A 52,306-nucleotide genomic window follows, 5' to 3' on the forward strand; every position below is an offset into this window, starting at 1 on the left:
CACTCGACGAACTCGGTGCCGCCCTGGCTCAGGCCGGCCGGCCGCTGAACGCTGCGGCGCTGATGAGCGTCTGGCGCTGCACCGAGGGTTGGCCGGCGGTGGTCGCGCTGCTCTGCGCCAGCGACCCGGGCGACAGCGCGCTGGACGCCGAACATCTGTTGCAGGAGTGGTTCCAGGAGGAGGTGTTTGCCGCCCTCGAGCCTGGCCTGCTGGCGTTCGCCCAGGACGCCAGCACTGTCGATCCGATGCACCCCGAGTTGCTCGACCGCGTGCGCGGCCAACCTGGTAGCCAGAACCTGCTGCGCCGGCTGGCGAGCGAGCATGACTTGCTGATCCGCGAGCGCAGCTGCTTTCCCCGGCCCCTGCTATTCAGTTTGCGCCAGCTGATCCGGCGCAACGCCCCCCTGCGCGTGCGTGAGCTGCACCGCGCGGCTCTGGAAACTCTGCTCGATGGACACCGGCCGGAGGTGGCCCTGGAACACGCCTTCCTGATGGGTGACCGGCGCCTGCTGTTGCGTTTGTTGGAGCAGCACGAGCAGGTTCTGCTGTGTGCCGGCCGCATGCGCTCCCTGGCTCGCTGGTTGCAGGCCTTGGACGCCGAGGGCTGGTTGGGCGGGGCGCCACAGCTGCAGCTGACCCTGGCCTGGGCTCTGCTGTTCAGCAATGATCAGGATGCCGCCCTGGGCATCGTTCAGCGTCTGCGGCGGATGCCGCTGACGGCGGAGCAGGAGTGTGCCTTGCAGGCCTTGGAGCTGACCTGGCTGAGCATGCGCGACCGTGTCGAGGCCCTGCGTGAACGCGTCCGTCCCTGGCCGGGGGAGGGTGAGGCAAGTCCCTTCGCCCGAGGCATCCATCACTGCACTCTGGCGCTTGTGCAACTGGTCGGTGGCGAGTTGGAGCGTGCGGAGCAGTGTTTGGCACTGGCTGGCCTGCAGCCCGGTGGTTTTGTTGGCGACTACGCGGCTTCCATCTGCGCCATGGCCGATCTGTTCCGTGCCGAGCCCGTGGTCGCCCGCGAGCGGTTGAAGCGCCCGCCGCAACCCGGCTGCAGCAGCGCCCGAGGTGGGCGTGGCAACTCCCTGGTGGCCACCCTGGATGCCCTGGCGCTATACGAGATGGGGCGCAGCGACGAAGTGCTCGGGTTGCTCGAGTTGCATATGCCACTGTTGCGCCAGACCGGCTTGCTGGATCAGATCATCCTTGCCCACAAGCTGCACGCGCGCATTCTCATCGGTCGCGGCGACACGAGCCATGCGCAGGCGACTCTGGCGGCCCTGGAGTGTCTGGGGCGCGCCGGCAAGTTGCCACGCCTGGTGTTCTGCGCACGCCTGGAAGGGGTGCGCTGCGCCCTGGTGCGCGGCGACACCGCGTTGGCCAGGGAACTGTTGCACACGCTGCGTGGCGACGAGTGCGCCACGCTGGTTCGCGAGCTGCACTTCCTGCCCTGCGACGCCGACACCTGGGAACTGATGGATGCCAGGGTGCGCCTGGCCGAGGGCGACAGCGGGCAACTGCCCGAGCGCTTGGCCGAAGAGCTAGAGCTCGCTCTCGGCGGCGGACGCCTGCGCCGGGTCCTGAGCTTGCGCATCCTCCTGGCTCTGGCCCTGGAGCAGCGCGGCAACGAGCACGCGGCGCTGCGCACCATGGAGGCCGCGCTGGGGTTCGCCGAGCCGCGCCAGCTGTTGCAGCCGTTTCGCGACGAAGGTCGTGCGGCGTTGGCCCTGGCCCTGCGCGCCAGCCAATCGGCGCCTGCGTGTCGTGCCTTCGCCCAGCAGCTCGCCGAGGGCAGCGGCCTGAAGCTGGCCGACGGCACTGCGGGCGCGGCGGCCAACCTGACCGCCAAGGAGCTGCAGGTGCTGGCGCTGGTGGCCAGCGGCCAGAGCAATGACGCCCTGGCGGAGAAGCTGTTCGTCTCCGAGAGCACGGTGCGCACCCATCTGCGCAGCATCAACGCCAAGCTCAACGCCCGCAGCCGCCTGGAAGCTCTGGCCATCGCCCGGCGCGAGGGGCTGATCGCGGTCTGAGGCGACGACCCTCGTCGGAAGCGACGGGGCCCCGGCCCGGCGGGGCCGGAGGCGTCTTCCCGTGCCGCGCCGACGCAGACGGACGCGCCAATCGATCCTGCCCGGCGCCCATCCCCGGGGGAGCCCGGCGCCGATTCGTCGATTACGACGATGCCCGCTCCGGGGGCCTCCCCGATACTCGTTTCAAGGCCCCGGGGAAATGGCGGAAAGCCGCGCCCCCGCTTGGCTGAAGGGCTTTCCGGTATTCCCCCGTAAAGCCACCCGCGACCCATAGATCGAGGCAAGACATGCAGTCACAAGACCTGGACAGCCTGACAGCGGACTACGTCATCGTTGGAGGCGGCAGCGCTGGCTGCGTGCTGGCCAACCGGCTCAGCGAGGGAGGGCGGCATCAGGTCATCCTGCTCGAAGCCGGCGGCGAGGCCGACTCCTTCTTGGTTCGGATGCCGGCGGGCATGTCGCGGCTGATCGGTAACCCGCGTTTCGACTGGCAGTACCCGAGCGAGCCTGATGCCTCCATCTCCGGCCGCCAGTTCACCTGGTCCGGTGGCCGCCTGCTAGGCGGCAGCAGCTCGATCAATGGCCAGGTCTACATCCGTGGCAGCCGCGCCGACTACGACCACTGGGCCGCCGCCGGCTGCCCTGGCTGGAGCTTCGACGAGTGCCTGCCGTACTTCCGTCGCGCCGAGGACTTCGCCGGCCCGGCGCACCCCGCCCATGGTCACGGTGGACCACTGAGCGTGTCCTTCCAGCGTGATCCGCACCCATTGTCCGACGTGTTCGTCCAGGCTTGCTCCAGCGAGGGCCTGCCGTCGCTGGCGGACTACTGCGGAGGCGATCAGCACGGCGCCTTCCTGTCCCTGGCGACGCAACGCGACGGTCAACGCTGTGGCACCGCCCAGGGTTACCTGGCCACCGCCCGGGAGCGTCCTAACTTACGCGTGTTCACCGGTTGCTTGGCCCGTCGCGTGCTCTTCGCGGGCCGTCGTGCGGTGGGTGTCGAAATACTGCGCGACGGACGCCTGCTGCGAGTCAATGCACGCGCCGAGGTGGTGGTGAGCGCCGGCACCGTCGGCTCCCCGGCGCTGCTCATGCGTTCCGGGGTGGGCCCGGCGGAGCACCTGCGCGAGATGGGTATCGCCGTGGTGGCAGACCTGCCCGGCGTTGGTGCGAACCTCCAGGAGCACGTCGGAGTGGGCATCAACAAACGGGTCAACGTGCCCACCTACAACAGCCAGATGGGTGCGCTGGACGTCATGCTCCACCTGGGCAACTACCTGTTGCGCAAGCGCGGGCCCATGGTGACTCCCGCGGTGCAGGCGATGGCCTGCGCCAAGTCGCGAGCGGATCTGGACGAGCCGGACCTGCAGCTGCACTTCCTGCCGTTGAGCTACGACATGGCACCCGATGTGCGTTGCGCGGCCCTGGCGGAGATGACTCGCGAACCGACGGTGATGATCCAGGCCAACGTCTGCCATCCCTATAGCCGTGGCAGTGTGCGCCTGCGTAGCCGCGACCCCGAGGTGCTGCCGCAGGTGGCCCATCAGTTACTGGGTGACGAGCGTGACCTTCGTACCCTGGTGGACGCCTGCAAGCTCATCGAGCGGCTGTTCGCAGCCGAGCCCCTGAGTCGTTACGTCCAGGCCGACCGAACACCGTCGCCGCGCCCCACAGACGATGCGGGCTGGGCGCAATTCGTTCGCGACAATGCCAACGTCTGCTACCACCCGGTGGGTACCTGCCGTATGGGCAGCGATTCCGCTGCCGTGCTCGATCCGCGCCTGTCGGTGCGTGGTTTGGTCGGTCTGCGTGTGGTGGACGCCTCGGTGATGCCGCGGCTGCTCAGCGCCAACACCAACGCGGCCGCGATCATGATCGGCGAGCGCGGCAGCGATTTCGTGCTGGCCGACGCCCGCGCAATGGCAGCGTGAGGGAGGAGTTTGTCGATGAACGATTACCTCGACCCGCAGGCCTTGGACGCGGCAGCCCTGAATGGGCGCCTGGTACAGATGCGCGCGTCCTTCTTGCGCGAGATGCCGGCCACCTACGAAACCCGCCGCGACCGTATTCGCAGGACCATCGCCATGACCCTGCGGCACGCCGACGCCTTTGTCGCCGCCTCGCAGGAGGACTTCCCCAGCCGGCGCGCCGAACTGGCGCGCCTAACCGAAGTGTTCATGCCGCTGGATGCCATGCGGCATGCCGAACGCAAGCTGGCCAGCTGGATGAAGCCCCAAAGACGCGGTGCGCCGCAGCCCTTCGCGCTCTTCGGAGCTCGAGCCCAGGTGCAGTACCAGCCTCTGGGCGTGGTGGGCGTGATCGCTCCGTGGAACGCCCCGCTCACCTTGCTGTTGCTGCCTCTGGCGACGATCCTCGCCGCCGGTAATCGCGCCTTCCTGCGTCCCAGCGACCAGACCCCGGCATGCGCGGCGGCCATCGACGCCGCGGTGCGCGAGTATTTCGATCCCGACGAGGTGAGCGTGGCCCTCGGCGGCCTGCAGACCTCCCAGGCGTTTTCCGCTCTACCCCTGGACCACCTGCTGTTTACCGGCAGCACCGGAGTGGGTCGCGCGGTGGCCGCATCGGCGGCGGACAACCTGACCCCGCTGACTCTGGAGCTGGGCGGCAAGTGCCCTGTGTTCGTTCTGGCCGACGCCGACGTGGCTGAAGCCGGCCGCCGTCTGGCTCTGGGCAAGCTGATGAATGGTGGCCAGGGCTGCCTCTGCCCGGACACCGCCTTTGTTCCCGCCACGCTGCAGCAACCGCTGATCCGGGCCATGGACGCCGAGGTGCGGCGCCAGGCTGTGGGCGAGGATCTGTGCGGGTTGTTTAGTGCGCGCCACTACGAACGCTTGCAGGCGATCGTGGACGAAGCGCGGCTGGCCGGTGCGCGGGTGATTACCCTGGGCGCCGAGGCCTCCGATCCGGCGAGCCTGCGCATGGCGCCGACAGTTATCGTCGACCCGGCGCCGGAGCTGCGCGCCAGTCGTGAGGAGTTGTTCGGCCCGGTGCTCGTTCTGCGCAGTTGCGATGAACCACAGGTCGCGCTTGCCGGGCTGCGCCAGGGCGAAAAGCCGTTGGGGCTCTACGTGTTCTCGCGCGACGCCAGCGCCGCGCAGCAGGTGCTGGACGCCAGCTTCTCCGGAGGCGCCACGGTCAACGACACGCTGATGCACCTCTCGGTCAAGGACCTGCCGTTCGGCGGAGTGGGGCACAGCGGCATGGGTGCCTACGGCTTCGGGGTCGAGGGCTTCCGCCGTTTCAGTCACGCCCGTGCGGTGTACTGGCAGGGTGGGCCTTTCAGCCTGCTGCGGGCGATGCACCCGCCTTACGGAAAGCTCTACCAACTGGCGGTGGAGGGCGCTCTGCGCCGCCTGATGCGGCGCTACGCCGATGTGCCGCCGCAAAACAGCCGTCACGACACGGCACCCGGAATTCCAACGACAAAGCCGATGCAGGAGTAACCCATCCATGCTGCCCGAGAAGAAACTCGACGTCGCGGTGAGCGAGGCGGTTTCGCAACGCCTCGTCACCCACCTGCGGGAAGACACTACCGACCTCGCCGAGCATGACCTGCTCGTGCCGGTTTCCGACTTCGTGAGCCCCGAGCGAGCCGCGGCCGAGGTGGCTCTGATGAAGTCGCTGCCGACAGTGGTCGCCCACGCCTCGGAGATTCGCAACAACGGCGACTTCCTCACCCGCGAAATCCTCGACATGCCGTTGTTGATCGTGCGCCAGACTGACGGCCGAGCTCAGGTCTACCTGAACATGTGCCGCCATCGCGGCGGGCGGGTGGAACAGGCCGCAACCGGCAACAAGCGCGTGTTCATGTGCCAGTACCACGGCTGGTCCTATGACCGCGACGGCGGCGGGCTGCGTACCGTGCCTTACGAGTCGTCGTTCGAGAAGATCGAACGCGGTTGCAACAGCCTGATCGCGTTCCCCACCGAGGAGCGTCACGGCCTGGTCTTCGCTGTGCTCTCGCAAGTGCCGGCGCCAGCCCTGGCTGATTACCTGGGAGGCGAGGTGGATGCGCAGATGGCCCCCTGGCAGCTAGATGCCTCGAGCGTGATACTCGACAAGACCTTTGTCATGGACATCAACTGGAAGCTGATCATGGATGGCGCCATCGACATCATCCACCCGCGCTTCCTGCACCCGGGCGGCGTCGGCGACCTGATCGAATCCAACGTCGGAGTGTTCAAGGACTACGGCCGACACTGCCAGCACTTCGGTGCGCGCACCAAGCTCAAGGCGCTGGCCAAGTCCGAGGCTCCGGTGAGTGGCGGCTCCAAGTACATCGGTTCGAACCTGGTCATCTACCCCAACTCGATGATGATCGCCGCGCCTGAACACGTGGAGTTCTGGACCGTGTGGCCCTGCGTCGGCAATCCGGGACGCTCGCTGACCCATCTGCGCTTCCTGGTGCGTGATGCCATCCTCGACGACGCCCTGCTGGCGCGAGTGAACAAGAGCTGGGAGATCCTCCAGCGCGCCGCCACCGAGGAAGACTGGCCGATGGAAAGGTTCATCCAGCAGAACGCCGAGGCCTGGCCCCACGGCACTTACCGCTACGGACGCAGCGAGGTGGCCTGCGCTCACCTGCACCGCCAGCTGCAGAGCGATATCGACGAAACGGCGAGCAAAGCCTGACGCGGCCTGCCTTGCGTGCGTCGACGACAACAATAACGAGGAAAGACCCGATGTCCGGTTATGACTTTCTCAATGGGCTGCGCGTACTCGAAGTCGCGCAGCTCGGTCCCTCCAGCTTGGGCGGCTACCTTGCCGACATGGGCGCCGAGGTGATCAAGGTGGAGGGCGCCGACGGCGACCCCGTGCGGCGCAGCGGCCAGTATGCGGTGGGTGGGCCTGACGGCTTGAGCTTCCTGCACCTGCGCTGGAACCGCGGCAAGCGCAGCTTGGGGCTGAACCTCAAGCACCCGGAGGGTGCTGCCATCTTCCGCCGTCTTGTGGAACAGGCCGATGTGGTGATCGAGGGAATGCGCGCCGGAGTGCTGGAACGCCTGGGCCTGGGCTATGAGGCGCTGCGCGAGCTGAATCCGCGGCTGGTGTTCTGCTCCATTTCCGGCCTGGGTAGCAGCGGGCCTTATCACACCCAGGGTTCCCACGGGCCGTCGTTCGACGCCTTCGGCGCCTTGTCCTCGACGAACCCCTATGCGCTGCCGCCGGAGCAGCAGGCCGAGGCCGGCGCGGTGCCGGTAGGCATGCACGCCATGGGGCTCAATGGGGCGCTCGGCACGTTGTCGGCATTGCTTCGCGCGCAGCGTACCGGGCAGGGCGCCTACATCGAAGTCAGTGGTGCGGAGTCCGCCGCGCACTGGCTGCCCGACGCAGCCAACAGCCGGCTCAATGCCGAGGTGCTGCATGAGCGCCCCGGTTTCCTCAACAGCCAGAAACGCATGGCCGGCTGGCCGCGCCTGAGCGCCTACCGCACCCGCGATGGCCGCGGCATCTTCTTCCAGGGCCTGTTCCCGAAATTCTGGAACCGCTTCTGCGAGGTCGTGGAGCGTCCGGACCTGCCGCTGATCTACCAGCAGGTGGCGGACTCCGGCGCCGCCGACGAGGCGATGCAGACCGCGCTGGCCGAGTTGTTCGCCAGCCGCGACTACGCCGACTGGATGGCCCTGTTCGTGGAGCATGACATTCCCGCCGGCCCGGCCAACAGCGCAGACACCCTCGTGCAGGACCCGCATTTCCTTGCCCGTGACAACGTGTACGAGGTGGAGCAGCCCGGCGCGGGCCTCCTGCGCCTGTCGTCCTCGCCGGTCAAGACCACCGGCCAGGCGTTTGCCCCTACCGCTGCGCCCGAGCAATGGCAGGATTCCGCAGCGCTGCTGCGTGAGCGCCTGGGGCTGGACGACGAAACCCTGGTGCGGCTGCGCACCAACGAAGCCATCTACCTGCAACCAGCCGACTGACCGAGCGGGATACACGACATGCAGAACTTGAATGAAACCCTGCGCTACTGGGCTCGCCGCTGGCCCGAGCGCCTGGCCCTGCGCGGCCATGGTGGCGACCTCAGCTGGGGTGAGCTGGACCGTGGAAGCGACAGCATCGCCGCCGGCCTGCACGCTTGCGGCGTGCGCCAAGGTGACCGCATCGGCATCCTGATGCACAACCGCAACGAGTTCATCGAAACCCTGCTCGGTGCCTGGAAGCTCGGCGTGGCGGTGACTCTGCTCAACGTCCGCTTCACTGCCCGAGAGATGCTCTACCCGGTGCTCGACGCTGGCCTCTCGCTGGTCGTCACCGAGGCGCAGCTGAGCGGCATCCTCACCGAAGCGCGCGAGGCGGTACCCGGATTGCGTGTGTTCTCGGTGGATGTGGCGCCCGGTGCGCGCCCGCTGGACGAGCTGCGCCGGCCGCCGGAAGAGCTGCCGGAAGTGCAGGTGAAGCCCGAGGATATCGCCCTCGTCTGCTACACCTCCGGCACTACCGGGGTACCCAAGGGCGCCATGATCAGCCACGCCAACCTGATGGCCTCGAGCCTGGCACGGGTGATCCCTTGCGGCATCACCCACGCCGACAAGCTGCTGATTTCGCTGCCGCTGGCCTACACAGGTGGCATGTGCAACTACATCCGTGACGGTCTGTTCCCCGGCTCGACGACTGTGCTGGCATCCAGTTTCGACACCGAAGAGCTGATGCAGCTGATCACCCGCGAGCGGATCAACACCTGGACCGTGGTGCCGGTGCTGCTGGAACGTATGCGCCAGCACCCAGCCTTCGCCGAGATGGATTTTTCCAGTCTGCGCAACCTGGTGGCCGGTGGCGCGCCGGTAAGCCCGTTCCTGCTGCAATCGTGGCAGGACGCCGGCGTGTCCATCACCCAAGGCTATGGCCTGACAGAGGTGTCCGGCGGCTTCGCTACCCTGCTGTTCCATGACGAGGCACAGCGCAAATTCGGCTCAGCCGGGCGCGCGGTGATGCAGGCCGAGGTCCGTGTGCTTAATGCCCGGGGCGAGCCGGCGGCATTCGGCGAAGTAGGGGAAATCTGCGTGGCCGGGCCCATCGTCATGGAGGGTTATTTGAACAAGCCGGAGGAAACCGCGGCCATCCGCAACGGCCGCTGGCTGCTGACCGGCGACACCGGAAGGATGGACGAGGAGGGCTTCCTCACCATCGTCGACCGCAGCAAGGACATGCTGATATCCGGTGGCCTCAACGTGTATCCGGCGGAGTTGGAGCACACGCTCGCCGATGTCCTTGGCAGCGGCGAGTTCGCCATCATCGGTGTGCCCGACGAGCGCTGGGGCGAAGTCCCGATGATCGTCGCCCATGGCGGGCAGGTGGACCTCGAACTGCTCAAGGCGCGCTGCCTGGAACAACTGGCCGACTACAAGCGCCCGCGCTTCCTGGTGCAACTAGATACGCCGCTGCCGCGAACCTACTCCGGCAAGGTACTCAAGCGCGAGCTGCGTCAGCAGTTCCGCAGCGTGCCACTGCACGCGGTAAGCCTGAAGGAAGCGCGCTAGCCCAATCGAAGGAGGAACACATCCATGCACTGCGATTCATCTATCCCGGCGCTGCGCGGTACCTCACTGGCCGGCAGCCGCGGGGTCAGCCTGGCCGCCGACGTCGCCGGCGGCGCCGGGCAGGACAGCGTGATCCTGCTCCACGGTGGCGGCCAGACCCGCCACTCCTGGGGCAAGGCCGCGGCCGACCTGGCCGGCGCCGGCTACCACGTAATTTCTCTGGATCTGCGCGGCCACGGCGACAGCGACTGGGCACCGGACGCCGACTACACCCTGGAAGCCTTCGTCGGCGACCTGCACGCGGTCATCGCGACCCTCGACAGCCCGCCGGTGATCATTGGTGCGTCCCTGGGCGGCGCGACCGCCCTAGTGACCGTGGGCGAGGCCGAAGCCGGCCTGGTCCGCGCGCTGGTATTGGTGGATGTGGTGCCGCGTATGTCCAGCGTCGGGGTGGAGCAGATCCGTAATTTCATGCAAGGCAACATGGACGGCTTCGCGTCGGTCGAAGAGGCCGCCGAGGCGGTTGCGCGCTACCTGCCCAACCGGCCGCGGCCCAGCTCCAGCGAGGGCTTGCTGAAGAACCTGCGCGAGGGCCGTGATGGTCGCCTCTACTGGCACTGGGACCCAGCCTTCCAGGTGGGCGAGCGGCGCATCGACTCGAGCATGATGACCCGACGCATGGAGGCGGCGGCGCGCCAGGTACAGGTGCCAACGCTGTTGGTACGTGGCAAGCAAAGCGACGTGGTAAGCCATGAGGGCGCCAGCCAACTGCTGGAACTGATTCCCCATGCCAGATGCGTCGACGTCGAAGGCGCCGGGCACATGGTCGCCGGCGACCGCAACGATATCTTCAACTCGGCCATCCTGGCTTTCCTCGACGGTCTGGAACAGCCGGTGTAAAGCCGTCCTCATCGGTTCCGGCAGGGAAAATCGTCGGAACCGATGAGGAAGCCATCTTCGCCCCTGCCGGATACTCGTGAGCATCGCGCCCGCCGTCCCACCCAGCTCCGAAGGGTGGGGCGCGCGGTCGCAGCACGAGTCAGAACAAGAGGCAGCAAGATGGACAATCCCACTTCGCAAGCAACCCTCCCGTTGTCAGGCATCCGCGTGTTGGAGCTGACCCTCGGCAACCTGGAAGGCTGTGGTCGCTTCCTCGCCGACCTCGGCGCGGAGGTGCTGCTGGTCGAGCCCAAGGGCGGCCTGCCGTCGCGAGTCCGGCCGCCGCTGAAGGACGGCGTCAGCCTGCACTTCGCCAGCCATAACGCCAATAAGCTCAGCGTCGAGCTCGACCTTCACGACCCCGCCGACCTCGAGCGCCTGGGCGCCCTGCTGGACGGTGCGGACCTCTTCCTCGAGTCCACCCCGACAGGCTGGCTGCAGCGCAGCGGCCTGGCCGCCCGGCTGCGTCCGCGACTGGTGACCCTGAGTCTCACTGACTTCGGTCGCAGCGGGCCCTATGCCGCCTTCAACGGCAGCAATGCCGTGCTCCTGGCCATGGGCGGGGTGCTGGCGCGCTCCGGGATCAAGGGCCATGCGCCATTGCTGCCGCCAGGAGAGCTGGCCTATGAGACGGCGGCATTGCAGGCCGCCTGGGTAGCGCTGAGCGCCCTCTGGAACGTCAGCAATGGCGGCGTCGGTGGCTACTTCGATTTCTCCGTCCACGACTCCACACTGCAGATCCTCGATCCCGGCATGGGGGTCACCGGCAGTGCCGCCGGCGGCCGCAGTGCCCTGGAGCTGGCGCCTCGCGGGCGACCGCCGTTGGGCAATGGATATCCGATCTTCGCCTGTCGCGACGGCGCCGTGCGCATCTGTCTGCTCAACCCCCGGCAATGGCAGGGCATGTCGGCCTGGCTGGGCGACGACCATCCCTTCACCGATCCGGCCTTCGCCAGCCTGTCGCGGCGCTTCAAGGTGATCCGCGAGATCAATGCGCTGATCGCCGAGCTGTTCCGCCAACGTAGCGTCGCCGAGCTGGTGGCGGAGGGGCAGCGCCGAGGAGTGCCCATCGCCGCCGTGTCGCGACCGCAGGAGGTCCTGCGTGACGAGCATTTCCGTGCCCGGGACAGCTTCGTCGACCTACCCCTAGGCAACGGCGCGGTGGGGCGCGTTCCCTTCGGTTTCGTCGAGATCGATGGCCAGCAGGCCGGCGCGCGTAGCACGGCGCCGGAACTGGGCGCAGACAACGGCGTGCAGTGGTCCGCTGCGGCATCTCCCTCCATGAGCCAGCCACAGCGCCGCCCCTTCGACGGTATACGTGTGTTGGACTTGGGCGTGATCGTCGCCGGCGCCGAGCTCGGCCGTCTACTGGCCGATCAGGGCGCCGAGGTGATCAAGGTGGAGAGCGGAGCCTACCCGGATGGCCTGCGCCAGTCCCTGGACAATCGTCCGATGAGCATCTCCTTCGCTCAGGGCTCTCGCGGCAAGCGCTCACTCGGACTGAACCTGCGAGATCCGCGCGGTGTGGAGCTGTTCAAGCGCCTGGTGGAGCAGTCCGACGTGGTGCTTTCCAACTTCAAGCCCGGCACGTTGGAGTCGCTGGGTATCGACTACGAAGTGCTGGCGCGCATCAAGCCGGACATCATCATGGCGGACAGCAGCGCCCTGGGTAACCACGGTCCCCTCAGCCGCAGCATGGGCTACGGGCCGTTGGTGCGCGCTAGCACCGGGCTGACCTGGTTGTGGCGCTATCCGGAGATGGACGAGGGCTACAGCGACAGCACCACCATCTTCCCCGACCACTTCGCCGCGCGCGTTTCCGCTGCCGCCATCGCTGCTGCCTTGCTCAGGCGCCAGCGTAGCGGGAGGGGAGGGCGGGTCAGCCTGTGCCAGGCGGAAAGCATCCTCGCCACGTTGGCATGCGACTTCCTGGAAGAGTCGGTGGCACCGGGGACCTTTGTTCCCCGTGGCAACCGCGATCGCTTCGATGCGCCGGGCAACCTGTTCCCCTGCGCCGGCGATGACGAATGGTGTGCCATCAACGTGAGTGGCGACGCGCAGTGGCGTGCGCTGTGTGAGGCACTGGGGCGCGAGGATTGGCTGGGTGATTCCCGCCTGGCCAGCAGCGAGGGCCGTCTGGCCCGCGCGGCGGAGCTAGAGGCCGGCGTCGCCGAATGGACCCGCCTGCGCAGCCCTGTGGAGGTGCGTGACCTGCTCCAGAGCCGTGGTGTTCCGGCCGGCAACATGCTGCGCTTGGACGAGCTGGCGGCCGACCCTCAGCTGCGAGCTCGCGGCTTCTTCCGCACGCTATTCCAGCCTGGCCTGGACGCGCCGTTGCTGACCGAAAACGCTCCGGCCCTCGGCCCATTGCCGGAACCGCGTATTCGCCCGGCGCCCTTCCTCGGCCAGCACACCCTGGAGATTGCCGCCGAGTTGCTCGGCCTGGAGGCTGCGGACCGCGCCGAACTGGTCCGCGAAGGCGTGCTGGAACCTATCTCGGCGGAGATCGAAGCCCTGCTGGCGGACGCCGCCACCCGCACCCCGGAGCCGGAGGCCCAGCCATGACCTGCCCGAAGTTCGACAACCTGGAACTGACCCTCGACGAGGACGGCATTGCTGTGCTCTACCTCAATCGTCCGGACAAGCTCAATGCCTTCACGTCGGAGATGGTCCGCGAGTTCCTCGCTGCCCTCGACTACACCGACGCCGAGGACCGCGTACGTGCCCTTGTGGTCACGGGGCGAGGTCGTGCCTTCTGCGCCGGGGCGGATCTGTCGGCTGGCGCCGGCAGCTTCGACTATGCCGGTGATGAAGTGTTCCGCGATGAGGGGGGGCTGCTCACCCTGCGCATCTTCCGTAGCCTCAAGCCGATCATCGGCGCGGTGAACGGAGCGGCAGTGGGCGTTGGCGCAACCTTGCTATTGGCCATGGACGTACGCCTGGCTTCCAACCTGTCACGCTTCGGCTTCGTCTTCGCCCGTCGCGGGATAGTCCCCGAGGCAGCCTCGTCGTGGTTCCTTTCCAAGGCGGTGGGGGTCTCCACGGCCTTGCAGTGGTGCTATTCCGGGCGTCTCGTCGCTGCAGACGAGGCGCTTGCCCGAGGCCTGCTGCATTCCACTCACGACCCCGAGAAGCTGCTCGCCGCGGCCAAGGAGATGGCGCGTAGTTTCGTCGAGCACAGCGCCCCCGTCTCCCTTGCCGTGACGCGGCAGATGATCTGGCGCATGAGCACGGCCGAACACCCCATGGCGGCGCACGAACTGGACAGCCGCGCGGTGCAGGCACGCGGCCGATCGGCCGATGCCCGCGAGGGCGTCTCGGCCTTCCTGGACAAGCGTCCGGCCGAATTCCCGGATCGGGTGTCCAGCGATCTTCCGGCCTGCTTCGACTGGCGTGGCGAGCCGCAATTCCACTGAATGAGGAGGGCCGTTTGCCGCGTCGTGAACGGCCCGCTTAGAAAATCGTCGCATCCGACGATGGGGCATCCGGTAGCGATGCCTTAGCGTTGATTTCGTCTCCGGGCTCGTGGCCGCAACAGCGCGAAGCCCTGACATGAAAAACGAGCACACCTGTCTGGACGAGGGTGGTCACCGAGATAACAAGAATAATTACAAGAGGAGAACCGCTGATGAAGGTCAGTCGGAGAGCGTCTTGCAACAAGCCCATGCAGTTGGCACTGCTGCCGGCGATGGTGATGGCGGCGTTCTGCAGCGGCAACGCGCAGGCGTTCACCTTCGAAACCGAGGACTGGAAAGGTTACTGGGACAACACCCTGACCTACAACCTCGGCTTCCGTGCCCGCGACGTCGACAACAAGATCGGCAACGACCCGTCGTTCGACGAGTCGGAATACAAGTTCAAGGATCGCGGAGATGTGGTGACCAACCGCTTCAATCTGCTGACCGAGCTCGGCGGCACCTACCGCGACAAGCTTTCCCTGAGGGTGTCGGCCCAAGGCTGGCATGACTTCGCCTATGACGACGATGTGAAAGGCAATCCCGGCGAATTCGCCCCGGGCGTACCCTACAGGGCACTGGCCGCTTATCCCTCCGGCCATTACCGCAGCGGTGTGGAGCATGATTACATTACTGGCGGGCGGCTGCTGGACGCTTTTGTTCAATATTCCGATTCATTCGATGATTCCTCCTATACCGCGCGCCTTGGGCGGAATACCCAGTTCTGGGGCAACGGGCTGTTCTTCCCCTTCCAAAGCATTTCCTATTCGCAGGGCGCAGTCGATGGTATCGCCGGTGCCGCTGCGCCAGGAACTCCGACCAAGGCGCTCTTCCTTCCGCGCAATCAGGTCAACCTGACTACCCAGCTCACGTCGTCCTTTGGTCTCGGTTTCCAGTACTTCCTTGAGCGCGCAGAGAACCAACTGCCGCAGGGCGGCACCTACCTGGCGCCGGTGGACTTCCTGTTCACCGGTCAGGACAGCATGCTCGGGATTCCGCGTGGCTCGAGCGAGCGTGCGGATGAGATCAATGACAACTTCGGCCTTAATGCCGCCTGGCAGGTGACCCCCGATTCGACTGTGAGCTTCTTCTATAGACGGTTGGACGAGGTACAGCCCTGGGCACCGCTACTCAGGTTGGAGGGTGGTGCGCCGTCGTACTTCATCTCCTACAACCAAGATGTGAATCTCTACGGCATCAGCCTGGACACACCGGTCGGCGAGAGCAGCCTGGGCATGGAGCTTTCCTACCGCGACGGCACTGCGCTCAACAGTACGCCCAGCCTGGCGGCGGACGATCCCACAAGAGGCGCCACTGGTGACGTGGTCAATATGATCGCCAACGTCCTGGTGCCCTTGAGTACGACGCCTTTCTATGAGACGGGTACTTTCATTGCCGAGCTGGCTTACACCCGGGTGCTGTCCGTCGACTCGACGAACAAGGCGCTCTACAAGGCTGAGGGCTTCGCAGGTTGTGCCGGCAAGGACAAATGGGACGGTTGCTCGACTCGTAACGCAACGGCGCTGGCGCTGTCCTTCACGCCTGAGTGGTTACAGGTTGCGCCCGGCGTCAACCTGAGCATGCCGACCAGCGTCACCGTAGGGCTCAAGGGCAATCCGGGCGTTCTCGGTGGTACTGCCCAGGGCTCCTACAAGTTCTCCGTCGGCTTAGCGGCTAATTTCTTCGCCAGGCATACCTTGAAGGTCGAGTACATCGGTAGTCGAGCCCATACCGGGGATACCGTGCTGACGCCCGCAGGTCTGCCGGTGTTCGAAGGCGGCAACGGTAGCTACATGCTGAACGACCGCGATTGGATTTCGATCACTGCGCAGACCGTTTTCTAGCCGCAGCGGCCGATTTATGGCCCCCTGGCTCCGGGGGCCATTTTTCTTTTCAAGACATCGCTGGACGCTTGTCCGATAGCTGGTAAAGGCCGGTCCAGAGCGATCGGCAATATCGTCGTATCCGACGATGGCAATGGGGGCGAGATCCCTAAGAATCGAATCAACCAGGCAGGGCCCTCGAGAGGGCTGGCTGTGGAACAATAAGAAGGAACCCAGTATGTGTGGCCTGACATGCACTGAAGACAAACCCGGTAATTCACGGTTGCGGAGAAGCCCCCGTCGCGCTGGCTTCTCCCCGGTGCGGCAGCTCGCCGGTGCGCTGGTAATCTGCCTTGCCGCCTCCTTCGAACCTGCCTATCAGGCCCTGGCCCAGGGCTTCGCTGATCCGCTGGATACGCCAGCGCTCCTGCATCGTGAGGCGCTGGACAGGCTGCCAGTGCAGGCGCTGGCCAGCCTTGGTGGCGACAAGCTGATCGCGGTCGGCATGCGTGGCGTGATCCTGCTCAGCGAAGACGGCGGTAGTCACTGGCGTCAGGTCCAAGTGCCGGTCGGCTCCGATCTGATCGATCTGTCGTTCGTTTCGTCCCAGCAGGGTTGGGTGGTGGGCCAGGACGGTGTGATCCTGGCCAGCAGCGACGGCGGCGATACCTGGACCAAACAGCTCGATGGGCGCCAGGCGCTCGATCAGCTCACTCGCTACTATCGCGAGAATGCCGGGCTCGATGAGCAGGTGCGCGATGGCTTCGTGCAGCAGCTGGAGACGAATCTAGGCACCGGGCCGGTGCTGCCCTTCCTCAGCGTGCATTTCAGCAGCGCCACCAATGGCCTGGCCAGCGGCCCGTTCGGCATGCTTGTCGCCAGCGAGGATGGCGGTCAGCACTGGCGACCCGCGCTGCACGAGATCGACAACCCGGACTTCCTGCACCTCAATGCCATTGGCCAGGTAGGCGATCAACTGTTCATCGCCTCTGAACAGGGCGTCGTGTTCAAGGCCGACGTCCGCGAACGTCGCTTCCGCCCGGTAGCCACCGGCCACGTGGGCTCGTTCTTCAGCATCGCCGGGCATGGAGACGTGGTGCTAGCCGGCGGCCTCGGCGGCGTGCTCTACGCCAGCCACGACCGGGGGGAGAGCTGGGCCGCCCTGTCCACGCCCTTGACCCAACTGGTCACCCGAATCGAGTTCGATCCGCAGGCGCAGCGTTTCATCGCCATCAGCTCCGGCGGGGAAGTGTTGTCGATTGCGGCGGACCTGCACGAATCCAGCCTGCGCCAGGCGCGGGCACCGATGCTCTACACCGATGTCGCCAGCCTGCCCGGACGCCTGGTCTTCGCCAGTATCCAGGGGCTAACCCGGGATGCGACAGACAAGCTGCAATCGCAAGAAGGTGAGCAATGATGAAGGTGGATGTATCTCGCCTGAAGAATATGCCGGTGGTCGCTACGGTCGAGGCCTTCGACCGTCGCAGCGGCGACCTGGCCGAGCGTGTGATCTTCAATTCCCGGGGTCTGGTGATCCTGCTGTCGCTGCTGGCAACCCTCCTGCTGGGCTGGCAGGCCGCGCGGTTGACCGTTGGCTCCAACTTCAGTCAGATGATCCCGCAGTCCCACCCCTTCATCCTCAACTACTTCGACAACGCAGACTCCCTTGGCGGGCTCGGCAACGCCGTGCGTGTGGTGGTGGAGAACAAGCAGGGCGATATTTACGATCCCGAGTACCTGGAGGTGCTCAAGGAGATCAACGACAAGGTGTACCTGCTGCCCGGCGTTGACCGCGTGTACATGAAGTCGCTGTGGATGCCGGTGGTCCGCTGGACCGAAGTCACCGACCAGGGCTTCGTCGGCGGGCCGGTGATGCCGGAGAACTACGACGGGGCCGCGCCGTCGCTGGAGCAGCTCGAACGCAACGTCGCGCGCGGCAACCTCAGCGGCACGCTTGTGGCCAACAATGCGCGTTCCAGTCTGCTGTTCGTACCCCTGCTGGAGCGATTCGCCGATACCGGGAAAGCGGTGGACTCCGCCGAGTTCGCTCGTCAGCTGGACAGCATTCGGGCCTTTGAGAGCGACAAGATTGGCATCCACGTGGTGGGCTTCCCGCAACTGGTGGGTGACCTGATCGCCGGGCTGAACAAGGTGATGGTGTTCTTCGTCTTCGCCGCGCTGATCGCCATGGTCATCATCTTCGCCTACACCCGCTGCCTGAAGAGCACGCTGCTGGTGACCGTCTGCTCGATCATGGCGGTGGTTTGGCAGCTGGGCATCTTCCACCTGATGGGCTACGTGATCGATCCCTACTCGATCCTGGTGCCCTTCCTGGTGTTCGCCATCGGCATCTCCCATGGCGCACAGAAGATGAACGGGGTGATGCAGGATGTCGGCCGTGGCACCCATCGCTACGTCGCGGCCCGCTACACCTTCCGGCGCTTGTTCCTGGCAGGCCTCACCGCACTGCTGGCGGATGTGGTCGGCTTCGCGGTGCTGGTGACGATCGACATCCCGATGATCCAGGGTCTGGCCATCGCCGCCAGCATCGGTGTCGCAGTGCTGATCTTCACCAACCTCATCCTGCTGCCGGTGCTGCTGTCCTACTCCGGCGTGTCGCCCCGGGCGGCTGCACGCAGTCTGCGCGAAGGGCATTCGGCGAGCCGCCTGGAGTTCCTGGTGCGCTTCACCCGCCCGGGCCCCGCGAAGGTCATGCTGGGGGTGTCGCTGGTCCTCGTCGCAATCGGTTACCTGGCTAGCCGTGACATGCGCATAGGCGATCTAGACCCTGGCGCTCCGGAGCTTCGCGCGGACTCGCGCTACAACCTGGACAACGCCTTCATTACTCGCAATTTCGGCCTATCCAGCGACCAGTTCGCGATCATCGTCAAGACCGCCCCAGGCAAGATCAACAGCTTCGAAACCCTGCTGGAGATGGATCGCCTGGAGGAACTGCTGCGGCGCCTGCCCGGCGTGCAGGCGACCGTGTCTCTGGGCAGCCTGACCCGCGTATTCACTGCCGGAAACTCGGAGAACAACCCGAAGTGGATGAGCATTCCGCGGGATGAATTGATGACTACCAACGCCACGTCTCAGATCGCGGTGACCTATCCGGACCTGGTCAATGAGGACTACTCGGTCGCCCCGGTCATCGCCTACCTGGCCGACCACAAGGCGGAAACCCTGGAACGGGTGGTGTCGCTGGTCCAGGAGTTTTCCCGCGAGCACGACACGGAGGACCGCCAGTTCCTTCTGGCCGCGGGCAGCGCCGGTATCGAAGCGGCGACCAACGACATGGTGCGGCATGCCCACTATCGACTGATCCTCTGGGTTTACCTGGCGGTAATCCTGCTGTGCTTCATCACCTTCCGTTCCTGGCGTGCCGTGCTGGTGGCGGTGATTCCGCTGATCATCACCACCATTCTTTGCGAAGCGCTAATGGTCTGGCTGGGCATCGGCCTGAAGGTGGCTACCTTGCCGGTAATGGCCCTTGGCGTGGGGATTGGGGTGGACTACGCCCTCTACCTGCTGAGCGTGCAACTGGCTCACCTGCGTGCGGGGCTGTCCCTGGCGGATGCCTATCGCAACGCACTGAACTTCACCGGCAAGGTCGTCGCGCTGATCGGCGTAACCCTCTCGGTTGCCGTGGTGACCTGGATCTGGTCGCCGATCAAGTTCCAGGCGGACATGGGCTGGCTGCTGACCTTCATGTTCGTTTGGAACATGGTCGGAGCCCTAGCGTTGATACCGGCCCTTTCATATCTCCTGCTCAACCGGAAATTCGAGAGTTCGGATTCCCGCTCGGCGGAAAACGATGTCGTGGAGAAGACCCTGACGCCCGATGGAAAAGGGCAAGAACGATTGCGTACAGGCTCGGAACGGATTGGTACGGTCCCTGAAGTTCAGTGAAGCCGACGGTTCAACAATAAAAGCGCAAACTGGAGAACAAGAATGATAGTGCGAGATTTGAAGCTGAAAGTGACCACGCTGGGCCTTGCAGCCGCTGTCACGTTAGGGACGGTGCATGCCGTCGCCGAGGAGTTGACCCCCTTCGGGGCGATCAAGGGCGCCAATGCCGATGGCAGCATTCCCGCCTATACCGGCGGTATCTCCACGCCACCGGCCGGATACGCAGGTGACGGCAACTACATCGACCCTTATGCCAACGAGAAGCCGCTCTACAGCATCACCAGACAGAACCTGGCGGAGTACAAGGATCAGCTCACTCCGGGGACGCGGAGCCTCTTTGAGCGTTTTCCCGACTATCGAGTCGATGTCTACCCCACCCATCGCAGCATGCATTGGCCGGACTTCGTGCTGAAGAACACCAACGAGCATGCAGGCCAGGCCAAGCTGGGCGGCGCAGTGGAAGGCGACCGACTCGAGAATGCCTTTGCTGGCATTCCATTCCCCGCGCCCAGGACCGGTTATGAGGCACTATGGAACCGGTATTTCACCTACATCCCTTACCTCGAGTTGAGTGCAGGTTCCTACATGGTGGACTCGCGTGGCGCTGTTTCCCTGTTGCCCCAAGGCACCATGCACAAGGCCAACGTCATATATGAGCCGAAACTGCAGAATGCAGATAACGTCGGTCTGACCGATATGGCCAACATCGTGACCAGTGCTCCTGCCAACGTCGCCGGCTATGCGCAATTGCGCAAGGAGCGCCTGGACTACGGTTCTGGTGGCACTCTGGCCTGGTTCTATGATCCGGGCCAGCGCCGCGTCCGGGTCGCGCCCAACTACACCTACGATATCCCGTCCACGTCTTTCGGCGGCGCGACCTTCTATGACGAGGTGTTCCTTTTCTCCGGTCGTATGGATCGCTTCAATTACAAGCTCGTCGGCCGCCAGGAAATCATCCTGCCCTACAACAGCTACAAGATCCTGCAATCCAACTACAAGGATGTGCTCGGGCAGAAGTTCCTGAATCCGGATTTCGTTCGCTGGGAAAAACACCGGGTCTGGGTGGTGGAAGCCGAGCTCAAGCCGGACGCGAGGCACGCGTACAAGACGCGCCGCTATTTCCTCGATGAGGACTCCTGGGTGGTGCTGGCCACCGAGGGTTATGATCACGGCGGTGCCCTGCACCGCGTCGGGTTCACCTATCCGGTCTTCGAGTACACCGGGATCGGCGGCGTCTCCAACGGTAGTTACGGCTTCTATGACTTCAATCGTGGCAGCTACGCATTTACCTGGATGGGCAAGTCTTCGGGCAAGCCGGCGGAGGTCAAGTTCTTCAAGGAAGTGCGTCGCCCCGAGATGTTCACCCCGCGCGGTATTGCCAGCACCGCCACGCGCTAGCTTGACGGCGCTCCGGGACGGAGCGCAAATAGGCGCGGCGGCCACCGGCCGCCGCTCCGGAACTCTCCCTGAAGCACGCGGGGTTATGCCCCGCGGATTAATCCAGTCTTGCAAGAACGGGTGCCCGTGGAGGGTGCCTGCGAGGAACGAAACGATGTCCGGTACGCTTATCGAGACCTTCAACTGGTGGGCGGTGGAACGCGCGGACGTGCCCGCGCTGGTGGTGGGCGACGAACAGGTCAGTTACGCCCAGCTGCGCGCCTGGAGCGAAGCCGCTGCCGAATGGTTGGTGGATCAGGGCGTGGAGCGCGGCGATCGCGTCGGAGTGATGGCCGGCAACTCGCTGCTGTGGGTGGTGCTGAGCCAGGCGGCGATGCTCGCCGGCGCCATCCTGGCCCCGGTCAACCCTCGCTTCACCTTCAGCGAGGCATCTTACCTTCTGGTGGACCGCTATCGCGCCAAGGCGATCTTCCACGATGACGAACGCGCCGAACTGGTGGGCAAGATTGGCGATCAGATTCCCGGTGCCCGCGTGTTCGATCTGGCCGAGCTGGCACGCCTGCGCCACACCCCGCCCAGCGGCAGCCTCGCAACTGACGACATTCCCCTGGATACCGAACTGGTGATCATTCCCACCAGCGGTTCCACTGGCCGGCCCAAGGGCGTGGTGCTGTCGCATCGCACCATGTCCGGCTACGTAGCCGATTCCTGCCTAGCCCGCCCCGGTGCCTTCAGCGCTGCACGCATCCTGCTGTTCGCGCCGCTGTGCACTTCGGCCGGCTACGTGGTGCTGATGCAGTACCTGGCCTATGGCGGCACCGTGTTCTTGGAGCAGGCGTTCGATGCCGAGCGGGCGCTGGACACCATCGTCACCCAGCGCATTTCCACCATGATGGGCACGCCGATCTTCTTCGAGCGTATGGCTGCTTGCGACGGCTTCCGCGACGCTGACCTCAGCAGCCTCTACTACTGCCTGGTAGGTGGCGCGAGGGTTTCGCGGCAATTGCTGGAAACCTGGCTGGAGAAGGGCGTGTTGCTACGCCAGTTGTACGGCCAGACCGAAGTGGGTGGGCAGGCCACCTTCAACACTGACCAGGCCTCCATCACCCATCCGGAGAAATGCGGGCGTGGCTCCATCTACACCCGCGTGGCGGTAATCGACGAGCGAGGCGAATTCTGCCCGCCTAACACCCCGGGACAAATCGTCATCAAGGGCCCGGGCACCATGGTGCGCTACTGGGACGACCCCGAGGCCACCGCCGCAACCGTGGTCGACGGCTGGGTGCGCACCGGCGACTTGGGCGTGCTAGACGAGCAGGGCTTGCTCACCATGCTCGACCGTCTCAAGGACATCATCATCTCTGGTGGCCTGAATATCTCCGCCGCCGAGGTGGAGCGGGTGATCTCGGAGTATCCCGGGGTCCACGAGGTGGCAGTGATCGCGGCCCACGACGACAACTTCGGCGAAACCCCTCTGGCCATAATCCATGGCCTGCAGGCCGGCGACATCCCGGAACTGCTGCATCATTGCAGCACCCATCTGAGCAGCTACAAGGTCCCGCGCTACATGGTTTGCACTGTCGAGCCGCTGCCGCGCCTGGCCACCGGCAAGATCGCCAAGCCGCAACTGCGTGAGCAGTACGCCAACGCGCACCTGAGCCTACCGCGCATTCGTTGAGTTCGACGCTTGATACCAGCCATGCCCACGGTGGCTGGCTGGTTTTTTTTGCCTGGAGGAAATCCGCGATGATCACCCTGTACCACAGCAAGGACACCCGCTCGCTGCGTTGCCTGTGGCTGCTCGAGGAACTGGAGCTGGCACATGAACTGAAGCTGGTCGCCTATCCGCCACGGTTGAAACAGCCGCAGTACCTGGACGTGAACCCCAACGGCACCGTGCCTTTCCTGGTCGACGGCGCCGTGCGGATGCGCGAGTCTTGCGCAATCCTGCTGTACCTGGCCGGCCGTTACGGCGCCGGCCGTTGCCAGGTGGCGCCCGACTCGCCGCTCTACGGCGCGATGCTCGACTGGACCACCTATGGCGAGGCTTCCCTGGCCGCGCCCCTGGCCACGGCGCTGCGCTATTCGCTGTTCCTGCCGCGCGAGCAGCGCGTGCCGGCGGTGGCGCAGGACTACCGCGAGCAGATGCTGCAACGCCTGCCGGTGCTGGAGCAGGCGCTGGAGCACTCGCCCTATCTGTGCGGCGAGGCGTTGACGGTGGCTGACATCTCGGTCGGCTACGGCCTGCTGCTGGGCGAGCTGTTCGGCCTGGCCGAGCACTACCCGCCGCGCCTGGCCGCTTACCTGGAGCGACTGAAGGCGCGCCCGGCGTTCGTCCGCGCGCGCGCCATCGGCGCCTAAAGCCTGCCCTGGCGGCCGCGGCCGCCAGGGCAGGGTCCTACCCCCACTGCAGGGGCAGTTCCAGCAGCGCCAAAGCGAAGCCCATGCGGTAGCGCGGAGTTGTGTCGGCAGCGAGGCGGAAGGATGGAATGCGCTTGAGCCACTCCTCGGTGAGGATGCGCATCTCGGCGCGGGCGAGGAAGTGTCCCAGGCACAAGTGTGCGCCAGTGGAGAAGGTCAGCGACTCGCGCTTGGCCCGGTCCAGATCGAACTCGTGGGGGCGCGGATTCTTGCGTTCGTCACGGCCGGAGATCGGCAGAAGGCTCAGGACCATGTCTCCCTGCTTGAAGCGCACGCCGAAGCGCTCGCAATCCTTGACCACCATGCGCGGCGTGCTGATGATACCGAAGCAGCGCAGGCCCTCGTCGACGAACGCCGGGATCAGCGCCGGGTCGGCCGCCAGGCGAGCCTGCAACTGTGCGTCGCGGGCCAGATGACGGAAGGTGAAGGCGGTGGCGTTGGCGACGGTGTCCATGCCGCCGAGGAACAGCAGGAAGCACATGTTCTGGATCTCGTCGAGACGGATCGGCCGGCCCTCGATCTCCACTCCTAGCAGGTAGCTGATCAGGTCTTCCCCTGGGCTGACGCGCTTGGCCTCGATCAGTTCGGTCATGATGCCGATGATCTGCCCGCTGAGGGCGTGCAGTTCCTCCTGCGCGTTGGTGGAGAAGAAGCGGTCGGACAGCTCGCGGAACTCGCGTAGGCGCGCCAGCGGCATGCCCATCAGCTCCATGAAGATCGATACCGGGAAGGCCGAAGAGACCGACTGCGTGAATTCACACGCGCCTTGCTGTTGCACGTCGTCGATCAGGCGATTGGCCCAGTAGCGGATCTTTTCCTCCAGGGCCTTGACGTTCTTCGGCGAGAAGTGGGGCATCAGCGCCTGGCGGTAGGGTAGGTTGGCCGGCGGGTCCAGGCTCAGCGGGATGAACACCGGCGGGTTCTCGATGCGCGGGATCTGCTGTTCCGATGCGGAGAAGTGTTCGGGATCGCGCACCACCTCGGAAATCTGGTCGTAGCGGGTGACGACCCAGTGGCCGCCGTTGCGCAGGGTGTAGAAAACGTCCGGAGCCTCCGCGTGCAGGCGGCGCGCGTAGGTTTCGTGGAGGTCTTCCACCGGCTCGTCGGAGCCGGTGACGTTGAACATGTCGAAGTCGAATAGTCGGTCTTCGGCGACGTGATCGGGACGCGTGGAGCTCTGCATGGTCGATTCCTTACCAGGGCACTGGTTCTTGTTGTCGGTGGTGCCGGGGCCAGGCGATGGAACGGCATCATGGTTCCTGGGCGGCATGGTTTAATTACAAATAAAACTAACGTTATTAGATTTATGGTTACTCCTTTGGGCCATTGAAAGGGTGTTGGGCAAGGTTGGAAAAGCGGAGTGGGGCTCAGCGTTGGGTTAGCGGAATCCGCAGTTCGAGGCCGTCGTGGGCCGCTTCCAGGGTGATCTGGCAGCACAGACGGGTGTTCGGCTGCGGGAAGGGCACGCAGTCGAGCATGTCCCGCTCCATCTCGCTCTGCTCAGGCAGCAGGGCTTGGAAGCGCTCGGGGACGACGACGTGGCAGGTGCCGCAGACCAGGTTGCCACCGCAGTCGGCGAGGATGCCGTCTACGCCGTGGGCAACGGCGACTTCCATCAGGTTGGCGCCAGGCGGCGCCTGGATTTCCGTCCTGCTGTCGTCAGGCTGCACGAAGGTGAGTGTGATCATGGTGCCGGGGCCTCGTTGTTGTTGTGTGTGTTGACCGCTTGTGAATATCTAAATAGATTAGATAAATCCTTCGGGCAAGTGTCAACTGTCCATGAGCTCCGACTCGTGCGACCGATCGCCCGGCAAGCGGATTACACAACAATAAGAGTGGAAGAGCGCCATGGCTGAATTCGACTACATCATCGTTGGCGCGGGTGCCGCGGGCTGCGTGCTGGCCCACCGGCTGTCCGCCGACCCCGGCGTCCGCGTCGCCCTGCTGGAGGCGGGGGGCAAGGACGACAGCTATTTCGTGAAGATGCCCAAGGGTCTGGCAAAGGTAATGCAGGATCCGCAGTGCACCTGGCTGTACCCGGCGGAGCCGGAAGCCGGCAACGCCTTCAGCGAGGAAATCTGGGCGCGCGGCCGGCTGCTGGGCGGCTCCAGCAGCATCAACGGCATGATGTATGTGCGCGGCCAGCCCGCCGATTTCGACGAAATCGCCGCCCAGAGCAGCCCGGACTGGTCCTGGAAGCACATCGCTGCTGCCTACCGCGCCCTGGAGAACCACGAGCTGGGCGCTGCACCCACGCGAGGCGACGCCGGGCCGCTGCGATTGAGCCTGCCGGATCGACGCAGCGCGCTCACCGAGGCGGTGATCCGCGCTGGAGAGAGCCTGGGCCTGCCGCGCAAGGTCGACGTCAACGAGCCCGACGACGCTCCTGGCGTCGGCTACGCGTCGCGTACCATCTGGAACGGACGCCGGCAGAGCGCTTCCAAGGCCTTCGTCGACCCGGTCCGTGGCCGCACCAACCTGGAAGTGATCAGCAACGCTACTGTTGACCGCGTTGTGTTTGAAGATGGCCGCGCGGTGGGTGTGAGCCTAGCGCCGGGTGGCTCGCGCGAGGGCACTATTCGCGCCCGCCGCGAAGTCATCCTGGCCAGCGGTGCCCTGGCTTCGCCGGGCATCCTCCAGCGTTCCGGGGTCGGACCGCGTGCGCTGCTGGAGCGTCTGGGCATCGAGGTCGTTCATGACAATCCGCAAGTCGGGCAGAACCTCATCGAACACCGCGGGATATTGCCCCAGTGGAGTTTGAGTCGGGAGCTCTCGGACAATCGCGAGTACGCCGGCCTGCGCCTGCTGAAGAACACCCTTCAGTACGTGTTGCGCGGCAGTGGTCCGATGTCCTCTGCAGCCTACGAGATCGGCGCTTGGCTGAAATCGGACGCCAGCGCACCGCGCCCGGACATCCAGTTCCTGGTGGCGCCCTTTACCTTCGACTACGCCACACACCGGCAGACCCTGGAGAAACACCCGGGCATGGGCATGGTGGCCTACCCGCTGCGACCGGACTCCCGTGGCTCGGTGGATATCCGTAGCCGCGATCCACACCAGCTGCCGCAGCTGACGCCCAACTACCGTGCCAGTGAGCACGACCGCCGGCTAATGGTGCGCACCCTCGAGCTGGCCCGGGAGTTCGTCGCACAATCGCCGTTGGCGGACTACGTGATCGAGGAGACCTTTCCCGGCGCACATTGCGTCAGCGAGGAGCAGATCCTCGACGCCTATGACAAGCACGGCAGTTGCGGCTACCACGCGGTGGGCAGCTGCCGCATGGGCAACGACGCCGAGTCGGTGGTCGACCCCGCGCTGAGCGTACGTGGTGTGAGCGGTCTGCGCGTGGTGGACGCGTCGATCTTCCCGCAGATCCCAGCAGGCAACACCAACGGACCGACCATGGCGATGGCCTGGCGCGCCGCCGACCTGATCCTTGGCAACCCGGACGGCTGAGGCCGTCCCCAGCGACGAGGCCGCTATGGACTTCTCACTGAGCACCGAGCAGCAATTGCTGCAGGACAACCTTAGGCGCTTTCTGCGCGAAGCGCCAAGAGACAACGAGGCAGGGGGCGCCTTCTGGCGCCGCCTGATCAACGAGATGGGCCTGGGCGAGTTGCTGCCGGCACCGGGGCGGGCAACGCCCCATGTCGAGCACGCCCTGGTGATGGAGGCGTTGGGCCGCGAGCTGTCGCGCGAGCCCTTCCTGGAAGCGCTGATGGTCGCCGGACATCTGCTGGCAAGCGGACGAAGTGAGTCGGCGCAGGTCGTGCGAGAAGACCTTGGGTGCGGTCGGGCTATCCCGGTGCTGGCCTGGGCTGAGCCACAGATGCGCTACGACTTCAGCTTTATCGGTCTGGCCGCACGCAAGCACGATGGCCAGTGGCGGCTCGATGGCTGCAAGTGCATGGTCAAGGCCGGTCCCCTGGCCAGCCACTTCCTGGTGGCGGCACGCACCTCGGGCGAGCCCGGCGACGCCGTGGGCCTCTCGTTGTTCCTGCTGCCCCGCGACACCCCGGGGTTGCAGGTCACTGCCTGCCCGACCGTGGATGGCGGCTGCGTAGCGGACCTCGAACTGCGCGACGTGCGTCTACCCGGGGAGGCCCTGCTGGGCGTAGAGGGAGGCGGCTTGGACGAGTTGGAAACTGCGCGCGACATCGCCGTGGCAGGACTCTGCGCCGAGGCCCGTGGGGCTCTGGCACAGATGCTGGAGCAGACCCGCGCCTACCTCGGTGAGCGCCGCCAGTTCGGCCAGCGCCTGGCGTCCTTCCAGGTCCTGCAGCATCGCCTGGTAGACATGTACCTGCACCTGGTGAAGGCCGGCTCGGCGTCGCGCCTGGCCACCCTCAGCCTGGCGCAGCCGGAGCGGCGTGGTTGGGCCGCGTCGTCGGCGCAGGTGGTGGTGGCCACGGCCTGCCGCTTTATCGGCCAGGCGGCTGTGCAGTTGCACGGCGGTATGGGGATGTGCGACGAAGTCGCCATTAGCCGGTATTTCCGCCGGGTGACAATGCTGGAGCGTGAATTTGGCGGGCGTGACTTTCACCTTGCCAGATACGGCGTCCTGCGCCGCAGCGCGCCCTGATAGAATGCCGGATCGCTGACGGCCTACGGCTGTCGAATCGGGCTGTCAATCGACTCCGTCCTGGCGCCTGGGTGCGCCGGGCGAAACATTCAAAGGAAGCATGTCACTTGGGAAGACCGTCCAAACCGATCATCTCGAAGGAACTGGCCGTGCGCGCCGCCCTGGAAGTGGTGGACGACGAGGGCATCGAGGGCCTCACCGTGCAATTGGTGGCGCGCAAGCTAGGGGTCAAGGCGCCATCGCTCTACTACCACTTCAAGGGCAAGTCGGAAATGCTCGAGGAGATCGCCCGGATGATCCAGGTCGAGGCGATCATCCCGCGCATGCGCGACAAGGGCGACTGGCGTGAGCAACTAATCGAACTGGCAGTCGCCGTACGCGCCTCGATCCTGCGCCACCCCAAGGCCGCGCCGCTGCTGCTGCAGTTTTTCCCGCGCCACCTGATGCTCAAGTACTACGACTTCTGGGTGAACCGCTACGACATTCCCGCCGAGCGCCGCATGCTGGTCATCGAGGGAGTGGAAAAGCTCACCTACGGCTCCGCGCTGATCGGCGCCATGAGCCGGGCCAACGGTACCTCGCCGATGCCTGAGTTCGACGAGCAGGAGTTCCCCCACCTGGCCGAGGCGGTCAAGGCCAACCCGATGACCGACGAGCAGGCCTTCATCGAGACCTTGAAGGTCTTCCTCCACGCCTTCTAACCCCCCGCATGCCGCGCCTCGGCGCGGCCGTGTAGTCCTCTCCGCAGATTCGTCGTAAGCGACGATGCCGAGCTCCCGGCGATACGGGACCATGCCTTCCGACCATTGGACCAAGCAGATGGCTGAAGGCATGAAGACACGTATCACGCAAATGCTGGGAATCCGCTATCCGATCATCCAGGGCGGCATGATGTGGGTGGGGCGCGCCGAGCTGGCCGCCGCCGTCTCCAACTCTGGCGGCCTGGGTATCGTCACCGCGCTGACTCAGCCGACGCCCGAGGCGCTGAGCGCCGAGATTGCGCGCTGCCGCGCGCTCACTGACAAGCCTTTCGGGGTTAACCTGACTCTGCTGCCGTCGATTAACCCGCCGCCCTACGAGCAGTACTTGGACGCCATCATCGAGGCCGGCGTGCCGGTGCTGGAAACCGCGGGCAACAACCCGCGTGAGTACATCGCCAAGGCCAAGGCCGCTGGCCTGACGGTGATCCACAAATGCGTTGCTGTGCGCCACGCGCTTTCGGCCGAGCGCAACGGTGTCGACGCAGTGTCCATCGACGGCTTCGAGTGCGCCGGCCACCCGGGTGAGGAAGACATCCCCGGCCTGGTGCTGATTCCTGCTGCCGTGCGCCGCCTGTCGATCCCGGTGATCGCCTCCGGCGGCATCGCTGACGGCCGTGGCCTGGCGGCGGCGTTAGCGCTCGGAGCCGAGGGCGTGAACATGGGCACGCGCTTCTGCGCCACCCGCGAGGCGCCGATCCACGAGGCCATCAAGCAGGCCTTGGTGAATGCCGACGAGCGCGATACCCGGCTGATCTTCCGCAGTCTGCGCAACACCGCACGGGTGCTGCGCAATGCCATTTCCGAGGAAGTGGTGAGCTTGGAGCGACGCGAAGGAGGGGTTGCCTTCGAGGAACTGCGGCCGCTCGTGGCTGGGGTGCGAGGGCGCGCTGCATTGGAGTCCGGCGAGGTAGACGACGGGATCATCACTGCTGGTCAGTGTGTCGGCCTGATCGACGACATCCCCGGCTGCGCCGAGTTGCTCGAACGCATGGTCGCCGAGGCGCGCGAGCACCTGCAGGCGTCCCTGGCGCGCTTCCAGAACTAACCACAGAACAAGAACTCCGGAGCAAACAGTGAGCGAGATTCTCTTTCGCGGCCAGTCCCTGTGCCTGGCGCGCATCGCCGGCGGATTCGCCGAGCTGAGCCTGAAGCGTGACGACACCGCCATCAACAAGCTGGACCGCCGCACCCTGGATGAACTGTCACTGGCCGCTGAGCTACTGGAACGCACCGAAGACCTGCGCGGCCTGCTCGTGAGCAGTGGCCTGGATGTGTTTGTAGTCGGTGCCGACATTACCGAATTCGGTGAGCTCTTCGACCGTAGTCGCGAAGACATCGTTAGCCATACCTGGCAGGCGAACCAGCTGTTCGAGCGCCTGGCGGCGCTGCCGCTGCCAAGCGTGGTGGCGCTGAACGGCTTCGCCCTGGGCGGTGGCCTGGAACTGGCCCTGGCCTTTGACTATCGGGTGATGTCCGATGCGGCGCGTGTCGGCCTGCCGGAAGTCAACCTGGGACTGATCCCCGGCTACGGCGGTACCGTGCGCCTGCCGCGCGTAAGCAGCGTGCAAGTGGCGCTGGACTGGATCGTCAGCGGCAAGCCGCAATCGGCCGCTGCGGCGTTGGCGGCTGGCGTGGTCGAGCAACGGGTGCCGGCCAGCGAGCTGCGCGACGCCGCCCTGGCGCTGCTGGCCCAGGCTGCCGACGGCGCTCTGGACTGGCGCGAGCGGCGCCGCCTGCGCTTGGGGGCCGTGGCTGCAACACAGATTGCCGAGGCCTTCCAGAGCGCCCGAGAAAGCCTGCGGGTGGCTCCCCATCAACCGGCGCGTGGTCTGCTGATCGACCTGCTGGAACAGGCGTGGAACAAGGACCACCTCCAGGCCCTGCGTCTGGAGGGGGAAACCTTCGGCCAGGTGGCTAAGACCCAGGCGGCTTCCTCGCTGGTGCGCATCTTCCTCAATGACCAATTGGTGAAGAAGGCTGGCAAGGCCCAGCGTGGGATCAGCGCCTCCACCGGCCAGGCGGTGGTGCTCGGCGCCGGCATCATGGGTGGTGGCATCGCCTACACCAGCGCTCTTCACGGCACCCCGGTGCTCATGAAGGATATCCGCCAGCAGGCCCTGGACCTCGGCATGGCCGAGGCTGACAAGCTGCTTGCCCGGCAGGTCGCCGCCGGTCGCCTGGACGAGACTCGTGCTGCCAAGGTGCGTGCCGCGATAGTGCCGCAGCTGGACTACCAGGGCTTCGATCGCGCCGATGTGGTGGTTGAGGCGGTGGTGGAGAACCTTGCCGTCAAGCACGCGGTGCTGCGAGAAGTCGAAGGCGAGGTGGCGACAGAGACCATTCTGCTGTCCAACACCTCTTCGCTGCGTATCGACGATCTGGCTGCGCCCTTGGCGCGCCCGCAGAATTTCGCCGGCATGCATTTCTTCAACCCGGTACCGGTAATGCCGTTGGTGGAGATCATCCGCGGTGAACGCACGGGCGACTCGGCCATCGCCACTGCGGTGGGCCTGGCCCTTGCAATGGGCAAGACACCTATCGTGGTCAAGGACGGGCCGGGCTTCCTGGTCAACCGCATTCTCGCCGCTTACATCCGCGCTTTCCTTCAACTGCTCAGCGATGGCGCCGACTTCGCTGAGGTCGACCGCGTTGCCGAGGCGTTTGGCTGGCCCATGGGCCCGGCTTACCTGGAAGACGTGGTGGGGCTGGACACCGGCTCTCACGTCTGCGACCTGATCTTCGCCGGTTACCCCGAACGCATGCCGGCGGTGCCCGGCAACGCCTTCAAGGCGCTGCTGGCCGAGGGCCGCCTGGGTCAGAAAAACGGCGCCGGTTTCTACCACTACGAAGCCGGCCCTGGCGGGCGCCCGCGCAAGTCCGCCGACCCGCGCGCCGCCGAGCTGGTAGCCGCGGTGCGGCCAGGCCCAGCTAGGAGCTTCGACGACGGCGAGATCATCGAGCGCTTGATGCTGCCGCTGATCATCGAGTCGATCCACGCCCTGCAGGAAGGCGTTGTGGCCTCCGCCGCCGAGCTGGATACCGCTTTGTTGCTCGGCCTGGGCTTCCCAGCCTACCTCGGTGGGGCCCTGGCCTACGCCGACTGGCTGGGCGCCGAGCACCTGCTGCAACGCTGCGCGCACCACGCGGCGCTCGGCCCCGCCTACGAGGCGCCGGCCCTGCTGCGTGAGCTGGCGGCCTGCGGTGCGCGTTTCTACGACGCCTGATTCCAATCGCTTAGAAGAGGACAACAAAAATGGCAGAAGCCTACATAGTCGCCGCCGCCCGTACGGCTGGTGGGCGCCGCGCTGGCCGGCTCTCCGGCTGGCATCCAGCGGACCTCGCCGGGGAAGTGCTCAAGGCCCTGGTGGCTCGCATCGATGTCGATCCAGCGTTGGTCGACGACGTGATCCTCGGTTGCGTCGGCCAGCTTGGCGAACAGTCGACCAACGTCGCGCGCAACGCGGTGCTCGCCGCCGGGTTTCCGGAAAGCGTTCCGGCCACCACAGTCGATCGCCAGTGTGGCTCCTCCCAGCAGGCCCTGCACTTCGCCGTGCAGGCTGTGCTTTCCGGGACCCAGGACGTGGTCATCGCCGGTGGTGTGGAGAGCATGAGCCGGGTGCCCATGGGCATGGCCCAATGGCTGCCGGAGAAGACGGGCTACGGCCAGTACATCAGTCCAGCGATCCAGCGTCGCTATCCCGGCGTGGCGTTCAGCCAGTTCGATGGCGCCGAGGCCATCGCTCGCAAGTATGGACTGACAAAGGAGCAGCTCGACGCCTTCGCCCTGGAAAGTCACCGCAAGGCTGCCGTGGCAACCCTAGAGGGGCGCTTCGAGGCAGAGATAGTGCCAGTTCAGGTGACTCTGGAAGACGGCTCTCAGGTCTGGCACAACCAGGACGAAGGCATCCGTTTTGGTGCGTCCCTGGAAGGCATCGCCGGTGTCAAGCTGCTTACCGAAGGTGGACGCATCAGCGCCGCCAGCGCGAGCCAGATCTGTGACGGAGCCTCGGCGGTGATGGTGGTCAACGAGCGCGGCTTAAAAGTTTTGGGTGTGGAGCCGCTGGCTCGCATTCAGCACATCAGCGTGCTCGGCCATGACCCGGTGATCATGCTCGAAGCGCCGATTCCTGCTACCCAGCGCGCCCTGCAGCGCAGCGGTGTGAGTCTCGCTGACATCGACCTCTACGAAGTCAACGAGGCCTTCGCCCCGGTGCCGATGGCTTGGCTGCAGGCCATCGGTGCCGATCCGGCGCGACTCAATGTGAACGGTGGCGCCATTGCCCTCGGCCACCCTCTGGGCGGCACCGGCACCAAGTTGATCACCACGCTGCTGCATTCGCTGCGTCGTGAAGGCAAGCGCTACGGCCTGCAGACCGTCTGCGAAGGCGGCGGTCTGGCCAACGTCACCATCATCGAGCGTCTCTGAACGCACAGGAGAAAACACGGATGAAACTGGATAGCAGCATTGTCGCGGTGGTTACCGGCGGGGCCTCCGGGCTGGGCGCAGCCACCGCGCGAGCCCTGGCGGCACGTGGCGCGAAGGTAGCGTTGTTCGATCTCAACGAGGAACAGGGCAGAGCGCTGGCGTGGGAAATCGGTGGGGCCTTCTTCAAGGTCGACGTAACCTCCGACGCTAGCGTGGACGAAGGCTTCGCCGCGTCCCGCGCCACCTTTGGTCAGGAGCGAGTGCTGGTCAACTGCGCAGGCACCGGCAACGCCGTCAAGACTGCTTCCCGTGATAAGGCCACCGGTGAAATTCGACATTTCCCCCTCGATTCCTTCGAGCGCATCGTGCAGATCAACCTGGTGGGCAGCTTCCGCGCCTTGGCCAAGTCGGCGGCCGGGCTGCTAGCGGTCGAGCCGCTTGAGGACGGCGAGCGTGGCGTAATCGTCAATACCGCCTCGGTTGCGGCGGAAGACGGCCAGATCGGCCAAGCCGCTTACTCTGCCTCCAAAGGTGGCGTGGTGGCCATGACCCTGCCCGTGGCGCGCGACCTCGCCTACGACGGTATCCGCGTCAACACCATCATGCCGGGCATCTTTGACACCCCATTGCTCAAGGGCTCGCCGCAGTCGGTGCTCGATGCGCTGGGCGCCTCGGTACCTTTCCCGAAACGCCTGGGCCGTGTCGAGGAATTCGCTGCGATGGTCGTGTCGATCGTCGAGAACGGCTACATGAACGGCGCATCCCTGCGTCTGGATGGCGCCATCCGCATGGCTCCCCGCTGATCGAGGCCGGTTATGGACTTTTCCCTGGAACCCGCCCTGCATGAGCTGCAGGTGCGCACCCGGCGCTTTGTCGCCGAGGTAGTCAAACCCTATGAACACGACCCGCGCCAGGACGGACACGGACCCCACGAGCCGCTACGCGACGAGTTGGTGGCCCATGCCCGCGAGTGGGGCCTGCTGACTCCTCACGCCGGCGTCGAACTGGGCGGCCTGGGCCTGTCCCACGTGGCCAAGGCCATCGTCTTCGAAGAGGCCGGCTACTCGCCCCTGGGACCGGTTGCGCTGAACATTCACGCCCCGGACGAGGGCAATATCCACCTGCTGGAGCAGGTGGCTACCGAGGCGCAAAAGGACCGCTGGCTCAAGCCGCTGGTGGAGGGGTGCGTGCGCTCGTGCTTCTGCATGACCGAACCGGCGCCCGGTGCCGGCTCCGACCCCTCGATGCTGCAGACCACGGCCCGGCGCGAGGGCGACCACTACGTGATCGATGGCCTGAAGTGGTTCATCACCGGCGCTCGCGGTGCCAGCTTCGCCATCATCATGGCGCGCATGGAGGACGGCGAGGCGACCATGTTCCTGGCGGACATGGACCAGCCTGGGGTGCGCGTCGAACGTCTGATGGATTCCCTCGACTCCTGCTTCACCGGCGGCCACGGGGTGGTCCGCTTCGAAGGCCTACGGGTGCCGGCCGAAGACGTGCTGGGCGAAGTGGGCCAGGGCTTCCGCTACGCTCAGGTACGCCTGGCGCCGGCGCGCCTGACCCACTGCATGCGTTGGCTGGGCCAGGCGCGGCGGGCCCATGATGAGGCGGTGGCATACGCCACCTCGCGCCAGGCATTCGGCAAGCGCCTGATCGAGCACGAGGGCACTGGCTTCCAGCTGGCGGACAACGAACTGGACTTGCACAGCGCGCGCCTGGCCACCTGGCACTGCGCCTGGGTGCTGGACCAGGGTCACAAGGGCCGCCATGAGTCCAGCGTGGCCAAGGTGCTGTGTTCCGAAGCGCTGTGGCGGGTGGTCGATCGCAGCGTACAGGTGCTCGGCGGCAGCGGGGTCACTGGCGAGCGCATCGTTTCGCGGATCTTCCGCGACATGCGCGCCTTCCGCATCTACGACGGCCCCTCTGAAACCCACCGCTGGAGCATCGCCAAGCGCATCGACCGCCAGGCCGCCAAGGCCGGGGAGGGTGCATGAACGGACCGTTCGACCTCGGCGGCAAGCGTGCCCTGATCACCGGCGCTTCCAGCGGCCTGGGCGAGCACTTCGCCCGTACCCTGGCCGCCGCTGGCGCCCAAGTGCTGGTGGCGGCGCGGCGCGTCGAGCGCCTGGAAGCGCTGGTGGCCAGCATCGGTGCCAGCGGCGGTGTCGCCCAGGCCGTGGCACTGGACGTCTGCTCCGCCGCCTCGGTGACCGAGGCACTGCGTGGGGCCGAGGCCGACGGCGGCCTGGACATAATCATCAACAATGCCGGGGTCTCGGTGGCCAAGCCTGCGCTGGAGCAGAGCGAGGCCGACTGGGACAGTGTCATCGACACCAACCTCAAGGGCTGCTGGCTGGTCGCCACCGAAGGCGCGCGGCAGATGCTGCGCCACGGACGCGGCGGGAGCATCGTTAATATCGCCTCGATCCTGGGCGAACGGGTCGCCGGTGCCGTGGCGCCCTACGCGGTTTCGAAGGCCGCAGTGCTGCAGATGACCCGTGCCCTGGCCCTGGAGTTCGCCCGCCACGGCATTCGGGTCAACGCCCTGGCGCCCGGCTATGTGAGCACTGAGCTGAACGCCGAGTTCCTCGCCAGTGTGGCCGGCCAGCGCCTGATGGCGCGTATTCCGCAGCGACGATTCGCCGAGCCACGCGACCTGGACGGTCCGCTGCTGCTACTGGCCTCGGAGGCGGGTCGGGCGATCACTGGGGCGACCTTGGCGGTCGATGGCGGCCACCTGGTCAGCTCACTCTGAGGGGAAGCCATGTCCAGCCTCTACCTGTTGCGCCACGGCCAGGCCTCGTTCGGCACTGATGACTACGACCGGCTGTCGCCGCTGGGTCTGCGCCAGGCGCTGAGCACTGGTGCCAGCCTCGCTGCGCGTCACCTGCGCTTCGACGAAGTCTTCGTCGGCCCGCGTCGGCGCCATTTGGAGACCGCGGAGGCGCTGCTGGCTGCAATGCCCGGCGCAGGGGAACCTAGTCGGACCTCGTTCCTTGACGAGTTCGCCGAGGGCGACGCGTTGATGCGCTCGGCGCGGCGTCGACTTGGCGACGGCGGCTGGCCGCAGGACCGAGCCGAAAGCACGCGCCTTTACGGCGAGGAGATTCGCCGCTGGGCCGCGGGCGCCGATGACATAGCCGAATGCACGCCGGTCGAGCCCTTTCGCCAGCAGGTGGTGGGCTGGTTGCACGAACTGCTCGATAAGCCTGGCAGTGGCCGTTGCCTGCTGGCCGTGACCTCAGCAGGAACTATCGCCGTGCTGGTGGCGGAAGTCCTGGGCCTACCTCGCACACGCGTAGCGGATCTTCTGCTGATGCTCGACAACGCCGCCCTTAGCGAGCTGGTGTTCCGGCCAGGGCGGGTTTCGCTGCGCAGCTTCAACAATACCCACCACCTGCCGGTGGACTTGGCGAGCCGAATTTGAGTGCAAGGGAAGAAGATGAGCATTAATCCAGAAGTCCCCGTCACCCTCGATAAGCCCGCCGTACGCGAAGCCTTGGCCGTCGAGCTGGCACAAAAACTCGGCGCCCGGGCGATCCATATTCATTCGGCGCAGCGCCTCTCCGGTGGCGCCATCCAGGAAAACTGGTCCCTGCAAGCCGAGGTCGAGGAGGGGGAGTTCGCCGGTCCTCAGCGTTGGGTGCTGCGGACCGATTCACCGTCTTCAGTAAGCGTGAGCCTTGGTCGGCGCCAGGAGCACGCGGTACTTAGCAGGGTGGTCGAGGCCGGGGTGCGCGCGCCACGACCGCTGCTGCTAGTCGAGCACAGCCCAACATTGCAACGTCCGTACTTCCTCATGCAGCACCTGTCTGGGAGCGCGGCGGGACATCGACTGACCCGCGACCCGGCCTGCGTGCCGCAGCCGCAGCTGCTGCTGCAGGACCTGGCGCAGAGCCTGGCCAACCTGCACCGCCTGACCCCGCAGGCCGCGGCCCTGGACTTCCTCGTCGAACCGGACAAGCCGGCGGCAGTCGCCGCTATCGAAGAGTACCGCGAGTATCTCGACACTCTGGCCGAACCGCAGCCGGTACTGGAGTGGGGCCTGCGCTGGTGCGAGCTGAACCTGCCCGAGGCGCTTCCGGCGCGGATGATCCATCGCGATTTCCGCACCGGCAATTACCTGGTCGAGCAAGGCCGTCTGAGCGGCATCCTCGACTGGGAGTTCGCCAGCTTCGGCGACCCTCGCGAAGACCTCGGCTGGTTCACTGCGCGTTGTTGGCGCTTCGCTGCGCCGGAGCGGGAAGCTGGCGGTATCGGCGCGCTGACGGACTTTCTCGAAGCCTATCGGCGGGCCGGCGGCCATCCTGTCGAGGTCCAAGAATTGAGCTATTGGCAGGTCATGGCCCACTTGCGCTGGGCCATCATCGCCCTTCAACAGGCCCAGCGACACCTTAGCGGTCAGGAAGTCTCGCTGGAGCTCGCCTTGACGGGCCGTCTGCTGCCTGAACTGGAAATCGAGATTCTCCACCTCACCAAGGAGGGATCGTCATGAGTCGACTACCGGATGCCACCGACCTGCTGGTCACTGCCCGTGAGGCGCTGCTGCGGCGCCTGCTGCCCTCCCTGCCGGAGGCGCTGCACTACGAGGCCCGAATGATAGCCAATGCAATGGCCATCGCCGCCCGCGAGTGCCATGTCGCTGCTGCTGTCGACCTAGCACGCGAGCTCGAGCTGTCTTCGGGGATTCGTCGAGGCCTGCGCGATAACGCTTCGACCAGGCGTGAACTTCTCGCCATAACCCTTCGCAAGCTGGAAGTGAGCAACCCTCGGCTCCTGGCCGCCTACTCCGAGAAAGGCGACTAGAGGAGTCCCCCGATCTGCTGTCTGCATAGCGCAACAAGGATAAGAATATGCATGCGATCTTGCAGGGCCTTTCCAATCTTTCCGTCGGCAATCGCCTGTTCCTGGGGTTCGGTCTGGCCTGTCTGCTGACCTTCGTTGTCGGCGCAAGCGGTTTCCAGGCCATCAGTCTGTTGAGTGACAGCAACCGGCGTGCCGGCGATCTTTCACGGGTCCAGGCATTGGTGCTGCAGGTCCGGATTGCCGAGAGATCCTTCGCCCATGAGCGTTCGGTTGCCTCGGCAGAGCGAGTCAAGCAGCAGCTGGCTGGCCTCGCGCGCTTTCTCCAGGACCATGGTGCCTTTCCTGCCGCACCCCGGGTTCAGGCGGCGCTGCGTGAGTACCAATTGGAGTTCGACTCCTTCGACCAGTTGCAACGGCGTGCGCTGCAGGCGCGAACCAGCATGCAGCAGCAGGCGGATGAGGTACGGCGAAGCTTCGAAGTGGTCGAACAGGATTTCTTCGACGCGGCAAAAGGGCTGGACGAATCATCCGGTCTGAACGCGGACGAGGCGGTGAACCGCGCCAACGATGTCGCCGAACTCATGCGCATGCTGCTAACTCTGCGAACGCTGGAGTTCGCCCATGACCTGGTCCCGAGCGCCGACAACTACGATGCCTGGAACACCTTCGACGCAGGCGTTACGGCGACGCTGGACAGCCTGATGCGCCAGGTCGATGGCACCCATGAAGAAGCGCTGCAGGAGGCGAAGACCGCCTTGCAGCGCTATACGGAAGCGTTTGCCGGCTATCGCACCGGGCTGCAGAACAGTCGGGCCAGCGAAACCCGCCTCGTGGAATTCTCCGAGCGGATGCTGAAGCTGGTCGACGCGGCCTATGAACAGGAAGCGCAGGCGCTAGGCAGGGAAACCCATGGGTTCCTGCTGGGCGTTGGCCTGATCACCGGACTTGCGATCATACTTGGCCTTTCCGCCGCCTGGCTCATTCGGCAGCTCACCTTGGTTCCGCTGCGTGACACCTTGTCGATGGCCAGACGCGTTGCGGGGGGCGACCTGGGAGCGGACCAGCTGCCGGAACGGCGGGATGAGTTCGGCCTGCTGCAGAGTGCTATGCGCGACATGACGGCGAACTTGAGAGGGCTTGTCGGACATATCGTCATGGGAGTCGGTCAGCTATCCACGGCCACGGACGAGTTAGCACGGCTCAGCCGGAGCACCCTAGATGGCATGGACCGGCAAAGCCTCGAGACGGAGCAGACCTCCAGTGCAATGCAGCAGATGGCGGCCAGTGCGCAGTCGGTGGCCGACGACGCTGAGCGCGCCTCTGTGGCGGCGTTGGAGGCAGATGCCAGGGCTTCCGACGGCGAGCAGCGAGTTCAGCAGACGGTCGAGCAAATCAACCGGCTGTCCGGTGGGATGCAGAAGACAGCCGCATCCATCAACCTGCTGGATCACGAGAGCCGGGGCATTGTACGGGTTCTGGAGGTGATCAAGGGATTGGCTGATCAGACAAACATGCTTGCCCTGAACGCGGCTATCGAGGCAGCACGCGCGGGCGAACACGGAAGGGGATTCGCCGTGGTCGCCGACGGCGTGCGCACGCTTGCAGGCAGGACGCGCCAGTCGGCGGTGGAGATCGGGGACACGATCGGGCAACTGTTGAAGGTGACCACTCAGGTCGTCGAGGAAATGCAAACGGGGCTGGGGCTGATGAACGACAGCGCCATGCTCGCCGGGGAGGCCGGGGCGTCCCTGGAACAGATCACCCGCATCGTGTCCGTGATCGAGCGGCGGAACCAGCAGATCGCTGCCGCGGCCGAGCAGCAGAGCGTCGTGGCGGGACAAGTCAACTCCAGTGTGGCGCGTGTCCGCAATGTCACTCAGTTGAATGTTTCCGCCACACAGGAGATCGACGCCTCGACTCGTGAGCTTGTACGTCTCGGCGGGGAGCTGCAGACGATGATCCAACACTTCCGGATCGATACCTGAACGTCGTTGAGCGACCTGTGTTCAGGTCGCCCGAACCTTGAAAGCAACAAGAGAGCGAGGACCGCTGATGAGATGGGGGATAAACCTTGTCCTGCTTTATCTGGCGCTTTTGTCATTGACCGTTCAGGCTGACGAAGCCGGTGACAGGTATGCGATCAGGAGCCAGGGATACATTCTTGTCAGTAGCCTGATCGCTTACTTCGATCCTTACGAAAAGTATTCCGATCCAGGATACCGGGTTGCCTATCAGCAGGCTCTGGAGCGACTTGATGAGTTGTCGGCAGATCCTGGGGTGCGGGCATCCGTCAGGCGCATGAGAGAGCTGGTGGATGGCTTGGAGCGGCAGCCATTGCATGAGATTCAAGGGTCGTATCCACAATGGATCAACCCTGTTCTTGAACAGCATGCAGAACTGGACAGGCTTGCAAGCCATCTGCAGGCGCAAACCGAGCCGCGCTCTCAAGCTGTCGCGCAGCTGCAGCGGTTGAGTTTGCTTAACAGCCAGATGCAGTTGCTGTATCAGACCAAGGCCGCTCAGCTCGTGGCCTTGCATGTGAATTTCAGTGAGAACAGCGCTCTTGAACTCGATGCCGAAATAGTCGAGCTATTCGGGCAGGTACAGTCGAAAAACGCCCAATGGCAGGAGCCTCTGCGCAAGCTGGCTCGCGAGTACGAGTTTGTCAGGCCGCAATTGTTGGATGGCAGGCGGCGAGCGACAACAGGAAGCGTCGGCTTTTATCTGGGTGGCATAGTTTCTGGATTAAATGCTTTGCTGGAGTGACTTCGTGCGTTATGTGTTGCTGTTAAGAGTCAGTGACGCTGTGGTAAGTCATATTTGACAGCCTAGTAAGATGGCTGCCAATTTTCCGCAAACCTATCCCTCAGCCGGCCACCCGAAGGAAAGCTAGTGTCACGTCCTCACTTCCCTAGCCGCTGCCCTTATGATGCTGGTGTGAATCGATAGCTCTTCACGATGGCGCCAACGTACTGCACATCGACCACCTCAGCCTCATGGATAAAGATCGGGTCGCTGTCGAGGTTGACGCTGTCGAATCGGTACTGCCCATCGCGGTAGTAGATGAACTCCTTGATCATGGCCAGGCCCTTGGTGGTCTTCACCAGGACCTCGTCGCCCGCGACGTAGTCCTTGCTGGGCTCGACCAAGACGAACTCGTTGTTCTTGATCCTGGGATTCATGCTGTTGCCTACGACTCTCAGCCCATAGGCATCCGGATCCGAGCTGTAGATGTTCAGGAAACCCACGCTGCGCCCGACGGGGTACTCCATAGCCTCGAAGTAGCCTTCCGGGCTGAGCGTGACATCACCCACTACTGGAACGCTGTCTGTCCTCATCGGCATCGGATCGCCGGAAACGTTATTTTCTAGCTGGGGCGATGCCGCTGCGGCGTCACCTTCTCGCTCTGGCCCGGTTCCATTCGCTAGCCACTCGGCGCGGAAGCCGGTTGCCTTGGCCAGCGCAAACACGCTTTCCGCTTTCAGGGCTTTGGTCTCGCCGTTTATCCACTGAGTAATCGCGGATGGGGCGACTCCGCACTCGTCGGCAATCTCTCGCTTCCGCTTGCCTGAGAGCTGGATGGCCCGGTTGATTCGTTCGTTCTGCTGCATGTCCATAGATTAAGCGAGCTTAATTTAAGCGTGCTGAAAATAGATATCCCTTCGCTTGCGGGTTTTATTTAAGTGTGCTGAAATAATGCCGTTGTCCCAGAGGAGCTCTCCATGCGCACTCAAGATGCCGCTGACTACTTTGGCAATAAGAAAAAACTGGCGGAGGCCCTGCACATACAGCCGAGCGCCGTTACCCAGTGGGGCGAGGAGGTCCCGTGGGCGCGCCAGTACCAGATCGAAGTCCTGACCAGTGGAGCCCTGAAGGCGGGCCCGCCCCCCAAGACAGCCATGGATGACGCGCAGTGACAGATCACTGCGCCTGATGCCCCCAATTTTTGCCGCCACAACGGCGAGTCAATGTGAGCAAGAATGGCGAAGAAGAAGTCAGGTGACCGGGTTTTTACCTCGGCCACCCATAGCCCGGTAATTGCACAGTTTCAGCAGCTTGTGAAGAGCAAGGATGGAGCATTTCCCTGGACACAGATGGTGAACCCCCGGGAAATGTACTTTGTGTATGACATGCTGGCGGCGGCTGAGGCCGACAAGGACTTCACGCTGACATCGGCGCAGGGGAAGTTCGGCTTGAGGATTCTTCACAAGCTGCGGTTATCCCAGAAACACTGGATTACGGATTCGGCAGCAGAACGCTACGTGGGCGTAGCATCGGCGAAGAAGGGCAAGGGACTTTCGTCCCGTGCAGACGCAGTAGCCCGCCGGCTGGCTAAAGACCATCTGAGGAGCGCAGGGGTAATGTGGACCAAGTCGACTCCTTCTGACCTTGATCTTGTCGAGATGCTTTATTCGATCGGTGCAATCGAGCAGTCCGTGCCCCGAGCGAAAGCTCGGGAGGCACTCATTGCTTGGAGCCAGTCCGCATCGGCGGCGATCAAGAAGAGGTTAGTTGCGCAGTGAACAACTGCGCGTGGCGATGCCTGCTAACGTCCAATGGTTTTGGCAAGTTGTTGCCTCTCTCGCAGCAGCCTGTGGCTCCGCGAGTGGTTCACTACAGGTAATAATCCGTGCTCACGCGTCATTAGGCAGGAGTTCCACAGTCACTCAGGTGGTTCAGGGATGTTCATTGGCACTGCCTTGGTATGACTGGCCAGTCCAATAATGAAACTGAACATTTATCGTCCGGGCCGGAGAGTTGGGTAAGACGTGGCAATCAAGCTGAAAATTTCTTCCGCCGATCCCGAAGAGGTCCGGCTGATTGAGCGGTATTGGGCGCAGGATGAAATTGGTGGATTCGTCGAAAAGGTCAAGGCGCTCTTGCCGTTTCGAAATATAACCAAAAGCGCCGTGTTAGCCGGATTTATCAGGCAACACTGTCAGGCCATAGATGAAAATCAACGCTGCCCGCAGTGTGGTGAAGGCATCGTCATCAACAGCCGTTCAGAGGCGAAAAAATTTCCCCTGATAGCGACCAAGCCGTGTGCGGCTTGCCAGCATGCGCTCGACGAAGTTAAGCGCGCGGCGCAGGCCAAAATGGAAGCCGAGCTTCAAAGCCAATTGCGAAAACGTATTGCGGCAGTGGCGTGCTGGACCGTTGACTATGAGGCCATTTCCGATGACATGGCATTACTGTTGCGGGCCTTGGACCGAGCGATCGAACCGCGCTTGAGCAACGGCACGTTCACACGTGGTGACTGCCGCGGCCTTTCGCCGTACTACGTGGATGACTTTATCGATCAGCTTTGGCAGGCGTGCGTGATTCTTGATGATCCTGCCAGGTCGCCGCCGGACGCTTATTTCCTGAGGAATGAAGAGCTGCGGTTGAAAAGTAGCCTTGCCACTTTCTTTTTAGTCCCTGATGGGGGAGTGGGGGCAGGGGACGATGCCCTTAAGAAGTTGCTGGAAAGAACTTATGGCGATCATTACAGCCTGCTGCCGCTTTGGTTGGATTATGCGGTGGCTGATTGCATGGGTTACTTCTTTGGTCAGTGTGATCTGTATGGTCTGAGCATCTCCGCCGAAGATGAAGGCGAAATAAAAAGCATCATCAGGGTTGCATTGCGGACTTACAGCATTTCGCAGGTCTGGTCACTGGTGTGGAAAGTGATCAAGGATGCATCCAGTCTGGCCAGTCGTGAGTATTACAACAAACATAGAGCAGCAACGACGCTTCCGGGCAAGCTTCGGCGGCATTTGGAGTCGATCCGGAAAGACTTGAAACCGGTTAAACAGTGGGATCGGCTGGAGCGTCAGCCTGCCGGTACGTTGGGGCAGCTCTTTTACGAACTCTTTGGCTTGGATGAGGACTCGCTCGGCTCAGATGTGATTGCTGTGTTTTCCCCGCGGGACGCGCTCAAGGCGCCTGCCAGCGAGGTTGAGGCCAAGCTCGCTCAACCGGTACGCCGTTTTATGGCGGCGGCCTTGTCCCACGATGTGGGCGCCAATGTGATGCTCAGATTCACCGAATTGGTCCGCAGCGGTTTCGATGTGGCCGACGCAATCGACGAGATCTTTGGTACCCATCCGGCTATGGCGGCCGCAAGATCGATTTTGGATTAAATTTTAGGTTGCCGAACATGAAAGTAGCGTCAGCGCTTGCAGGATGAGTGCCTAGATTCGCCGTTATTTGGCCATGACCAGGGAGGCGGCGAAATACAGCGGTGGCCTGGATTATCAAGAAATCCTCCCCTCGTTCCCCTCAGTTCACCCATCGTGCGCCAGCGAGGCTCCCATCCCATGCTGATGGCGCACCTGGCATGAGCCGTCACCGCCTCGACCACCCTGGCCGTCGGCGACATCCCGACACCGACTTCGGCGAAGATCAGCGACTTCGATTCGCAGATGTGCTCTAGCCGTCTGGATCAGATGGCCGCGCCGACGGCCGACGTCAACCTGAATAGCTGCAAGATCATGAACTTGCTGACAGCCATGGCGACCACCGACGCGGCGACCAGAGGCGTTGACACCGTTGCTCGATGCCCTGCTGGAAGGCTGAACTGGCGGCCAAGGTGCAGGCGAAGGACCAGGCCTATAGCACCCAGAGTGCCAGCCTTACCGGCAAGCGCCATGCGCTGGAACGCCACGTGCTGGAGGCCATCACCCTGGAGCAGATCCAGGTCGTCGCTTGGTAGTTATGAACTCCATCACCACACCCCGCCCCGACGGGGTTTTTCATGTGCGCCCAGCATGGGCGCACTCTTGGAGGTGCAAGTCCTCCCGTGAGCTGGCCACAGCGAACGAAGCGAAGCGCAGCTGCGGAAGGGTGTCGCCATCACCGGCGATGGGGACCAAGGTCTCATCACCCTGAAAGCATGTCAGGAATATGTGCGGAACGCTTCTAAGAGGATGTGAAGAGGCATTGATTCCGCTCCCCTGCGAATTCAAGCTCTAGCCTCTATGCTTCCGGGGACGGAGGAAAGCATTTACCATCTGCGCCTCTCGTAGGAGGCGTCATGAAGAAGATTTCAAAGCGGGTTTTGGACTGGCGGCGTCGGGCGATGCAGCTACGCGTATACCGTCAGATTCGAAACAGTGGCTATGAGCGTAACCGACGGCTCCTATCTTCGCGATCCCATCAATTCTCAACGGCTAAGCTTCGGTTACCAAGCACCATCAGCCTGGGAGGATCGGATGTCAGAGGCAGCCTCATCCTTTTTTTCCGCCGTTTGAAGGATGCGGTGCGTGACCCCAATATTTCTAATGTGGTCATAGATTTCTCCAAAGTGACGCAGCTGCATCCGTGTGGCACCTTGCTTTTCCTGGCGGAAATCGAGCGTTTGCTTGAGTCCTCTGAGGCATCCAAGAAACTTAGCGCTCTCTATCCAACGGATCGTGTGGTTGAAGAGATGTTCCAGCACGTCGGCCTGCTTGCGAGGTTAGGGTTGGAGCCAAGGATCGAAGAGATCTGTGCCCAGAATGTGGTGGCATGGCTATATGCTTCTGGCCACGAGGGGGATTTGGACTCTATAGCTGAAATGCTTCCGAAAGTTTTGACTGAGGGGAGCAATACTGAGTTGCGAGTGGCATTGCTAAGTGGTATGGCGGAGGCTGTTGCTAACTCCTCAGAGCATGCCTACTTAAAAGTTATGAAGACGCCGTTGCCGGGTATCAAGCCGCAGAAATGGTGGCTTTTTGCGCGACAAGTCGATGACGATATAGCTGTTGTAATTTGTGATCTTGGGCGTGGCATTCCGGGGACTCTTGAAGCTAATTGGAAAGAGGAATTGGCCTCTTACTTTAAGACAAGGTCCGGGTTGAAACGGCTCGATCATAAGATGATCCGGCTTGCTTTTACTGTTGGGAAAACAAGTACGGATAAAAAGAATAGAGGTAAAGGCCTTAAGGATATTCTTAAGGTTGTTCAGGAGCAAAAAGTCGGCAGTCTATACATTTATAGCAATAAAGGGGTGTATGGGCTGGATAATACTAATGGTTCCAGTGCTTCTCATGATGAGAAGAATAGTATCAATGGAACTATTGTTCAGTGGAAGATTCCAATAGAGGCCTTCGGTTTAGAGGTTTCTGAGAGACTATGAATACCATGACAATATACGTTGCGAGAGATTACTCCAAGATGCCTTGTGTCAGATTTCGCGGTGACGGCAAGAAATCTGGCGAAGAGTTCAGGGATGACGTATTGCTACCAGCTCTGCAAAAAAGTGATCGCGTAGTTGTGGATCTGGACGGGGTGCTGACGCTGGGTTCCTCCTTTTTGGAGGAGGCATTTGGCGGTCTGGTCAGAAAAGGGCATTACACTGCCAAGGAACTGAAGTCTAAATTGGTTATTAAGTTTGAGGTTCCAAGTTACGTTGAAGAATCTTGGGATTATGTGAAGGCTGCTCGTCGGGAGTTTTGATGGATTTCAAGGATTGGTTGGAAGTTGCCCGGTGGGCGGTTCCTTCGCTGATTGTGATTCTGGGTTGGTCAGTGGTCTCCAGGGGTAATGATCGGCGAGAGACACGGAAAGAGGTCAGGCAGTTTCTGGATAGAACAATTGCCTCTGTAGAGAATGTTAGAAAGAACGCAATTGACTGTCTGACTCAAACGGTTTGCGAGAGCTCCAGGAAGCTTGAGTTGACTATAGACCCTGAACTTCTTCGGTTGGAAAGCGCTCTCGCGCTTCTGAAGCTGAAGGCAAATGGGGTTGTGGTCGACGGTCGAGGGTTGCGTACAGCTGTTAGCAATAATGGGCATTACCGAGTTTCCGGTAGAAAGAAGCTTGATATGGATCATCATGTCTTGGTTGGGATAAATACCGCTGCTGCAGAGCTTATTTCTAAGCTTGAGGAGGCATATCGGAGTTCCTATCAGGATGAATCATTCCTGAAGAAAATATTCTAGGACTGATTGGCTTCTTGGTTTGGGGACGTTGAAGTTATTTTCAACCTTTTCGACTCTGACATTGATCCGGTCCTTGTTGCCTTTAGTCCACCAACGCGGCTGCATCCCCCTTTGACCGGGCGGGCGCACAGCGCTTCTTCCTCCCAGCATAGAGCTGCGGCCCGGATCGAGGGCGACACGTTGTAGCGTTCCAGCAGGGCTTCCCCGACGAAGTTTAGTAACGGCCATTCAGCGAACGCATCCGCGTATTTGTATGCAAGCACTTCGAGACTCCTTTCTTGGCTCGCCTGAGTTGATTTCGCTTATGGCGCTGGTGTGGGAGGGCTGGGGTTAATTTGGGGCAATTCGGGCGCCAAACTATGCCAATCAATGCCTTTCACCGTAGCGGCAAATTAGTTCGCATTTGCCTTGAATCCTCAGTGGCTCTAGGGGAAGGCTCTACTAGTGCGACCTACTGTCACACAATGGGTGTGTGACGAGTGGTCTTTTCGCCTCTGGAAGACACCACGCGTCAATGGCTTGCTACTTCGGATTTGCTACGGAACAGTGTGTTGTCGACGCGAGAAAAGGCGAAGCCCGCTTAGCCTAGCCTTTCTAATACAGGAGTTGCTTGAATTCTGCTAAAGCAATGGATTTTCTGTCTATAAGGCCTTGATCTTAAAAGGCTATTGCTTATTGTCAGTCCAATCCATCACTAGATCAATTCCACTGCCGCTGCTTTGCTTTCCGGCGCCAGATGCGCATAGCGAAGCGTCATCTTGATGTCACTGTGGCCCAGCAACTCGCGAACGGTGTTCAGCGGAACGCCGGCCATCACCAGGCGTGACGCGAAGTCGTGTCGCAAATCGTGCCACCGAAAATCCTTAACCCCGGCATTTTTGAGCAGCTCCAACCAGGCCGTTTTCACGTCTGTCATACGTTCACCGTCTTGGCCGGGGAAGGTGTAGCCGCTGCCGTCGCCCTGCTTCTTCCACGCCTTCAGCGTGGACAGGGCCTCAGTGTTCAGCGGGATATGCCGCGTCTCCGACGTCTTGGTGCCTTCGCCGGCGACAGTGATGTTCTTCGCCTGCAGGTTCACGTCCTGCCAGCGCAGGTTGAACAGTTCTCCGCGACGCAGTCCCGTGTTCAGGGTGAGAACCACCATGGGCTTAAGGTGGTCGGTGAAGGCTACTGCCTGCAGGTCAGGCAGTAGCTTCTGCTTGCGCTCCGAACGCCACTGGTTGGCGCTCGTGCGCTCGGCCCGCATCCGCTCCTCCCGATTATCCAGGGCCTCCCTGAGCGCCTTGGTTTCATCCTTGGAGAGGTAGCGGATGCGTCCCTTGGCGTCGACTTTCAGCGCTTTCACCTTGCCCAGCGGCGAGGATTCCAGATAACCCCAGTCCACGGCTCGGCTGAAGACGCCGCTGATGGTGCCCATCTTGCGATTTGCGGTGGCAGGTTTGTTGCCAGAGCCGAGCCAACCGGTTCGGATCTGTTCCAGTTCGCGACCAGTAATCTCCGCCAGGCGCAGGGCCAATATCGGTTCAAAGCTGGTCGACAAGGTGTGCGCGGTTTTGTCGTGGCCGCGGTGATGGGCCTTGAACCACGGCAGGTAGGTATCTTCCACAAAGTTGCGCAGGGTAGGGGACGTCGCCGCCGTGCGCCCTTGGGTTACCGCCAGAGGCTCACCATGCTTACGGGCCTCGGTTAGGTAGAGGAGGGCTTCTTCGCGCGCCTGATCGAGGGTCATGATGCCCACGCGGCCAAGAGTTTTCTTCTTGGCCCGACCCCAGGTCACCAGGAACGATTTGGCCCCTGCCTTGGTCACGCGGACGAATAAGCCCGGTACGACGGTATCGTGAATTTGGTACTCTGTACCTGTGACTTCCAGGGACGCGAGTCGTCGGATCGTCAGCTTCTCCTTCACAGTTCCCCCGTGGGTGCATTGTGGGTGCAGAAAGAACTATAGCAGTGCGTCCGACAGTGACTAACTGCGTCTGGAGTGCCTGATTCTGCTGGGGAAGGCAGAGCTGGCAGGGCTGTAAATGGCCCTCCTAAGGGGAAGGTTGGTGGTTCGAACCCACTCTGGGACGCCATATAGATCAAGGGCTTAGCCGGTTCTTGCAAGTAGTGGCTAGAGAGGAATTCAAATCTAGTAACTACTTATCTTCTGGCTAAAAAGTAATCAGCGGCCATCGGTCATGTACCCAAGCTTGCTCAGGCGGTGCATGAGTAGTGATCACGTAGAGCCGCTGTTGCTCACCATCGCCGATCACCAGGCCCTCGATCACCTGGTCCTCTTCTAGGCCAAACCAGTGGCTCACCTTGCTGTCATCCTTTTCCATGAAGCGCGCAGCAGGAATGCGAACGCGAGTCGGCTCGTACTTCTCCCAGCGACCCTCTTCGATTGACGACCGTCGCGCCCATCCGCCCGCAGGCCCCTTTCCAGATCGTTCCCGCCGCCTTCCCCAAGGCACCCAGGCGTTGCAGATGGGTAATCACTCGCCGTTGACGTCGAACGCGAAGTACTTGACGTCTACCTACTGGGGCTTGCCGTTGGGACTGAAGGACATTCTATTGTTGGCATTTCCCGCGACTCCTTTCGTTACCGCCCTTGCTCAAGGAGCCACCGGCTTTGCGCCAGGCCATTCTCGAACTCTGACTTGCCCAGCGAACGTCGGCAGGGGAGATGTCCTGGGGCCAGGACTGCCCATTAGCGACGGCTTCGGCCACCTTCGGGTGGCCTTTTTGCATTGGCGGGTAATACTTCTCTGCAAAGGTGGCGTGTTGCTGGTGGCGCGCGCCGCAGGGAGGTGTGAGGTGAACAAGCTATCAATTGTGGGTGTCGGTATGGTGGGTGAGGCGGCGGCTCAGATCATTGCCCGGGAAGAGTTCTGTCGTGAGTTGATGTTGATTGATGTGCAGGGTGAGTTGGCAAAGGGCAAGGCGCTGGACGTCTGGCAGGCGGCAGTTGAGTCAGGTTCTGATACCCGGGTTTACGGCGGGTCCAATGCCGAATTGCTGCAGGATTCTGACCTGGTGGTGATCACGGCGGGTGTGCCCCGCAAGCCTGGTCAGTCGCGCCAGGATGTATTGAATATCAATCTGCCAATTCTCGATAGCATCATGCTGGATATTAATCGTCATGCTCCGGCGGCGACGGTGTTGGTGGTGTCGAACCCGGTCGACGTACTGACCTATCGGGCTTGGTGTCTCAGTGGGCTGGGACGCGACAGGGTGTTCGGGCAGGCGGGGGTGCTGGATACAGCGCGCATGAAGTGTTTCATTGCCGAGGAGACAGGGTTTTCTGCTCGGGATATCACGGCGCTGGTGCTGGGAGGGCATGGCGATAGCATGGTGCCGCTGATGCGATACTGTGCGGTCGGTTCGGTGCCGCTGTCTCACTTCCTGTCCAGTCAGCAGATAGAGCGGATTGTGGAGCGCACACGTCAGGGTGGCGGCGAGATTCTGGGTTTGAAGAAGCTGGGGAGCGCCTGCGATGCGCCGGGCGTGGCAATTGCACAGATGGTGGATGCTATCGCCAATGGGCGAAACCGCATTTTGCCGGCGGTCGCGATTCTCGAGGGCGAGTACGGGCGAACAGGCATTGCCATGGGTGTCCCCTGTGTGCTGGCAGCGGAGGGGGTTGTGCGGGTGATCGAGTTGCCTCTGGATGCGCAGGAGCAGGCGATGTTCGACCGCTCTGCAGATCAGGTGGTGCGTGATATCGCTGAAATGAATGCTTTGTGAGCGGGGTATATGAGGGGGGTTGGGCGCAAGGGGGATCGTGTCCCGGGAAGTGGTGTAACCGAGGTCTAGCCGAAGCGCCCAGAGGTTCACTGCGCATCGCTTGCGCCCCTGCCCTGGGCCTGTCGTTCATGCCTAGAGTGATCTGTGCCTTTCTTAAGCATCATGAGCAAGCAAACATCAGTCTGGTGGTGCAATCCTCGACTTCCCTGCACGTTCACCTCCCTTGACCGCTGGCCGCCTGCGCTTGCGGCGCCCTGTGCATCACGCTTGACTGAATGATGGGGCTCACCTCATGGGAGAACTCAGATGCTCAAGCGCTTGATCCCCTTTGTAATGGTGGCGCTGTTCATTGCAATCAGTGGCTCGACCTGCAATGGCGGTGGCGGTGGCGGTGGCGGTGGTTCGCAGCAAAGCGAGCCGATGGGTGGCAGCGGAGGCTACTAGATCGCTCGAAGCCCCGCCCTGTGCGGGGCTTCCATTTCATGGCCACCCCTGCGGGCTGTGCAGCTTCATCCGCCACGGGCAGAATGCCCGGGATTTCACTGCATCACGAGGTCCCGGCCGTGCCCAGTCCAGCTTTCGCCAGTCCGCGCCATGCTCAGCGCTGAGCTCAAGGCCTTCTATATGGTCGCCCGCCTGGGCAGCATCACCCAGGCGGCGAAGAAGCTCGGCCTCAGCCAGCCCACGGTGACCACCCAGGTCCGCAACCTGGAAGGCCAGTACGGCGTCGAGCTGTTCCACCGGGGCGGCCGCCGGCTGGTGGTGAGCGAGGAGGGCGCCCGGCTGCTGCCCATGGTCAAGGTGCTGCTGCAGCAGGAGGCCGACATCGAATTCTTCCTGCGCAACTGCGGGCAGATGCAGGGCACCTTGCGCATCGGCGCCACCGCGCCTTACTACATCCTCGACCTGGTGCGCAGCTTCCGCACCCGTTTCCCGCAGACCGACGTTTCCCTGGAGATCGGCAACTCCCAGCAGGTGATCGAAGCACTGGAGGAGTATCGGGTCGATCTCGCCGCTTCCTCCCAGTGCCTGGATGACGCCCGCCTGACCCGAGTCGTCCTTGGCAGCGACCCGCTGGTGCTGGCGGTGCATCGCGAACACCCGCTGGCCAGGCGCAAGAGTGTCAGCCTGGAGGACCTCAAGGGCCATTGCCTCTTGATGCGCGAACCCGGTTCCACCACCCGCCAGCTCACCGAAGACATGCTCAAGGACGCCGGCATCGCCATCGGCCCGCTGCTGGAGATCGGCAGCCGCGAATCCATCCGCGAAGCGGTGATCCGCAACCTCGGCATCAGCATTATCGCCCGCCACGAAGTGCCGGATAACCCGGAGCTGCGGGTGATCGAACTCAAGGACGCGCCACAGATAGACGAATACCTCTACTGCCTCAAGGAACGCCGGCAGGCGCGACTGCCGGCAGCGTTCCTGGCGCTGGCCCGCGAAAGCTCGGAGTAGGGTGGATCACGCTTCACCGATCCACCATTCGTGGCCTCCCGGGACGCTGGACGGTGGAAATGAAAAGCGATTTCCATATATGGACTCCTCCCGGTTTGCCAGCGACCGGCTTTGTTTTCGAACCTGGGTACGACTGCTTCCGTATATCCGGTGTTAGGGGACTGCTTGCCCCACGC

45 protein-coding genes (1 of these 45 only partly in view) are annotated in these 52,306 nt (G+C 63.5%); 40 read left to right on the plus strand and 5 right to left on the minus strand.

The genetic code is table 11. From position 1 onward, the window contains the following. The 15 genes from ACFPU0_RS18045 to ACFPU0_RS18115 form a co-directional block, all read left to right on the plus strand. A protein-coding gene (locus ACFPU0_RS18045) for a LuxR C-terminal-related transcriptional regulator (RefSeq protein WP_377694635.1) crosses the window boundary here: on the plus strand, window positions 1-2,024 show its 3' portion. It extends 433 nt beyond the left edge of the window; 2,024 of the gene's 2,457 nt are visible here — the last part of the coding sequence; its start codon lies beyond the left edge, outside the window; the stop codon is at window positions 2,022-2,024. A gap of 287 nt (window positions 2,025-2,311) precedes the next feature. Further along, entirely contained in the window at window positions 2,312-3,955 is a 1,644-nt protein-coding gene (locus tag ACFPU0_RS18050) for a GMC family oxidoreductase (protein ID WP_377694636.1), read from the plus strand. Between the two features lie 15 nt (window positions 3,956-3,970). Continuing rightward, entirely contained in the window at window positions 3,971-5,488 is a 1,518-nt protein-coding gene (locus ACFPU0_RS18055) for an aldehyde dehydrogenase family protein (RefSeq protein WP_377694637.1), read from the plus strand. A 7-nt stretch (window positions 5,489-5,495) separates the two neighbouring features. Next, on the plus strand, window positions 5,496-6,677 hold the full coding sequence (locus ACFPU0_RS18060) for an aromatic ring-hydroxylating oxygenase subunit alpha (RefSeq protein ID WP_377694638.1): 1,182 nt from the start codon (window positions 5,496-5,498) through the stop codon (window positions 6,675-6,677). A gap of 50 nt (window positions 6,678-6,727) precedes the next feature. Next, window positions 6,728-7,963 (plus strand): CaiB/BaiF CoA transferase family protein, encoded by a 1,236-nt coding sequence (locus tag ACFPU0_RS18065; protein ID WP_377694639.1) that lies wholly within the window; start codon window positions 6,728-6,730, stop codon window positions 7,961-7,963. A gap of 18 nt (window positions 7,964-7,981) precedes the next feature. Continuing rightward, window positions 7,982-9,520 (plus strand): class I adenylate-forming enzyme family protein, encoded by a 1,539-nt coding sequence (locus ACFPU0_RS18070; protein WP_377694641.1) that lies wholly within the window; start codon window positions 7,982-7,984, stop codon window positions 9,518-9,520. Window positions 9,521-9,544: 24 nt separating this feature from the next. Next, window positions 9,545-10,420: an alpha/beta fold hydrolase gene (locus ACFPU0_RS18075; RefSeq protein ID WP_377694642.1), complete on the plus strand. Its 876-nt coding sequence runs from the start codon at window positions 9,545-9,547 to the stop codon at window positions 10,418-10,420. A gap of 159 nt (window positions 10,421-10,579) precedes the next feature. Beyond that, the gene (locus tag ACFPU0_RS18080) at window positions 10,580-13,024 is read left to right on the plus strand and encodes a CaiB/BaiF CoA transferase family protein (protein ID WP_377694643.1); all 2,445 of its coding nucleotides are present in this window, start codon (window positions 10,580-10,582) and stop codon (window positions 13,022-13,024) included. Continuing rightward, window positions 13,021-13,875 carry a crotonase/enoyl-CoA hydratase family protein gene (locus ACFPU0_RS18085; RefSeq protein WP_377694644.1) on the plus strand — a complete coding sequence of 285 codons (855 nt, stop codon included), beginning with the start codon at window positions 13,021-13,023 and terminating at the stop codon, window positions 13,873-13,875. The genes ACFPU0_RS18080 and ACFPU0_RS18085 overlap by 4 nt, the downstream gene beginning before the upstream one ends. A gap of 248 nt (window positions 13,876-14,123) precedes the next feature. Then, window positions 14,124-15,758, plus strand: a complete 1,635-nt coding sequence (locus ACFPU0_RS18090) for a DUF1302 domain-containing protein (protein ID WP_377694645.1) — start codon at window positions 14,124-14,126, stop codon at window positions 15,756-15,758. A gap of 298 nt (window positions 15,759-16,056) precedes the next feature. Next, window positions 16,057-17,154 carry a WD40/YVTN/BNR-like repeat-containing protein gene (locus tag ACFPU0_RS18095; RefSeq protein ID WP_377694646.1) on the plus strand — a complete coding sequence of 366 codons (1,098 nt, stop codon included), beginning with the start codon at window positions 16,057-16,059 and terminating at the stop codon, window positions 17,152-17,154. Continuing rightward, on the plus strand, window positions 17,151-19,646 hold the full coding sequence (locus tag ACFPU0_RS18100) for an efflux RND transporter permease subunit (protein WP_377694648.1): 2,496 nt from the start codon (window positions 17,151-17,153) through the stop codon (window positions 19,644-19,646). The genes ACFPU0_RS18095 and ACFPU0_RS18100 overlap by 4 nt, the downstream gene beginning before the upstream one ends. A gap of 42 nt (window positions 19,647-19,688) precedes the next feature. Further along, entirely contained in the window at window positions 19,689-21,044 is a 1,356-nt protein-coding gene (locus ACFPU0_RS18105; protein ID WP_377694650.1) for a DUF1329 domain-containing protein, read from the plus strand. 154 nt (window positions 21,045-21,198) lie between these two features. Continuing rightward, window positions 21,199-22,722, plus strand: coding sequence for a class I adenylate-forming enzyme family protein (locus tag ACFPU0_RS18110; RefSeq protein WP_377694651.1), 1,524 nt, complete (start codon window positions 21,199-21,201; stop codon window positions 22,720-22,722). Between the two features lie 68 nt (window positions 22,723-22,790). Beyond that, window positions 22,791-23,405 carry a glutathione S-transferase family protein gene (locus ACFPU0_RS18115; RefSeq protein ID WP_377694652.1) on the plus strand — a complete coding sequence of 205 codons (615 nt, stop codon included), beginning with the start codon at window positions 22,791-22,793 and terminating at the stop codon, window positions 23,403-23,405. A 37-nt stretch (window positions 23,406-23,442) separates the two neighbouring features. On the opposite strand, the gene ACFPU0_RS18120 is transcribed toward ACFPU0_RS18115, so the two are convergent. Both ACFPU0_RS18120 and ACFPU0_RS18125 read right to left on the minus strand, forming a co-directional pair. Then, entirely contained in the window at window positions 23,443-24,648 is a 1,206-nt protein-coding gene (locus tag ACFPU0_RS18120) for a cytochrome P450 (protein WP_377694653.1), read from the minus strand. Between the two features lie 184 nt (window positions 24,649-24,832). Beyond that, entirely contained in the window at window positions 24,833-25,153 is a 321-nt protein-coding gene (locus ACFPU0_RS18125; RefSeq protein WP_377694654.1) for a 2Fe-2S iron-sulfur cluster-binding protein, read from the minus strand. Window positions 25,154-25,313: 160 nt separating this feature from the next. On the opposite strand from ACFPU0_RS18125, the gene ACFPU0_RS18130 reads away from it, so the two are divergent. The 14 genes from ACFPU0_RS18130 (at window position 25,314) to ACFPU0_RS18195 (ending at window position 40,809) form a co-directional block, all read left to right on the plus strand. Beyond that, window positions 25,314-26,921 carry a GMC family oxidoreductase gene (locus ACFPU0_RS18130; protein ID WP_377694655.1) on the plus strand — a complete coding sequence of 536 codons (1,608 nt, stop codon included), beginning with the start codon at window positions 25,314-25,316 and terminating at the stop codon, window positions 26,919-26,921. A gap of 25 nt (window positions 26,922-26,946) precedes the next feature. Beyond that, entirely contained in the window at window positions 26,947-28,047 is a 1,101-nt protein-coding gene (locus tag ACFPU0_RS18135; RefSeq protein ID WP_377694656.1) for an acyl-CoA dehydrogenase family protein, read from the plus strand. 107 nt (window positions 28,048-28,154) lie between these two features. Continuing rightward, a complete protein-coding gene (locus ACFPU0_RS18140; protein WP_377694657.1) occupies window positions 28,155-28,748 on the plus strand; it encodes a TetR/AcrR family transcriptional regulator in 594 nt (197 codons plus the stop codon). Window positions 28,749-28,878: 130 nt separating this feature from the next. Next, a complete protein-coding gene (locus ACFPU0_RS18145; protein WP_377694658.1) occupies window positions 28,879-29,853 on the plus strand; it encodes an NAD(P)H-dependent flavin oxidoreductase in 975 nt (324 codons plus the stop codon). Window positions 29,854-29,881: 28 nt separating this feature from the next. After that, on the plus strand, window positions 29,882-32,032 hold the full coding sequence (fadB, locus tag ACFPU0_RS18150) for a fatty acid oxidation complex subunit alpha FadB (RefSeq protein ID WP_377694659.1): 2,151 nt from the start codon (window positions 29,882-29,884) through the stop codon (window positions 32,030-32,032). A gap of 29 nt (window positions 32,033-32,061) precedes the next feature. Then, window positions 32,062-33,234 (plus strand): acetyl-CoA C-acetyltransferase, encoded by a 1,173-nt coding sequence (locus tag ACFPU0_RS18155; RefSeq protein WP_377694660.1) that lies wholly within the window; start codon window positions 32,062-32,064, stop codon window positions 33,232-33,234. A 20-nt stretch (window positions 33,235-33,254) separates the two neighbouring features. After that, window positions 33,255-34,037, plus strand: coding sequence for an SDR family NAD(P)-dependent oxidoreductase (locus ACFPU0_RS18160; RefSeq protein WP_377694661.1), 783 nt, complete (start codon window positions 33,255-33,257; stop codon window positions 34,035-34,037). A 12-nt stretch (window positions 34,038-34,049) separates the two neighbouring features. Further along, a complete protein-coding gene (locus ACFPU0_RS18165) occupies window positions 34,050-35,231 on the plus strand; it encodes an acyl-CoA dehydrogenase family protein (RefSeq protein ID WP_377694662.1) in 1,182 nt (393 codons plus the stop codon). Next, window positions 35,228-35,992: an SDR family NAD(P)-dependent oxidoreductase gene (locus ACFPU0_RS18170; protein WP_377694663.1), complete on the plus strand. Its 765-nt coding sequence runs from the start codon at window positions 35,228-35,230 to the stop codon at window positions 35,990-35,992. The genes ACFPU0_RS18165 and ACFPU0_RS18170 overlap by 4 nt, the downstream gene beginning before the upstream one ends. Before the next feature lie 9 nt (window positions 35,993-36,001). Next, window positions 36,002-36,664 carry a histidine phosphatase family protein gene (locus ACFPU0_RS18175; protein WP_377694664.1) on the plus strand — a complete coding sequence of 221 codons (663 nt, stop codon included), beginning with the start codon at window positions 36,002-36,004 and terminating at the stop codon, window positions 36,662-36,664. Then, entirely contained in the window at window positions 36,665-37,732 is a 1,068-nt protein-coding gene (locus ACFPU0_RS18180) for a phosphotransferase family protein (protein ID WP_377694665.1), read from the plus strand. Continuing rightward, window positions 37,729-38,043, plus strand: a complete 315-nt coding sequence (locus tag ACFPU0_RS18185) for a DUF6285 domain-containing protein (protein WP_377694666.1) — start codon at window positions 37,729-37,731, stop codon at window positions 38,041-38,043. The genes ACFPU0_RS18180 and ACFPU0_RS18185 overlap by 4 nt, the downstream gene beginning before the upstream one ends. Before the next feature lie 47 nt (window positions 38,044-38,090). Beyond that, entirely contained in the window at window positions 38,091-40,028 is a 1,938-nt protein-coding gene (locus tag ACFPU0_RS18190) for a HAMP domain-containing methyl-accepting chemotaxis protein (RefSeq protein ID WP_377694667.1), read from the plus strand. 67 nt (window positions 40,029-40,095) lie between these two features. Then, window positions 40,096-40,809 (plus strand): hypothetical protein, encoded by a 714-nt coding sequence (locus ACFPU0_RS18195; RefSeq protein WP_377694669.1) that lies wholly within the window; start codon window positions 40,096-40,098, stop codon window positions 40,807-40,809. Window positions 40,810-40,967: 158 nt separating this feature from the next. On the opposite strand, the gene ACFPU0_RS18200 is transcribed toward ACFPU0_RS18195, so the two are convergent. After that, complete coding sequence (locus ACFPU0_RS18200; RefSeq protein WP_377694670.1) at window positions 40,968-41,654, minus strand: LexA family transcriptional regulator; 687 nt, start codon at window positions 41,652-41,654, stop codon at window positions 40,968-40,970. 111 nt (window positions 41,655-41,765) lie between these two features. Here ACFPU0_RS18200 and ACFPU0_RS18205 point away from each other — a divergent pair, with 111 nt between their 5' ends. The 7 genes from ACFPU0_RS18205 to ACFPU0_RS18235 all read left to right on the plus strand — a co-directional run bounded on the left by ACFPU0_RS18205 (window position 41,766) and on the right by ACFPU0_RS18235 (window position 46,946). Then, complete coding sequence (locus tag ACFPU0_RS18205) at window positions 41,766-41,960, plus strand: Cro/CI family transcriptional regulator (protein ID WP_377694671.1); 195 nt, start codon at window positions 41,766-41,768, stop codon at window positions 41,958-41,960. Between the two features lie 63 nt (window positions 41,961-42,023). Continuing rightward, window positions 42,024-42,566, plus strand: a complete 543-nt coding sequence (locus tag ACFPU0_RS18210; protein ID WP_377694672.1) for a hypothetical protein — start codon at window positions 42,024-42,026, stop codon at window positions 42,564-42,566. Between the two features lie 246 nt (window positions 42,567-42,812). Then, window positions 42,813-44,165, plus strand: coding sequence for a hypothetical protein (locus tag ACFPU0_RS18215; RefSeq protein WP_377694673.1), 1,353 nt, complete (start codon window positions 42,813-42,815; stop codon window positions 44,163-44,165). A 416-nt stretch (window positions 44,166-44,581) separates the two neighbouring features. Next, window positions 44,582-44,737, plus strand: a complete 156-nt coding sequence (locus ACFPU0_RS18220; protein ID WP_377694674.1) for a hypothetical protein — start codon at window positions 44,582-44,584, stop codon at window positions 44,735-44,737. Window positions 44,738-45,058: 321 nt separating this feature from the next. Beyond that, the gene (locus ACFPU0_RS18225; protein WP_377694675.1) at window positions 45,059-46,141 is read left to right on the plus strand and encodes a hypothetical protein; all 1,083 of its coding nucleotides are present in this window, start codon (window positions 45,059-45,061) and stop codon (window positions 46,139-46,141) included. Further along, window positions 46,138-46,461, plus strand: coding sequence for an STAS-like domain-containing protein (locus tag ACFPU0_RS18230; RefSeq protein ID WP_377694676.1), 324 nt, complete (start codon window positions 46,138-46,140; stop codon window positions 46,459-46,461). The genes ACFPU0_RS18225 and ACFPU0_RS18230 overlap by 4 nt, the downstream gene beginning before the upstream one ends. Then, on the plus strand, window positions 46,461-46,946 hold the full coding sequence (locus ACFPU0_RS18235) for a hypothetical protein (protein ID WP_377694677.1): 486 nt from the start codon (window positions 46,461-46,463) through the stop codon (window positions 46,944-46,946). Before ACFPU0_RS18230 ends, ACFPU0_RS18235 begins: the two co-directional genes overlap by 1 nt. A gap of 694 nt (window positions 46,947-47,640) precedes the next feature. Here ACFPU0_RS18235 and ACFPU0_RS18240 read toward each other — a convergent pair. Both ACFPU0_RS18240 and ACFPU0_RS18245 read right to left on the minus strand, forming a co-directional pair. Next, window positions 47,641-48,852 (minus strand): tyrosine-type recombinase/integrase, encoded by a 1,212-nt coding sequence (locus ACFPU0_RS18240; protein WP_377694678.1) that lies wholly within the window; start codon window positions 48,850-48,852, stop codon window positions 47,641-47,643. A gap of 247 nt (window positions 48,853-49,099) precedes the next feature. Continuing rightward, on the minus strand, window positions 49,100-49,270 hold the full coding sequence (locus tag ACFPU0_RS18245) for a hypothetical protein (protein ID WP_377694679.1): 171 nt from the start codon (window positions 49,268-49,270) through the stop codon (window positions 49,100-49,102). A gap of 475 nt (window positions 49,271-49,745) precedes the next feature. Here ACFPU0_RS18245 and ACFPU0_RS18250 point away from each other — a divergent pair, with 475 nt between their 5' ends. From ACFPU0_RS18250 to ACFPU0_RS18265, 4 genes are all read left to right on the plus strand, one after another. Beyond that, entirely contained in the window at window positions 49,746-50,675 is a 930-nt protein-coding gene (locus tag ACFPU0_RS18250; RefSeq protein WP_377694680.1) for a malate dehydrogenase, read from the plus strand. After that, window positions 50,672-50,902: a LysR substrate-binding domain-containing protein gene (locus ACFPU0_RS18255; protein WP_377694681.1), complete on the plus strand. Its 231-nt coding sequence runs from the start codon at window positions 50,672-50,674 to the stop codon at window positions 50,900-50,902. Before ACFPU0_RS18250 ends, ACFPU0_RS18255 begins: the two co-directional genes overlap by 4 nt. Before the next feature lie 79 nt (window positions 50,903-50,981). Continuing rightward, window positions 50,982-51,119, plus strand: coding sequence for a hypothetical protein (locus ACFPU0_RS18260; protein ID WP_377694682.1), 138 nt, complete (start codon window positions 50,982-50,984; stop codon window positions 51,117-51,119). A gap of 150 nt (window positions 51,120-51,269) precedes the next feature. Further along, a complete protein-coding gene (locus tag ACFPU0_RS18265) occupies window positions 51,270-52,130 on the plus strand; it encodes a LysR family transcriptional regulator (RefSeq protein ID WP_377694683.1) in 861 nt (286 codons plus the stop codon). Window positions 52,131-52,306 lie beyond the last annotated feature (176 nt).

It is taken from the genome of Pseudomonas sp. GCM10022186, from assembly GCF_042656385.1.
Taxonomy (GTDB): Bacteria; Pseudomonadota; Gammaproteobacteria; order Pseudomonadales; family Pseudomonadaceae; genus Metapseudomonas.

Bases quoted from the DNA above. Each gene is read 5' to 3' on its own strand.
- ACFPU0_RS18050 (WP_377694636.1), top strand. From the start codon at position 2,312: ATGCAGTCACAAGACCTGGACAGCCTGACAGCGGACTACGTCATCGTT.
- ACFPU0_RS18055 (WP_377694637.1), top strand. From the start codon at position 3,971: ATGAACGATTACCTCGACCCGCAGGCCTTGGACGCGGCAGCCCTGAAT.
- ACFPU0_RS18060 (WP_377694638.1), top strand. From the start codon at position 5,496: ATGCTGCCCGAGAAGAAACTCGACGTCGCGGTGAGCGAGGCGGTTTCG.
- ACFPU0_RS18065 (WP_377694639.1), top strand. From the start codon at position 6,728: ATGTCCGGTTATGACTTTCTCAATGGGCTGCGCGTACTCGAAGTCGCG.
- ACFPU0_RS18070 (WP_377694641.1), top strand. From the start codon at position 7,982: ATGCAGAACTTGAATGAAACCCTGCGCTACTGGGCTCGCCGCTGGCCC.
- ACFPU0_RS18075 (WP_377694642.1), top strand. From the start codon at position 9,545: ATGCACTGCGATTCATCTATCCCGGCGCTGCGCGGTACCTCACTGGCC.
- ACFPU0_RS18080 (WP_377694643.1), top strand. From the start codon at position 10,580: ATGGACAATCCCACTTCGCAAGCAACCCTCCCGTTGTCAGGCATCCGC.
- ACFPU0_RS18085 (WP_377694644.1), top strand. From the start codon at position 13,021: ATGACCTGCCCGAAGTTCGACAACCTGGAACTGACCCTCGACGAGGAC.
- ACFPU0_RS18090 (WP_377694645.1), top strand. From the start codon at position 14,124: ATGCAGTTGGCACTGCTGCCGGCGATGGTGATGGCGGCGTTCTGCAGC.
- ACFPU0_RS18100 (WP_377694648.1), top strand. From the start codon at position 17,151: ATGATGAAGGTGGATGTATCTCGCCTGAAGAATATGCCGGTGGTCGCT.
- ACFPU0_RS18105 (WP_377694650.1), top strand. From the start codon at position 19,689: ATGATAGTGCGAGATTTGAAGCTGAAAGTGACCACGCTGGGCCTTGCA.
- ACFPU0_RS18110 (WP_377694651.1), top strand. From the start codon at position 21,199: ATGTCCGGTACGCTTATCGAGACCTTCAACTGGTGGGCGGTGGAACGC.
- ACFPU0_RS18115 (WP_377694652.1), top strand. From the start codon at position 22,791: ATGATCACCCTGTACCACAGCAAGGACACCCGCTCGCTGCGTTGCCTG.
- ACFPU0_RS18120 (WP_377694653.1), bottom strand. From the start codon at position 24,648: ATGCAGAGCTCCACGCGTCCCGATCACGTCGCCGAAGACCGACTATTC.
- ACFPU0_RS18125 (WP_377694654.1), bottom strand. From the start codon at position 25,153: ATGATCACACTCACCTTCGTGCAGCCTGACGACAGCAGGACGGAAATC.
- ACFPU0_RS18130 (WP_377694655.1), top strand. From the start codon at position 25,314: ATGGCTGAATTCGACTACATCATCGTTGGCGCGGGTGCCGCGGGCTGC.
- ACFPU0_RS18135 (WP_377694656.1), top strand. From the start codon at position 26,947: ATGGACTTCTCACTGAGCACCGAGCAGCAATTGCTGCAGGACAACCTT.
- ACFPU0_RS18145 (WP_377694658.1), top strand. From the start codon at position 28,879: ATGAAGACACGTATCACGCAAATGCTGGGAATCCGCTATCCGATCATC.
- ACFPU0_RS18155 (WP_377694660.1), top strand. From the start codon at position 32,062: ATGGCAGAAGCCTACATAGTCGCCGCCGCCCGTACGGCTGGTGGGCGC.
- ACFPU0_RS18160 (WP_377694661.1), top strand. From the start codon at position 33,255: ATGAAACTGGATAGCAGCATTGTCGCGGTGGTTACCGGCGGGGCCTCC.
- ACFPU0_RS18165 (WP_377694662.1), top strand. From the start codon at position 34,050: ATGGACTTTTCCCTGGAACCCGCCCTGCATGAGCTGCAGGTGCGCACC.
- ACFPU0_RS18170 (WP_377694663.1), top strand. From the start codon at position 35,228: ATGAACGGACCGTTCGACCTCGGCGGCAAGCGTGCCCTGATCACCGGC.
- ACFPU0_RS18175 (WP_377694664.1), top strand. From the start codon at position 36,002: ATGTCCAGCCTCTACCTGTTGCGCCACGGCCAGGCCTCGTTCGGCACT.
- ACFPU0_RS18185 (WP_377694666.1), top strand. From the start codon at position 37,729: ATGAGTCGACTACCGGATGCCACCGACCTGCTGGTCACTGCCCGTGAG.
- ACFPU0_RS18190 (WP_377694667.1), top strand. From the start codon at position 38,091: ATGCATGCGATCTTGCAGGGCCTTTCCAATCTTTCCGTCGGCAATCGC.
- ACFPU0_RS18195 (WP_377694669.1), top strand. From the start codon at position 40,096: ATGAGATGGGGGATAAACCTTGTCCTGCTTTATCTGGCGCTTTTGTCA.
- ACFPU0_RS18200 (WP_377694670.1), bottom strand. From the start codon at position 41,654: ATGCAGCAGAACGAACGAATCAACCGGGCCATCCAGCTCTCAGGCAAG.
- ACFPU0_RS18205 (WP_377694671.1), top strand. From the start codon at position 41,766: ATGCGCACTCAAGATGCCGCTGACTACTTTGGCAATAAGAAAAAACTG.
- ACFPU0_RS18210 (WP_377694672.1), top strand. From the start codon at position 42,024: ATGGCGAAGAAGAAGTCAGGTGACCGGGTTTTTACCTCGGCCACCCAT.
- ACFPU0_RS18220 (WP_377694674.1), top strand. From the start codon at position 44,582: ATGCCCTGCTGGAAGGCTGAACTGGCGGCCAAGGTGCAGGCGAAGGAC.
- ACFPU0_RS18225 (WP_377694675.1), top strand. From the start codon at position 45,059: ATGAAGAAGATTTCAAAGCGGGTTTTGGACTGGCGGCGTCGGGCGATG.
- ACFPU0_RS18230 (WP_377694676.1), top strand. From the start codon at position 46,138: ATGAATACCATGACAATATACGTTGCGAGAGATTACTCCAAGATGCCT.
- ACFPU0_RS18235 (WP_377694677.1), top strand. From the start codon at position 46,461: ATGGATTTCAAGGATTGGTTGGAAGTTGCCCGGTGGGCGGTTCCTTCG.
- ACFPU0_RS18245 (WP_377694679.1), bottom strand. From the start codon at position 49,270: ATGGAAAAGGATGACAGCAAGGTGAGCCACTGGTTTGGCCTAGAAGAG.
- ACFPU0_RS18260 (WP_377694682.1), top strand. From the start codon at position 50,982: ATGCTCAAGCGCTTGATCCCCTTTGTAATGGTGGCGCTGTTCATTGCA.
- ACFPU0_RS18265 (WP_377694683.1), top strand. From the start codon at position 51,270: ATGCTCAGCGCTGAGCTCAAGGCCTTCTATATGGTCGCCCGCCTGGGC.